This is a genomic window from Neobacillus mesonae (assembly GCF_001636315.1).
In the GTDB taxonomy this organism is placed as follows: Bacteria; Bacillota; Bacilli; order Bacillales; family Cytobacillaceae; genus Neobacillus; species Neobacillus mesonae.
In genome coordinates, this window is the sequence record NZ_KV440949.1 from 2,449,559 (window position 1) to 2,507,229 (window position 57,671).

A 57,671-nucleotide genomic window follows, 5' to 3' on the forward strand; every position below is an offset into this window, starting at 1 on the left:
CATGTTCAATCATGATCACCGCATTGAACGGCGATGGAATCGCATTGCCAGTGTCAACGTAGACAAACTGCTCCCCCTTTTTCAACAACAGCGGATTTTGCTCATGGGCTTCATATGTAGTTTCGGCCATAACTGCGATGCCATCCATTGCCGAGGCATGGTAATGCGGTGTTGATACCGGTGCAAAAAGCGGCTCTGCGGTAATACGTCCTAGGGCATCGGCAGTGGAAATGTATTCTTTTTCCGGAGTCAGTCCGAACTCTTTTAAAATTTCATCCCGAGCCTCTGAACGCGGCTTATCTTCTAGGTAAATTTTCCGTTTGTAGCGCAGCTGTTCCATGAATCGAGGCCCCCTTAACGTGATGGAATCACAGGGACATATTCGCCCTGTGAAACTCCTTCTTTTCCTGAACTAATCTCGACAATGCCGTCGCTTTTAACGAGCGTGGTGATTAGACCGGATTTGCCGATAATCGGCTCCGCCCACCAATCGCCGGCTTTTTCCTCCAGCCGGACACGGATATAATCAGACCGTCCCGGGGAGGAAGGGATATTTTTCGTCATCCGAGCATAAATCCGCTCCGGTTTTTTCTGGATGACTTCCCCTTTCAAGAGCCGGATGATCCGTTCGCCAAACAGCTTGAAGATAATCATCGCCGAAGCCGGGTGTCCCGGAAGGCCTATGACCGGCTTGCCATTTGCCACTGCTAAAATCGTCGGCTTGCCCGGCTTGACTGAAATCCCATGGACAAACACCCCCGGCCCCCCAAGAGATTGAATGACGTCAGTTGTATAGTCCTTGGCCCCGACCGAGCTGCCGCCGGAGACGATTAAACAATCAACCTGCTCATACAACTCTCGCGCCTTTTGCTGGAATATCGCAAAATCATCTTTGACAATCCCGCCGTAAATGACATCGACATTCCACTCACTGGCAAGGCCTAAAATCGTTAAGCCGTTAATATCGCGAATCTGTCCCAGCGATAAAGTTTCCGTCTCATATGGAACAATCTCATCTCCGGACGAAAGGTATCCGACCTTTAGTTTGGAAAAAACCGTTACATGGGTGATGCCGAGAGAGGCAAGCGCCCCTAATTCCTGCGGACGCAGCTTTGTCCCTGCCTCAAGAAGCACCTCGCCCGCTTTAATATCTTCGCCAGCTCGAATGACATTTTCCCCCGGCGCCACCTGCTTATATGTATTCAACAGACCGTCAACATCCTCACAATGCTCAATCATGATGACCGCATTGCTGCCTTCTGGGAGCATGCCCCCGGTTGGGATGTACACCGCCTTGCCGTGTGTGACTTTGGTGTCAGGCACCTCGCCCATTTTCACCTCGCCGGCCACCGTTAAAAAGCCGGGCATGGATTCGGAGGAACCATACGTATCTTTCGCACGGACGGCATAACCGTCGACAGTTGAACGGTCAAAGCCTGGCACATTTTCCTTCGCGGTCACCGGCTCTGCCAGTATATAATGCAGGGCTTCCTTCAGTTCCCTCACCTCGGTCCCCGCTGCTGCCGCTATGTTTTCATCGATTAAGGCAAATGTCTCTTCAACTGTTTTTACTTTGAAAAATTGCATGGTTCCCTTGCTCCCCCTATTCTGTTTCAGCCCATTTTTTAGCATCCTCGTAATCTTGTGGATGGTTCATATTGAAAAAAATGCGCTGGATCTCTATGTCGTTAAAATCTGTAAAGTCGTTTTCCGTTACGTACCGTACACGGACGTCATCAAGCAGATGCTTCATCCGCAGCCTGCCTTCTTTAATACACTTCGCCGCCGCGGCCGCTAAATCCTTTTTATACACCGCGAATAATGGGTGCTCTTTGCCGTCGACGACAGGGACAACCGCATCCACATCGCGGCAGTAGCTTACCATTATCTTAGCGAGTTCCGCCGAAACAAACGGCATGTCACAGGCAACGACAAGATTCACCGCATGACTGCTTGCCTCTAGACCCGCATGAAGCCCCGCGAGCGGTCCCATTCCCGGGTATTGATCCCCAGTCATTTTTACCCCGAGAAACTCGTACGCTTGTGAATCATTCGTTACTAGAATTATATCATCAAAGACTGGTTTAATCTTGTCTCGAATTCTCTCAATATTCATTTTATTATTAATTTTTAAAAGGGACTTGTTTGTCCCCATTCGGCTTGACTTTCCGCCTGATAAAATAATTGCGGCAGCTTGCATCTCTTAGCACCTGCTTCTTGGCTAATTTATGTATTGCTCAATTTTTGCACTATCCGGGTAATATCCGTTTTCCTGGGCGACAAGATCTAAGTGGAGGGAAAGTAAATCTAATAGGGAAGTACTCGGTTTTTCAATTAATTGTCTAATATCGACAATTTTAATATAGCCTCGACATTCATTGCAAACCTGGATTTGTGAGATGGCATCGCCTTCAATCGTCAAATAATCAAGCTTCGTATGGTCGCTGCAGCCGCATAACGAACATTCGAGCCTTCTTGCCGGCCAATGGGCATGACAGCGCGGGCAGCGGATCACCTTTTTGCCGTCCTCTTCCAGTGTGGCGAGTCTAATCGGCTCACAGCATACAGGACAGGCAGAATCCGGGATGACAGGATGAAGCTGGTGCTGGACTTTTTCAGCCGCCGCCTGTATATAAGGGCGAAGAGCTGTTTCTGCTATAAAATAGGGGATCCAATCATCAATCCCGTGTTCCTGTGCGAAATCATTAAAATAGCGGTAATCCCATGAGAGTGCATGTTCAATCCATTTCTGCGCCGTGTCGGCATCAAGCTGACCGCTCATTTTTTCAAGCATAAACTTAAGGTCCGGCTTGTTATTGATTAATATCGTACTTATTTCCGTAATCAACTGTAAATAAAGCGGTAAATCGAAAGCAATCTCTGCTGATTCTATGGCTGGAATGCCCTCCGCCATCATTTCCCGGGTTAATTCAATCTTAATGTCATTTGGATCCATCATTTTCTTCCACTTATCCTGAAGTGCGAAAATTTGCCTTTGAATCGTCATATAATTTTTTGTGACAACGGATTTATCCATGATGTTACACCTCTTTCGAATATTTTAAGGCGGAAAATATAAAAAACTTCATGAGGACAATCTAGAGGCTCTCCCCATCGGATCTGTTCCCATAAACGCTTTATGAGGACAATTCTGCCCCTTTCCCCTCGCTTCTGTTCTCATAAATGCTTCATGAGGACAATTCGGGAGATTCTTCTCTCTAAAATGTCCTCATGAATTAGCGGTGTCAGGCACCCTTATCAATATCAGGGAAATTTCCCTTTTTCACTTCAGCGTCATACCATTCGGAATAGTGGCTCTTGGCCCACCAGGCGGGGACTTTGCCGGTTACAACACCGGAATATCCCGGTCGTGAGTTTTTGTGCACAACACTGAGATAGACATGGCCGACAATAACAGCTATCGCCAAACCAAAGCCAACGTTATGGAAGAAGTATCCCCATTGAACCAGGGCCCTTGGAAACAGCTGTGGAAACCACATGGTGAACCCGGAGCCAATAATCAAGATGGCACAAACAATTTGCAAAATCGAGTTGATTTTTTCCCCGGCATTAAAGAAAGTCTGCCTGACATGCTTGAATTTAAAGCCAAACAATTCTTTCACAAACTCGGTAAAAAACTGCAGGTCACGCTTTTTCCAAGTGACAAGCTCCTTCATCCAGCGGAAGAAGCCTTTCCGGTCAAAAATCAAAAAGATGATAGTTGGTGTGCAGAACGTGACGGCAAAAATCCGGTGCAGCAGACGGGCATTCGTCGGACCGCCGAGTACCGGATACAGCCAATCGAAAAACTCCGTGTACATCGGCAGCGCCGTAATATATAAAGCAAAGAACGAAATGGCATTCACCGCATGCGCCCAGACAAATGCCTTTGAAAAACGCCTTACTTGGACATCAGGCCGAGCCTTCTTACTCATGACCCTCACCCCCATCTTCATGCTCAGCTTTTTTACTAAAAAGCTTGTTGGCGACAAAGGCACCGACAACAGCCATCGTGGTGGCCCCAATCATCGCCTTGCCGATTGGCTGAGCGTAGTCCTTCCAAAGCACCGCGGATGTCGGGACCTTCGGATTTTCAGGCAGGCCATAAACAGACGGTCTCTCCGCTAAAACATAAATCGTATGGGTGCCTCCCACGCCCGGCGGGTTATAAACCATTGCGTTCGGGTAGCGACCCTTAATTTCCCGGACACGCTTCTCCGCCTTCTGAATCATCGCCTCCCTCGAGCCAAACTCCATTGCTCCGGTATGGCAGGTTGTGACGCAGGCAGGCTGCATTCCTTGGTCCAAACGATCGGTACACATGGTGCACTTATGGGCCTTGCGGTACTCCTTGCCATGCTTATCCTTGTATTCCTTCAAAGAAATCACTTCAAACGGGCAGTTTTGCACGCAATAACCGCAGCCGACGCACTTGTCCTGGTCAATCACAACCGAGCCGAATTTCGTATAGCTGATGGCATTCTCTGGGCATACCTTTTCACAAGCAGCATCTGTGCAGTGGAAGCAGGAGGAATGGCGGAATAAGTAGTCAAGTCCCCCTTTACTATTTTCATGCTCGATATACTGCAGGACATTCCAGGTGTCTGCCGTTGTTTTCGGATGCGACTGGACACTGCCGAGAAAATCAGTCGGTTCCGCCGGCAGGTCGTTCCAGTTTTTACAGGCAACCATGCAGGCCCGGCAGCCGTCGCACTTCGTTACATCGACGTACTTTACATATTTCGTCATACATCAGCCCTCCTGACATCACAAAGGAATGCTTTATATTCAGGAATCATCGTGTTGGCGTCACCGATATGCGGTGTCAGGCGGTTCGCTGTATCCCCTGTGGCAAAGCCTTTATAGCCGAAATGCCATGGCATGCCGATCTGGTGTACCTTCCTGCCGCCCACCATATACTGCTTAAAGCGTTTGGTGACCATCGCATAGGCCTTGATTTCGCCGCGGGCGGAGCTGACAATAATTTGATCCTTATTCTTGATGCCTTTTTCTTTGGCAAGCTCTTCACTAATTTCTACAAACATGTGGGCCACAAGCTCGGACAGCCACTCTTGGTTCCGGGTCATCGAACCTGACTGCCAATGCTCGCTGACACGGTAGGTAGTGGCGACTATTGGAAATTTGCCCTTTTCACCTTTTTTATTAAAATCGCCTGCAATCACGACTGCCGCCGGGTTCAACTGCTGGCTGGAAAAAGCGTTCGGCACCGGACTTTCGAACGGCTCATAGTGCTCTGGGAACGGACCGTCGTTTAAGGTTGGGGCAAACAGCAGCCCGACACCGTCCTTATTCATAATAAATGGGCCAGCTCCGCCAGGCTCATTCGGAGCGACAATCGGCTTAAAGTCAGGGACATCATTGCCGACCCACAGCTTCTGTACCGGATCCCACCAAATCACTGCCTTTTCCTTGCTCCACGGTACACCGCTCGAATCTGCAGAGGCACGGTTGTATAGGATCCGCCGGTTTGCCGGCCAGGCATACGACCAGTTGAGGAAGTTGCCGCCGCCCGTATCGTTGTTATCACGGCGTTTAGCCAGGTTTTTCCCTTCTTCTGGGTAAAAACCTGAATAAATCCAGCAGCCGCTTGATGTGGAGCCGTCGTCCATTAATGCCCCGAAACCAGCGACCAGCTTTCCGGTTTTCAAGTCATAACCGTTAATTTCTTTACAGACAAGGTCAATATCCGGTTCATGACCGCTTCCATAATTCCAATCCAGCGCTTGAATCGGCTGATCCGCTGACTTGGTGCTGCCTTTATACATCGCTTTCAGTCTAAGGGCCAATTCATGAATGATGTCAAGGTCCGGACGCGCTTCTCCTCTTGAGTCGATTGCCTTCCAGCGGTATTGCATCCAGCGCGAGCTATTCGAGACACTGCCCTCTTTTTCATAGGAGGCGCTTGCCGGGAGCAGGAACACTTCGGTATTGATGCTCGCCGGGTTGCTGCCGGCTTCTTTTTGCCAAAACGAGGCGGATTCGGTTTCCCAAAGGTCCACGGCCACGAGCCATTTCAGCTTGCCGAGGGCTTCTTTTTCCTTGCCGGCATTAGGTCCGCCGACAACCGGGTTCGTGCCGAACAAGAATGCTCCGTCGAGTTCACCGTCGTACATCGCTTTGAACAGATTGATATGGGAATAGTTTTTATTTCCCTTTGGTAAAAATTGATAGCCAAACTCGTTATCCTTCGCCGCATTTTTTCCGTACCAGGCTTTCAGCAGACTGACGACGAATTTTGGTTTATTGCTCCAATAACCAGTTGGCGGTGTTTCTTTTTCCAAATAGCCCTTCAATGTGGCATGCTCCGGTACACTTGCTTTCGGAGCCCCGAGGTAGCCTGGGAGCTGATCGAATAAGAGCGCAAAGTCTGTAGAACCTTGAACATTTGACTCGCCGCGCATCGCGTTAATACCGCCGCCCGGGATGCCGATATTTCCTAATAAAAGCTGTAAAATGGCATAAATCCGGACGTTTTGCGAGCCGACGGTATGCTGGGTAGTGCCCATGGCATACATGATCGTGCCGGATTTGTCAGGCCGGCCGGTTTCACAGAAGGCCGCACAAACATCGAGATAATCTTGCTTTGGTGTTCCGGTTACGGCGATGACCGTGTCGACGTCATAACGGGAATAATGCTTTTTCATGAGTTGAAAAACAGACCTTGGGTGCTGTAATGACTCATCCTTGATAGGAGTTCCGTCTTCTGCTGTTTCAAATGCCCATTTTGTCTTATCATAGGTACGCGCTCCTTCGTCGTACCCAGTGAACAATCCATCGTTAAAGTCATAGTCTTCTTTTACAATAAAAGAAGCATTGGTGTATTTCCCGACGTATTCTTTTTGGATGAGATCGTTTTCTATTGCGTATTTAATCATGCCGCCGATAAATGGAATATCGGTCCCGGAACGGAGTGCAGCATACACATCCGCCTGCGAGGATGTCCTTGTAAACCGCGGGTCGACGCTGATGATTTTGCCGCCATTTTCTTTTGCCTTCGTTAACCATCTGAAGCTGATCGGATGGTTTTCTGCAGGATTGGCCCCGATGATTAAGGCACAATTCGTGTTCTGCAGGTCATTCCAATGGTTGGTCATTGCTCCACGTCCAAATGTTGGTGCCAGACCGGCAACCGTTGAACTGTGTCATATTCGCGCCTGGTGCTCAAGGTAGACGACACCAAGCCCTCTCATCAGTTTCGCAAGTAGATATGTTTCCTCATTATCAAGTGCCGCGCCGCCAAGGCTGGCAATTCGTTCTGTTTTATTTACGGTCACGCCGTTTTCTTTTTCAATGAACGAAGCATCCCGGGCTGCCTTTGTCCTTTTCGCGATGGTTTCCATCATCCAATCCCAATCTTTTTCAACCCACTTCGAGCTTCCAGGCGCACGGTAAAGCGGTTTGGTCAAACGTTTTTCCGAGGTGTACAGCTGTCTTATGGTCGTCCCTTTACTGCACAGCTTTCCTTCGTTTATCGGGTTATCCGGATCTCCTTCCGTATAAACCACGGTATTGTTTTTGGTGTGAACGAGAATTCCGCATCCGACACCACAGTAGCAGCAAATGGTTGGCGTTATTTTTGTTCGGGCAATCTTGAATTCTTTTGTCTTCGCATAGGCTTGTTTCTCATTGAAGCCGAGCTCGGCGATGGCAAGAGTAGCCGCAGCCGCCCCTGATAGCTTCAAAAATTGCCGCCGGTTTAGGTTCATTTCAACCATTTCCAATCTCCTTCCCAAAATTGACTTTAAAACATCCCTAGAAATGCGGAAGCGCCTCGATTAGGGGCGACAAGCACAAGACGAGCCGGCGAGAAGGCTGCCCTTTAGTCTTCTTGACGGATTGGCTTGTGACCTCGAGCCCCTAGGCGCTGCAGCTAGACAACAACATGTCTAACCTTCGTTTAATGACGTGTGGCCAGTTCGCCCCCTTCCAGGCTTCTCTCTACTGCAGAATCTGCCGCGAGGTCATTCTCGACTCTGCCTGCTGAGGTGTAGATCGCCGCCATTTTCCCTCTTAAATACCCGACGACCTCAATATTTAAATACCTAGCCAGCTGGACAGCCTGCTTGGTAGCCGCTGTGCGCGAGCCAATCACAGGAAAGCCGAATTTCGCGGCCTTCGAGAGCATTTCATATGAAACCCTTCCGGTTGTCAGAAGTATCAGCCGGCTGGGTTGCAAGCGGTTTCTTAAAGCGTGGCCAATAATCTTATCAACGGCATTATGCCGTCCAATGTCTTCGCGAATGGTGAGGCGGCCGGTTTCATCAACAATACAGGCGCCGTGCATCCCGCCTGTTTCAAGATAAAAGCGGGAGTTTTGAGCAAACTCGCTGCGCTTTTTAAGCAAATAACTAAGCTTATAGGTTTGGTCCGCAGCAGCGGCCTTTTGGAAATTTTTCACATCGGTCATCGAGAAAAACGTGACCCCTCTGCCGCAGCCTGCTGTATAATGCTTCTTCTTCGTAAAAAATTGGTCTGCACCAAAATCGGTGCGGAGGGAAACATGGATGCTGCCCATTTCATCATTGATGGTAATCGCCTTTATATCATCAGCATCCGTAATAAACCCTTCTGAAAATAAATAACCGCACGTCCAATCCTCGAGGTCGAATTTCGTTAATTGAAAGACAGCGATTTCAAAACCGTTTATGATCAAGGAAATCGGATATTCATCAGGACACCCCTTATGACCCATCATGCATCCCCCCTGCTTCAAAATAAAAACTACTGCTATTGCCATGGATTACCTTTAATCATAAAAATCGCCATACCCCTTGTATGTAAGAAAAATCACCCAAATCCCACAAAAGCAGGAATTGTCACGTAATTGTCAAAAAAGCAAAAAGGTGTCAGGCACCATGTGAATATGGTGCCTGGCACCTTTTTTCTGCTAATTTTTTTTAATTGATTTATAATAATAAATGAGATTTAGTCAGATTTTGCAGGAGGGTATACATCATGTCGATTAAGAAGGTAATGACGATTGCTGGTTCGGATACAAGCGGCGGTGCTGGGCTTCAGGCAGATTTGAAAACATTTCAGGAGCTTGGCGTTTATGGGATGACTGGGCTTACCTGTATTGTGACCATGGATCCAAACAACGGCTGGCATCATAACGTGTTTCCGATCGATGCCAGTATTCTAGAGAAGCAGCTGGAAACGATTCTATCCGTTGGCATTGACGGAATGAAAACAGGTATGCTTGGAACCGTGGACATTATTGAATTAACCGCTAGAAAAATTGACGAGCACAAATTAGAGCGTGTCGTCATTGACCCTGTTATGGTTTGTAAGGGGGAAGACGAGGTGCTGAATCCGGAAACGGCCGATGCCATGCGTGAACTGCTTTTACCACGCGCACTCGTAGTGACACCGAACCTTTTCGAATCAGGCCAGCTTGCTGGAATGAAAACGCCAAAAACATTAGAAGACATGAAACAGGCAGCTGCCAAAATCCATGATTTAGGAGCGAAAAACATCCTAATTAAGGGCGGCAGCAAGCTGCAGACAGAGGAAAAGTCGATTGACCTGCTTTATGATGGAAAAGAGTTCAAAGTGTACGAATCAGAAAAAATTGAAACAACCTTCACACACGGGGCCGGCTGTACAAACTCCGCCGCCATCGCTGCGGAACTGGCAAAAGGAAAGTCCGTTTATGAAGCGGTACAAATATCAAAAGACTTTGTATCCGCGGCAATTCAGCAGGGCTTCCGTTTAAATGAATACGTCGGTCCTACATGGCATGGCGCATATCGCAGCGGCTTAGAAAAATAATATTTAAAGGTGCCCCAAATCAAAGGGCACCTTTTTCGATACAATTAAATTCTTCAAACTGCCTTCAAACCCTTCCACTCTTAATCAATTACACCCTTTTCTAAAATTTCTACATCTACTTTTACCTTTATTTTTACATCGGGATATTGTTCTAACCACTTTTGGGCATTAAAATTCCTTGTGCGGCTTCTTACTTCATTTCCTAGCCCTAGTGGGTCAATCTTTAATTGCTGAAATGTGGCGATCATGTCCGAGGCCTGCCGCTCTAATTGTTTTCTCATCTTTTGCTTAATCTCGGCCATTTCCTTTTCCGTTGTCCTTTTTCCCAGTGTTTCCCTAATAATTCCTTTTACCTTTAGCTGTCCAGTGATCTTCGGAAAGGTTTTGGAATTCTCGATACGAAATTTATGAGCGGTCTTAATATTTTCGATTGCCACATAATGCTCTTCACCTAATTTAAGTTTATAAATTCCTAGCTGAAAATTCTCTAATAAGGCCTTAAACACAAATTGATGGTCTGGGTGAAGGGTTTTTACATAACGCTCGCCCTTAAGTAAGGCAATCCCTTTTATTCGCACTTGCTTCCCTTTATGTTCGAGCACTGGTAAAAAGGGATCGCTTAACTTTGAAAAGTAGTTATTAAGAAAGTGGTGAAGGTTATAGGTGGGTACCAACCCCGCATTTATATTTTGATCAATTAGCATGGATAAAATAGCACCGGTATCACGGTCTCCATACTTTTTCTTTAATAGCGGAGCCGTTTCTCCATCTACAACAGCAACCAAAAGCCTTTCACTAATCGATGGGTCTCTTTGTAATGTATCAACCGAATCTCCAATTCCGTGCTTGGCCAATTCCTTGCTATATAGTGCCACTTCCAATTTGCCGTTTACCAGCTGCCGTGGAGAGCTAAGATTCATTTTTCTAAGGGTTTCTTTACTTAGTTCATCAGATGCTGTTAAGGTTTCATTTCCAACGCTTTTATCAGGATTAAATATTGGAACGACAGATGTGGCCTTTATCCGATTCTCACCAGCATAGTCATACCCTACGGCTGACTCCATATTCACATCGTCTAAAATCTGACTTGGCACCCTTCCAAACAAAAATGCAGATAAACTTATAAATATTACCGCAGCTATCTTTACCTTTTTCATCATGACTTTCCCCTCACCTTATAGCGAATGTGAAAGCAAATAAACAGCAGAGGCAAATATAAAAATATAATATAAAAACCTATTTCCGTTATCCAATCATTAAATTGTTGGATCTTTTCTCGATTCGTTAAACTACAACTAACAATAAAACAAATAAATAAAAGCAGTACGAGCGATTTTCTCTGTTTTACCTTAAACAACTGCTTAATTGCCCGGCTCGCTGCCCAAAACATTACGCAAATGATCGGCATCATCACAACCGCCCAAGAGGTTACCCCGATAATTTCGAAGCGTTCAACAAACGGTAATTCAACAATCTTCCACATCATTAACGTTGGCCAGATAACTGTTTTTAAATATTCCTTTTCAAAATAGGCTAATGTTATCACCATAATAAATAGATACAAGGCTGTAGTAAAAAGGTTTGCAAAGTGCGCCCATTTCTGTGAGCTTTCCGGCCTCTTAATAAACGGATAATAAAATAACACATATTCAAACCCAGAAAAAGTAAACCCTACGCCCTTTAAAGATTCTGCCATCTCTATGAAGGAATGATCGAAAACGGGCAGGAGATTCCGAAAGTTTGAAAACTCAATTGGGGCAAAAAATGTAAAAATCAAATAAAAGGGCACGACCACAGCCAAAAAGCATACCCCAGTAACAACGCGAAACCCGCCAATTACGACATAATAGACTCCGAGTAATATGACTAGGGCAAATGGCCATGTTTTCAATAATGGGAACATCCATACTTGAACAATTTCAATATACGAACGAAGAACAATAGTCGCCTGTGAGAGAATAAATAAAATATAAAGGGTGCTTAAAAAATTTCCAAGCCACTTGCCAAATGTCTGTTGATGAATAGAAATTAAATCGCCTTTATTTTTATTAAGCATCGAGTAAAGTATCCAAATGAGAAAATGAATAACGATGCCTGTTGCAATAATAGAAATCCACGCATCATTTCCAACGATTTTAACGAGACTCCTCTGGTAACTAAGAACCCCAATCCCGTACTGAGTCCCATGTACCAGGAACATTACAAGAAACGGTGAGACCAAAAACTCACTTTTCATTTGCGTATTCAAAAAAATGCCCTCCCTGCAGAAGACTGCTACTCATCTATATCCTTCACCTCATCCGCTTTTTTTACTGGAAAGCGATTGGGGTCTTTTGTTTGTAAAAAATGCGGCCTGTTCGATTGCATTGAAAACGGCAAGCGGATAAAGGCATCTTTTAAATCCTTCAGCCTTGGCGGGTAAATAGGTTCCAGATACGGCCGGCCAAGCGACGTTAAACGCAGCAGATGAGTGATTAAAAACAAAAAAGCAATAGCAATTCCAAGCAATCCCCACAAATACGCCATTAACAAAAACGGGAAACGAAGCAAACGAATCGTATTACCCATACGGTATACCGGAGTGGTGAACGAAGCTAGAGCGGCAAGGGCAACAATAATTAGGAGTACGTTACTCGTTAATCCAGCATCAACGGCAGCTGTTCCAATAACGATACCGCCCACGATACCGATGGTTTGTCCGACCTTAGACGGCAGCCTGGCCCCTGCTTCCCTTAAGAGCTCAATTGTTAGCTCAAGAATAATCGCTTCAAGGATCGGCGGCAGCGGAATATTCCGTCTTGAAGAAACCAATGTCACCAATAAATCCTTCGGTATTAATTGATAATGATAGGTTAATACAGCCACATAAATCGGGGTAATTAAAATGGAAAACGATACCGCAAATACCCGAACTAACCTTAAGAAAGATGCTATTTGCCAATTGAAAAAATAATCTTCAAAGGCGTTAAATAGCTCCGTGATTGATATGGGTCCAATAAGGACATGGGAAGATCCATCTACAATAATTACCACACCGCCTTCCCCCAGTGCGCCTGCTACACGGTCTGGCCGCTCCGTATCAATTAATTGTGGAAACAGGGAAGTACTATTATCCTCAATTAATTGTGAAATAAAGGAACTATCGAGAATTTGATAAAACTGCAGGTTTTCGAGACGCTGACAAACAGTATTAACGTTTTCCTGATTCGCAATGCCCTCTATAAAGATCACAGCAACCTTTGTTTTTGAAAGTTTTCCAATCGTATATTCTTTTACCTGTAATTCCGAGATTGGCAGTCGGGTGCGAATTAAATTTAAATTCGTCGTAATCGATTCGACAAATGCCTCTTTCGGTCCAACTACGCTATACTCCTCTTCAGGAATTGTGACTTCACGGGATTTCTTCATTTCCGCTCGTACAAGGGCACAAGCTGCATCCGTCTCGTGGAGCTGAATCAAAACGGAACCTCTAAATAAAGCATCCTCAATTTTTTGTCGCTCACTAGTAATAACAACATCTTCAAAAGGAAGTGCCGCCTTTACCGCTTCTAAAGAAGTGAGGTCTGTTTTATGTAAATTAGGAAGAATATCACGATGTAAAATCTCAACATCAATTAACGAGCCGAAATAGGAAATCCAGTACGGCTGCGGTGTCTGTGGGTTGTGAAAATGGACAAAATCACCCGACTTCTTGTAATACTGGATGAGGGCAGGTAGTGTAGCTTGATCCTGAACAGCTGGTGCTTTACGAAACCAATTTCTCATGGAGTATGCCCCCTAATAGCCATAATAAACAAATGTTTCTAGGAATAAGGTTTCCCAGTAAACTTTTCTTAGTAAAGTTAATTATTTCCACAAGACTTTTCCTGGTTCAAGCATTGATTTCGCATTTTTTTACTAATTTTAGTATGATAGTTACATTAAATTTATTTTATCTGTTTAAGGGGAAGGAGGAGCCACATATGGAAGTTATTGATGTCGGGCGTGTGCAAGAGTTCATCAATCAATTCGCTAATCAGGATGTCTATATCCACCTTGAAACGACAAACGGTGCTTATGCATCCCATTATGATCAAACATTTTTTTCTGCTGGCGCCTATATTCGCAATGCCCTTGTCCGCTATGAATTAGGGAAAATCACCGGCAGCGGCCCTTATCGCGTCGGTTTAAAAATAAATCTTGGCTGGGTGTACGCCGAAGGGATCACCCATTTTGAAATCGACGATCAAGGAAGGCTGCTTCTCGCCGGCCACGATTATAAAGGCAAACTTGCCGTTGCGCTTGAAATTAGCACGACTCCGTTTGACTAACCCTAAAGGAGAATCGTTATGAAAAAAGAACGTCATGTCCTAGTTGTGTTTCCGCACCCGGATGATGAAGCCTTCGGGGTATCGGGAACGATTGCCACTCACGTCAAAAATGGCACCCCCGTCACATATGCCTGCTTAACCTTGGGTGAAATGGGGCGTAATATGGGGAATCCCCCTTTTACTAACCGGGAGAACCTTCCAAAAATTAGGAAAAGGGAATTAACGGAAGCAGCCCGTGTTCTAGGCATCCAGGACCTGCGGATGATGGGCTTCCGCGATAAAACAATTGAATTTGAAGATGAAGATAAAATGACGAACATGGTCTTAAAGTTAATCGAAGAACTGAATCCGTCGCTAATCATTACATTTTATCCCGGATATGCAGTTCACCCTGACCATGATGCCACCGGTGCGGCCGTTGTTCGCGCCGTCGGAAAACTGCCAGCCGCCGCAAGACCGACCTTACATTGCGTCGCTTTCTCCAATGATTGTGTAGAGAAGCTTGGCGAAGCCGATGTAATTAATGACATCACCCCGGTCAACGACATCAAGCTCGCTGCTATCCGAGCGCACCGGTCGCAGACAGAGCAGATGTTTGCCGACATGGAAGAAAAAATGAAAAACCAAGACCCGCAAATCTTGGTTTGGATTAACAATGAACGGTTTTGGACATATAAATTTGACGATTAAAGGAAAAAGCCCCTCGAACGAAGGGCTTTTTCTTTTTATGTGCCAAATGATGGCTGCTTACGTTCTTGAAGTTGAGTCAGGTTCGGCCTATACGTTACCTTATGATCTCCCTTTTTTACCTTTCGGGCACGTAGAACCTCTCTACAAACACACATAGTCCGCGGCTACCAACCATTGCTAACCATCAGTACTCCTTATGCATCACCGTACACAGCTTACACCAGTCAAGAATGACAATTTTTCTCGACTTTAAATCGATCAGTTCGTCCTTCCTCAGCTTGGAGAACACGCGGCTGACGCTTTCCCGCGTTGTTCCGACCACGGTTGCAAACTCCTGCACCGTCAGTGGAATCTCAATGTCCCAGCGCCTCCCGTCGGTGTTAAACTTCCGTCCCAGCCGCTCCAGCATCTTCACCGTTTTCGCATACACATCGAGCAAAGCGACATCCCGCAATTGCGACGTCATCTCCCTCAAGCCATCGCTCATATAGCGGACCATCTGCAGTGCGAGTTCCGGATAATTGGCTAATTCCTTTTCCAGCTCCAGCTTATCCAAGAACAAAATCTTACCGTCCTCAAGCATCGTCGCCGTTGCCGGATAGCATTCGGCTTTATTCGTAAACAAGCATGCCTCGGCAAACGCATCTCCCTTTTGCTTCATGCAGACGATGATTTCATTACCGTTCTCATCCTGCTTTGTCAGCTTGACCGTCCCGGTATGAATGAAATACACACCCCTCGCCACTTCATCCTCGGCGATAATCCGCGTTCCTTTTTTAAACTCATACGTTTGAATCCGCTTCTCAATAACCTGCAGTGAATCCAGCGATAAATCTTTAAAAATCACGATCTTCCGCAACAGCTCCTCCTTCTTCAGCTCACGGTACACAACTAAATGATCTTCCTTTAAGCAATTAATCTTGTTCACGTTTGCCACCACCTTTTCTAAAATACTTACCTGAAAAACGATTGATTGCCATCTATTGTAAACAATCTTTTTCCGCCGTGGAGTGATGTAATTCACAAAACTTTCCTCTTTCTCCTACATTCGAAGTGGAAACATATGGTTCACAAAACGTTCATCTTTTAAAAGTCCCATCCTTTCAAGCTTTTCAGCTACCCTTCACAGAACGTTCAAAAACAGCAAAAGCGGTGTGAAATACATCACATATTTCGCTGGTTTTGAAGATTAGGATGAGATTGTTCATTTGCAAATAAAGGAGGGGGAACAATTGCAAAAAGCAATCATTAGTTTTGTCATCAGTGCCCTAATTGGCTTCGGCCTTGGCTACCTCGTCTTTGACGTGATCATGGGGGATTCTGGAAGCGGGCAGCAAACGGCACAGGCTGACAATAGCCAGAAATCCGAAGCCAAAGAAGAAAGCACCGATACAAAAGAAGCCAAAACGGTTTCAGCGGATGACGACAACATCCTCAATAAAAAAGGCTGCCTTGGCTGCCATGCTGTCGAATCACTTCAATTACAAGGCGGCGCAGTAGGTCCGGACCTGTCTAAAGCCTTTGTAAACGTTGAAGGGAAACACGGCAAACCAATTGAAGAATTCCTGAAGCAGCCAACTTCAGCTGTCATGTCAGGCGTGATCAGCAAAAATCCGCTGACAGACGACGAACGCAAGCAAGTGCTTGAGCTGCTGAAAGAAGCTTCCGAAAAATAATCATAAGGCAGGTGTAACTAAATGAAAAAATGGGTTCCAATCGCTTCCGGATTGCTGGCCGGATTTATCGCAGCGACGATCTCGTTTGCGGACTTCTCATCCAAAACGGACACGCAAACAGCTTCCGCCAACAACAAAAGCGATGCTGAAAAGGTTTATGTACCGTTTGGCAAGAAAGATGACTACTATTTATTTGCATCCGGCGGTCACTCCGGACAAATGTTTATTTACGGTGTACCATCGATGCGCAAAATCAGAACAATCCCGGTCTTCTCGCAGGATTCCGCTACGGGCTACGGCTTTGATGAGCATTCGAAAAAATTAATGGGCGGCTATACATGGGGCGACCTGCACCATCCAGCCTTCTCTGAAACAAACGGCGACTATGACGGAAAATGGATGTTTGCCACCGATGTCGGTAACAGCCGCGCCGCCGTTGTCGACTTAAAAACGTTCACAACGAAGGACATTATCAAGGTGCCAAACACTGCTGGACCGCACTGTGCCGCGTTTGTCACAGAGAATACGGAGTATATGTTCCTGCCGACTCGTTTCGCGGTGCCGCTTGGACAAAAATACGAATCGCTGGATGACTACAGCAGCAAATACCGCGGTGTAATGTCAGCCGTTACCTTTGATGACAAAAACGTGAAGTTAAACATTGCTTACCAGGTTGCTCTTCCACCTTGGTCCTATGACTTATCCGATGCCGGAAAGAAAGGCTCCAAAGATTGGGCGGTTATGACAACCTACAATACCGAAGAAGCCACAACGACAATGGAGGTCAACGCCTCTCAGGCAGACCGCGACTACATCGTGCTGTTCAACTGGAAAGAGCTTGAGAAGATGGTCAAGGAAGGCAAGTATGAAGATGTCGGCGGACAAAAAATGATTTTTCCTGAGAAAGAAAAAGGCGGCATTTATTTAGTTCCTGTGGCTAAATCGCCGCACGGTGTCGACGTAACGCCTGACGGAAAATACTTCATCGCTTCAGGCAAGCTGGCTCCGGCAATGACGGTTTTCTCATTCGAAAAGGCTTTTAAAGCAGTGGAAAACAAAGAATTTGCCGGCGAACGTAACGGCATTCCGATTTTAAAATATGAATCTGTTATGGAACGCGAGGTTAACCCGGAAAATGCCCTTGGACCGCTTCATACACAGTTTGACGAAAAAGGCATGGCCTATACAACGATGTTTATTTCTTCGGAAATCGTGAAATGGGACCCTAATACCGGTAAAACATTAGACCGCGTGCCAGTCCAATATTCTCCTGGTCACTCAGTTGCGGCTGAAGGAGACACTGTGGCACCGGATGGACATTGGCTTATCGCTTTGAACAAAATTGCAAAAGACAGCTACTTATCAGTCGGTCCTTCTCACCCTGAATCGATGCAGCTAATCGATATCAGCGGCAAGATGAAGGTCATCCAATCAGCACCGGTTGATCCGGAGCCGCACTATGCACAAATGATTAAGGCCGATAAGATCAAAACCATTGAAGTCTATCCAAAGGATTCGAAAAACAAGGATGCAGTTTATAGCCAAAAGGATACAAAGATTGTCCGTAAAGGCAACGAGGTTCACGTCTACGGCATCGCTATGCGCTCAAGATTCATTTTTGACGCTAAATCCAAACGCCCTGATGTCATTGAGGTCAACGAAGGCGATCACGTGTTTATCCATTTAACCAATATCGACTTCGATGAAGATATCACCCACGGTTTCGCGATTAACGACTATGACTTAAATATGGAAGTCCAGCCTGGGCAGACCAATACAATGGAATTTACCGCCGACAAAGCCGGAACATTCCCGCTCTATTGTACAAACTTCTGTTCTGCGTTGCACCAGGAAATGAACGGCTACTTCCTTGTTAAGCCGAAAAAATAACACTGTGGCGGGGTATCAATTGAAAAATTGGTACCCTTCCCCTTAGTTGGTTTTTCATCATAAAAGGAGTGGTTAACTTGAATGATAGTAAAAAATTATCTCTCGTTTCTTCATTGCTAATAGGACTTGCAACGGTTTGTGTCGTCGCATCAATGTTTTTCCCATGGTGGAAAATGGTGTTTTACGCCCCGCAATATCCGGAGGGCTTAAACATCATCGTCTACCCCAATAAGTTAGACGGACAAATTGATATCATCAACGGGCTGAACCATTATATCGGAATGGCCAACTTCGGTGAAGAAAACTTTCCTGAACTGTCCTATTTGATTTATATTATCGGCGCATTAGCCGTCCTGACACTAATTACAGCGGTGCTGCGCAGTAAGAAGGTACTTTACGGGTTAATTTCCATTTATATCATAGGCGGGTTAGCCGGGGTGCTGGACCTGCATGCAGCTTTGAAAAATTACGGCACGAATTTGAGCTCAAAGGCACCAATTAAAATCGACCCATTTGTCCCGCCCATTATAGGTGAAAACACAGTGGCCAACTTTGTTACCCATAGCATTTTAGGCACTGGCATTTACTTTGTGATTGCCGCGTTTATTTTATTACTGATTCCGTTATGGAAGGATCGAAAAAAATGAAAAAAACAACGCTCCTATTTCTTGTTTTTTCTCTCATTTTATTCATAAAACCGGAGGAAAAGATGGCAGCCGAAAACTTGCAAGCAACGATCGACTCCATGAAAAAGGGAGCGGTACTGAAGCTTGAAAATAAAACGTATGAAGGCAACATCGTCATCGATAAACCGCTGACGCTGATTGGCCAAAAGCATACCGTGATCAAGGGAGACGGAACCGGCAATGTGATCTCCGTCAAAGCACCGCATGTGAAGCTCAAAAATCTAACTGTGACACACAGCAGCACGAACCGGAACTCATCCGAGGAGTATGCCGCGATTAAGGTCTATACGAACGGTAACACCATCGAGCATATAACGATCCGCCATTCCTTCCACGGTATTTATTTAAGCAAAGCCCATCACAATATTGTCCGTTACAACGACATTAAAGGAATGGGCAAAGGCGAAATTGCCGCGCAAGGTAACGGCCTCCATGTTTTTTATGCAAAAAATAATCTGCTTTCTCATAACAGGATTGAAGGTACCCGTGACGGCATGTTCTTCGACTATGCCAACGATAACAAAAGCTATGACAATAACATCAGCAATACCAGATACGGATTGCATTACATGTACTCCGACGGCAATATTTTCAAACGCAATACCTTTACGATGAACACAGGCGGCGCCGCCGTCATGAACTCGAATCATCTTACACTTGAAGACAATCAATTTATCGTTAACTATGGAAATCAATCATTCGGGCTGCTCCTATTGCAGGCTAATGATAATCATATCGAAAACAATACGTTTTACATGAACCAGCGCGGCCTGTATATCGATCAAGCGACACGAAATCTGATCAAACACAACCGCATCATCCAAAACGAAATTGGAATTGAGCTTTGGGCAAGCTCCAACGATCAAATTTTTACTTTAAACCAAATTTCCGATAATACCATCCCGGCTGTCACGATTGGCGGCAAAGGCGAGCGCAATGCCTGGAGCAGGAAAGGTCTTGGCAATGACTGGGGCAGCTCCTTCCCGCTTACCGATTTAAACCAAGACGGCATTGGGGATTTTCCAATAACCTATTACTCCAGCCTTCATCAATTGATTGAGGATCAGGAGCTGACGAATTTATTTTTAAAAAGCCCGGCCATTTCTATTTATGAAAAAATCAATGCCTCACAAAATGATGACGAGGTAATGTTTAGGGATGCACACCCGCTTGTACCGGCAAAAGCCAGTCATTCTGTTGCGCTTTGGGTTGTTATTGGACTTCTGGCAGCGGCGTTTGGCATCTTCATAAGGGAGAGACGTAAATATGCATTACATTTGGAAGGAATGGAAGGAAAACATAAGGGGTAAAGGGCTTTGGCTGGCACTTAGCATCATTGTTCTGATTTCAATCAGCATTATGTTTCGTTCCACTGCCCTTTCATTTGATAAAGGCTTTTACATTTTGATGATCAATTTGTTTGATACGATTATTTACTTTATTCCGATTCTCTGCTTGTTCATCGGGGCGTTTTCGATTTTTCAAGAAAAAGAACAAAAGACGCTGATCATGCTGCTGACGAAAAAGGACAATTACGCAAGCTTCCTGCTGCGCAAAAGCCTCGGACTCTATACGGTTGTATTAGTGCCGCTGCTCGTCTGGTTTTTCATCTACCTGTTATTATTAAAATTTCAATTTCAGCTGGATATTAAGGCCTATCTTATCTTTGTTCTGGCGCTAATCGTCATGTCGCTGGTGTTTTTGCAGATGGGGGCAGCAATCGGCAGCTTTTCCCGCTCACGGATGCAAATCATCGGCTACACGATATTTGTCTGGTTTTACTTTTTCTTTTTACATGATTTTATCCTGCTGTCATTTTTGCCGGATGTCACCTATGAAAATGTCAAACTATTTTCCGTCGGATACTTTTTAAACCCGCTCCAGGCAGTGCGGATGTTCCTTGAAACCGGCATGGGCGTCTACTCTTTCGGCCATATGTCACGGCTGCTGCAGGAGTTTATGTGGACGAAGCCGGTATTCTTTTTACTAGGAAATCTAGTCGTCTGGCTGGCAGCCTCGTTGGGGACGGCACTTTTCTTCAACCGTAAGGAGGGATATGAATGATTAAGGTTTCTCGCTTAACCCAGTCCTTCGGGAAAAAACAAGTACTAGATTCTATTACCTTGGAAATTAACAGAAATGAAGTTTGTGCCCTTGTCGGCCGCAATGGCGCAGGGAAGTCGACATTTATCAACAGCCTTCTCGGGCTTTTGCCGGTAAAGCAAGGAAAAATTGAAATAAACGGCGTGGAAGTGACTAAGAAAAGTGCCGAGTGGAAAAAGGCGATTGCTTATTTACCGGAAAAATTCATGCTCTACCCTAGCTTAACCGGAAGTGAAAATATGACCTTTTTTGCCGAAGCAGTTTTCGGGAAGGCTGATTTAGAACGGATTGAGCAGGTATTGTGCTCAGTCCGCTTGTGGGATGACCGCGATGTTCAAATAAAGAAGTATTCCAAAGGGATGCTCCAGCGGTTAGGTCTCGCGATCACGCTTTACCAGGATTCGAGCATTCTGATTTTGGATGAACCGACAAGCGGCATCGATCCGATGGGCCGCAAGGAAATTTTAGAGGTGTTAAAGTCACTGCACGACAAGACGATTCTCCTTTCCTCGCACCATTTGGACGAAATCAAGCAGGTGTGCACTCATGTCGCCTTTTTAGAGGATGGAAAAATGTTGAAGTATTCTGTTGAGGAATTTTTAGAGACACATTATTTGGGAGGTTATAAAGGATGAAGCGGATGATAATTGCTTTGCTGCTGGTCGCGGCGGTGCTCGCCGGCTGCAGCTCGGGGCCAAATTATAACATTAAAATAACGCAAGAGGTTTATTTTCAACAGGATAAGTCTTCGACAATTGAAATTAAGGTAACCGACGGCGGCAAGGCGGTTAAGGGGTTAACGGTGACCGCGGAATTAACGATGGCCAATATGGACCATGGAACTTCCGAAGTGGCCTTTAAAGAAGCTTCCGATGGTATTTATTCTGGTGAAGTGCAGCTGCCGATGAGCGGAAAATATGAAGCGGCGTTTACGTTGGAGAAGGACGGCAATAAGGTTGAAAAAGTAATCGAGCTGAATGCTGAGAAACCAAAAGGGGTCGCTACGATTAACGGCAAGTGGATTACCTCCGATGACCTTGCTTTTTATAAGCTGATTAACCAGCTCCAGCTCGAGATCAACCGCGAGGCCGCCAAGAAAAAATTCAGCGGCAAACAGCTCGAGGAAGAATTGGCCTACTTGGACTCCCAAGAAAAATTAGCGGAAGAAGAGAACCAGCTGCTTACACAAATTATCCGGCTGCGCTCAATGGCTATGCTTGCTGATGAGAAAGGCCACAAAGCTTCAGATGCGGAGGTTGAACAGGCGGTTGCCCGAGTGCGCGGACAGTATGAAGAGTTTAGTTCTGCGATGAAATTGATTGCGTTGTACGGTGAAGATCTATTTTGGGCAGAGGAAAAGGAACAGTACAAGATGATTGTCTTATCTATAAAAGTGCAAGAAGATGTGATGGCCCAGGTAAAAAAGGAAAACCTGAAAGCCGGCGAGCAAGAGGTTCTTTATTTAGCCCAGCAAAAATACGAAGACCTCTTGGTGTCACAGGTTAATTCGTTGAAGATTGAGATTTTGTAGGCTTTTGTGTGGTTTGGTGCAGTGTGGTGTCAGGCACCAGTTTAGTTAGGCAATCGGCGGGACGGCGCGGCGCGGTTGCTTTTTGTTTTGGGGAATGGCAGGCTTTATTAAAGGCAATTTTGGTGGCCTGTTTGTTCCCAAGAGGTCTTATTGAAGACAGTTTTAGTAGTTTTCGTAGCGATTTTGTCCCCAAGAGGCCTTATTGAAGACAGTTTTAGTAGTTTTCGCAGCGGTTTTGTCTCCAAGAGGCCTTATTGAAGACAGTTTTAGTAGTTTTCGCAGCGGTTTTGTCTCCTAGAGGCCTTATTGAAGACAGTTTTAGTAGTTTTAACAGCAGGTTTGTCTCCAAGAGGCCTTATTGAAGACAGTTTTAGTAGTTTTAACAGCAGGTTTGTCTCCAAGAGGCCTTATTAAAGACAATTTTGGTAGTTTTAATAGCGGTTTTGTCCCCTAGAACCTCCCTATGGGACACTTCACCATTTTTTCACATAGTTTTGTCCCATAGACATCTACTTCAAAAACCTTACTTTACACTTTCCAGCCTCACCCTGTACAATTTGTCATCCGTCTCATCCGGAGTTCCACGGCCGTCGGTGTTGTTGCTTACAAAATACATATATTCACCATCAATATATACATCGCGGATTCTTCCTAACCCGGTAATGAGGGGCTTCATCCGTTTGCGCTCCAAATCAAACTGCAGCACCGCATTGCCCCTTAACGCCGCGACATATAGCTTGCCGCTATAAGCGGACATTCCGGAAGGTGCCCACGTTTCGTTGCCCGATTGAAAAATCGGCGTCACCATGCCCGCCTTTTTGGCCTTACCTTGAATTACCGGCCAGCCGTAATTTGCACGCGGCTTAATTAGATTAATTTCATCATGTGCCGACTGCCCGTGCTCGCTTGAATATAACGTATTTCCAATCCAAACCAAGCCTTGTGGATTGCGGTGGCCATAGCTGTAAACATAGGAACCTGGAAATGGGTTATCAGAGGGGATTGTTCCGTCTAAATTCATTCGTAAAATTTTCCCATTAATCGAGCTTACACTTTGTGCCAACTCCGGCTCGGTCGCATCGCCTGTTGAGATGTACAGCTTGCCGTCCGGTCCAATTTTCATCCTGCCGCCGTGGTGGTAGGCGGCACTTGGGATCCTATCAAGAAGAATAGCCGCTTCGGTCCACTCGCTGCCATTTGTCTCTAAAACAACTACGCGGTTAAACTGCCCTTGCTGCTCGTCTCCATATGTATAATAGGCAAATGCCTTTTGTGTATCAGGGGATCCGGGGTCCAGTACAAATCCTAGCAGACCGGCCTCTGCTGCTTGTGCCAGCGGCTTTTTCAAGCGCACCGGCTGCCGCTCCATTTTACCGTTAGTAATTTTTACAATGCTTCCCGTCCGCTCGCTGATATAAAAAGTTTGGTCCACCCGATCGATAGACCAGGGAATTGACAAGTTTTCCGCAACAACTTTAACTTCAGGCTGGATGACCACCGCCTCGCTGTCCTTCCCCGGCGTTTGCTTTTTTTCGAAAAAAGAACAGCCTGATATTAGGAAAACGGCCATCAGTAGAATCGAACCGACTCGTAGCGTCAAAAGCGGGACCCCCTATCTTTATGAAAGACATTTTGACTTCGTTTTAAGCTTCTTTTGTCCTTCATCAGCTTTATAAAGGACATTTCACTCTCTTCTCGGGCGCATTTTGTCCTTCATCTGCCTTATGAAGGACATTTCACACTCTTCCCAGGCGCATTTTGGTCTTCATCAGCTTTATAAAGGACATTTCACTCTCTTCTCAGGATCATATTGTCCTTCATCCGCCTATGCGAAAAAAATCCACGCTCCCCAATACCAACTACAAAACTTCCAAAATCGCTTTGCCCACGCCGCTTTCTTCATTTGTATCTGTAATCACATCACATAGTACCTTAATTTCATAGCCAGCATTTCCCATTGCCACCGCGCGGCCGGCTTTTTCCAGCATTGAAATGTCATTAAAATTGTCGCCGATCGCCATTGTGTCAGCGAGATCAATTTCCTTTGCTTTCGTAAAGGCCTCGAGAGCAATCCCCTTTTGCGCATTTTTATGAGTGATTTCAATATTTTCTATACCGGATTTCGTGACCTCTAATTCAGTAAGACCTACCAATGATTCACTTGCAACTTCCAGCTTTCCGTCCTCAAATGAAAAAGCAAGAAATTTATAGATCATAATTGCGTTATCAGCAAACAGCAGCTCATAGTCATTCACCATATGAACCAAGCCGTCGCGCACCCTTGCTCCTGCAGCAACGGTAATCTCGTCGCGGTCGGCTTCAGGGTTGGCGCTCATGACGATGTCAACTAAAGTTGAAACGGCCTTTTCAGCATCAATCGTGTATGCACCTTGATTGGTGTACACCTCGAAATAAACGTCGCTCGCTGATAGCTTTGCCGCTGTTTCGCGTGCCAATTGCTTTGGAATCGGGTTTGCGGAGATGACTTCTCCTTCCTTCGAGCGGACCTCGGCGCCGTTTACACAAATTACCGGACAGTTTAAACCGGCGGCATTTAAAACGTAGGTCGCCTCTTGATAGGACCTGCCCGTGGCTACAACCACCTCAACCCCTTGGGATTGCGCTTTTAAAATCGCCTGCTTATTTTCCTCCGTAATTTCCTGCATCGAGTTTAATAATGTTCCATCCATATCTGTTGCAATACATTTAATCATGCTGTCTCACCCTCTACACAATAATACGGACATTTTACCATTTTTCTCCGATTAGTTCCCGCTTAATGCCTTATACCAAATACTTGCTGCCTTCTCTTACACTTAAAGGGGCTAACCGATGCACCCCGATAAACGATTTTACAGACTGAGGATTAGTCTTGGAATATTCCCGCAATACCCAGCCGATCGCCTTTTGGATAAAAAACTCTTTACTATCTGCATTCAGCATTATGTAGTCATACAGCTTTTCTTCATTTGTCTCTTGTTTATATTTCAATTGAAAAAGAATTGCCGTCCGCCGCAGCCACATATTATCATGTGCTGCCCAGCCATCGATGGTCTCTTCCACAACCTCGGGGTACTTTTGGGCAATTTTCCCCACCGGCTTCGCAGCAAGAGCATCCACCGTATCCCACCACGATTTCGTCGTAATCAAGGTTTGCATCAGTGATAAATCACTTTTTTGCAGTTTTTTTAATGATTTTTCAATATACGTTAATGCCACATTTTGATATTCCCTTTGATCCATTTTCCAAAGCTCTAAGACTAACTCTTGACTGAACGGCTCTTTTAATATGCCCGTTTCTTGAAAAAATTGCTTTTCAATCTCTCTTCTTTGCGGTGACTTGATGCCGAAGAAAGGAAAGTGGTTCTTCATATAACCTTCCATTTGTGCTGCATTTTCCGGGTTTTGGTTCTCTTCAAATAGCCTTGTTAACAGGTCAATGATAGACGACATTACAGCTCACTCCTTATAAAAATACTCTTAATAAATAATTCTATTATTTTCCAAAACATCCTTCTTTTAATTGAGAATAAAGAAAATCAAAGATGCCAAACTATCCATAGCATCAAGGAAAGGAGCATGGACATGACCAAAAAATACAACAAAGGCAGCCGCAACCAAAATGCCCCAGACGCCGGGCATGCAGAAGCTGAATTCGCCGCCGAATTCGTCAGCGGCGATAACAGCAAAGGCAACAAACGCAACAAAGGACAACAAAGCAAAACCAATCCCCTTAAATAAAAAACGGGTGTCAGGCACCATGTGAATTTTTCACATGGTGCCTGACACCACTCTCTAAACTCCGGTCAATTCGTTTATTTCGTCTTCGATTTTGTTTTGGATTTCGTTGACGATGGTGAAGTCCATGGCTGCGATGTAGATGGCTTCGAGTTCGTCGCGGAGTTTTTTGGCTCCGGCGAGGTATTCCGTTGCTTCTGCCATTTTGTTTTTATATTTAGCGGAAATTTTGCTGATGACGTCGGCAAAGATTTCATCTGTTCCCGGCTCAATCAAAATTTCGTACATGTCGATGATTTCATCGCCGTCACGGCTTGGGAAGTATTCATGCGGCGCGGTACTGTCGAAAATCGCAATTCCCAATTCTCTAAAGATCAGCATATCCAAGCTGTTTGGATCAAAGCCGCAATGGTACACTTCTACATCCACGCCACGGGCTTCCGCAGCCTCCGCCAGTTTCTTCAGCATCGTCGACTTCCCAGAACCCGGACGACCTTTAATAAAATAACGCTTCGGAATTTCTTCCGTCAAATTTGGTACAAAGTCCACTGCGCCGATTGGGGTTGCAGCCCCTAAAAAGCGGTGGCGGACATCCGGTCTTTTATTAAGCTTCATTTTTCCAAAAAATGAAACAATAAATTTGTTGGTTAATTGATCTGCCTTCTGAAAATCCATGCTGTTGATATAGATTTTTTCCCAATCATCATGAATCTCCAATGCCTCTTTAAACGTGGCATAGGCCTTCTCAAAGGCTTCCGAAACCCGTAAAGCCAAGTTCTCAATGTCAGTTTTTTTAGCCGCAAGGGCCTTGGCATCCCAGGCTTCGCCTAAGTTAATGTATTCCTCAACCGCTCCCGGTGCCTTTGGTTCAATCACATGCGGCGCCGTGCCATCCACGATTCCCACTTTCAATTCGCGAATAATCACACCATCAATCGAGCTTGAGTCAGAAGAACAATGCAAATACTCAACATCGTACCCTCTTTCTACCCAGTTTTGGCCAACCTTTTTCATTAATGACGATTTTCCGGTCCCCGGTCCGCCCTTTAAAATAAATAACCGGTCCAATCCTTCAAGGTTAGAATCGAACAGATTGTGGAAGCCCCTAGCTGTATTGCCGCCTGCAAAATATTTTTTAATTTTTCCTGCCATTGATCGACACTCCCTTTTTCCAAGTCAACTGCGCCGCTTTTGCCTTTTTAGGCTGGCGAGTTTTTAAGATATGACGTTGCTGATTCATTGTCACCCATATCTTATGCATTGGATTTTTTATAGGTGAGTGCCTAGGTAATTTTTCTTTTGGCGTCCGAAAAATTTACTTAGTAATGGCCGTAATTCCTGCCTTGGTTACTTCCTTTAATTGCCCGGGTGATATTACAATCTGCATGCCGATTTTCCCAGCGCTGACCACCATCGATTGGAGCCCCTGGCAGCTTTCGTCGAGAAACGTCTGGTAGTGCTTTTTCATCCCAATCGGCGAACAGCCGCCGCGGATATAGCCGGTCCATTTTTGAATATCCTTCACCGGCACCATCTCCATGTTCTTCTCACTGGCTGCTTTGGCTGCCTTTTTCATGTCGAGCTCTTCCGCCACCGGGATAACAAATACATAAACATTCTTGCTGGCGCCTTGTGCCACAAGCGTTTTAAAAACCTCTTCTGGCTCCCTGCCGATTTTTCCGGCTACGGACACCCCGTCAATTTTTCCATCTTTGTTATCGTATGTAAGGATTTCATAAGGGATTTTGTGTGTATCCAGAATCCGCATTGCATTTGTTTTTGCCTGTGCCATTTTAATTCATCCTTTTGTTGTCTATTTGGTTTTAGTATAGCAGTTTTTTGTGGACTTCTAGAAGGCAAGCATATAAATTTCCCCTTCTTAAAAATACACAAAATCACCCAATAATTGTCACTCATTTGTCACGATAGCAAACCATTATTATTGTAAACTAGAAGCAACTAGGTGTACCCAATAAGACTTTACATTCTAAACGCTTACAATTTTGCGAAATAAATCACATACCGATAACTCGAGGTGTTTATGATGAGATACGATTTAGTACTGCTGCATGCGCCAAGTGTGTATGATTTCCGGGAAAATTCCCTGCTGGCTGGTCCAATTAGTGATGTCGTACCGTCATCGCCTGTGTTCGAAATGTACCCGATTGGGCTTACAAGCATTGCCGACTATTTGGAACGGTACGGGTTGCGGGTGAAAATTATCAACATTGCCAACCGGATGCTGATGAACCCGCATTTTGATGTTGAAAAAAACTCAAGAGCATCAAGACCCGCGCTTTTGGGATTGACCTCCACTGGCTGCCGCACGCTCATGGCAGCATTGAGCTGGCCAAGATCGTAAAACTGCACCATCCGGATACCCCCATTATTTTTGGCGGCTTGTCAGCCACCTACTATCACAAAGAATTAATTGATTACCCATTTATTGATTTTGTCATGCGCGGCGATTCGACGGAAAAGCTTATGCTGCTTCTGATGAATAAATTGGAAATGGGCACCACCTATTATGCCGATATTCCAAACTTAACTTGGAGGAAAGGGGACGAAGTCGGTTACAATCCGCTGACCTATGTCCCAAAGGATTTAGACGACATCGATGTTCCCGGCTACCGTTATACGATTCGTTCGGTGTTTAAATATAAGAATTTTCTTGATCCTCTGCCATACAACGGCTGGCTGCAATATCCTAACACCGCGCTGTTGACCGCACGCGGCTGCACCCAAAATTGCCTAATTTGCGGCGGTTCGCGGGAGGCTTATGAGCAAAACTGCAGGCGTCATTCATTGGCATTACGGTCGCCGGCAAAACTCATCAGTGATATTCAGTTTATCTCCCGATTCAGCCGGGCACCAATTTTTATCCTCCATGACCTAAGGCAGGGCGGACGCGAGTATGTCGACGAATTTTTCCAGCGTCTGAAAAAATTACATTTGAAAAATGAAATCGTCTTTGAGCTGTTTCAATATGCAGATGAGGCTTATTTCAAACAAATCGAAGAGAGTGTGCCGAATTACAGCGTTGAAATCACGCTTGAGACACATGACGAGAAAATCCGTGAATATAACGGGAAATTCAGCTGTACGAACGCTAAGGTCATTGAAACCTTGAATTCAGCTTTAAAGCATAGCTGTAAAAAAATCGACCTGTTCTTTATGGTGGGAATTCCGGGGCAGACACCGCAAAGTGCCGTTGAAAATATTGATTTCTGTGAAACGATTCATCTCGCCTGTAGTAAGGATCCACGAATCTATTATTTCGTGGCACCACTTGCACCATTTCTTGACCCAGCGAGTCCTGCATTTGAGCATCCGGAAATCTATGGCTATAAAAAGCTGTGCCATACGCTTGAGGACCACCGCAAGGCGATAGCCCAGCCATCATGGAAGCACATGCTGAGCTATGAAACAAAGGATATGACACGCAATGACATCGTCAACTCTACCTATGAGTCAGCGGAAAGGCTCAACGATTTTAAGTTAACATACGGTCTTATTGATCATGACAGCTATGAAGATATTAAATGGAAGATTGAAAAGTCGAAAGAGTATATTAGAGAAATTGATCGGATTCTTGCTCTTCCGGAGGCTGAGCAGGCGAAGGCCCTTGCAGAACTGCGCAAGGAAATTGAGCAGCTAAACAGCTATAGCATTTGCGGCAAAAATGAATTGAAGTGGGAAGTGCAAAAAAACTACGCCAACTTCTACTCGCTGGCGCTGGTTGGGTTAGAGCAGCTTTATCAGGATTATGTCAATAAAATTAAGTACCTGCTCCGGCCAAAAAAGCGGCTGCAATTTACGTTAGATCCGGAACAGGGAAAGGGAAAATTATAATAAGGTGAGGTATCGGAGCGGTGCGGATTCCGGTACCTTTTTTATGCTTACTTTCTTATATGGACCGCTTCTACGTGAGTTTAAATGTTGCATTTTTGGTGGTTGGGGCACGTAGACGCCTTCTACGTAGTCAAGTCCTGATTTTTGTGTAAAATCAAAGGCAATTATTTTCAACTTATTTCCTTTATATTCTCTATCCATACCCTTTCATTTTTTTTGACGAAACTTCCATGGTTTTTCTTCTACATATCCGGGAAGGGCTGTCAAAGGCTTTTCACTTTGACAGCCCTTCCCGGATATGTGATCATCCCATGATGGAAGTGGAGTCGAAAAATAAAGCAAAATTAGTTATTAATTAATGTCTTCCTCATGGAGTAGGCCTCTTGATATTGCATTAGAACGGCACCTACCAATCGAAAGGCAGATTGGGTATTTGGAAAGATACGAATTACTTTTTCCCTTCTGCGTACTTCCTGGTTTAAGCGTTCGAGTGAATTTGTACTCCGAATGTGGGGATGCAGTTTTTCAGGGAAGTTCAGGTATTGAACCGCGTCTTCAAAGCCTTCATCTAAAGTTTCCAAGGCTTTGGCGTATTTGGATTCATCAACATACTGGTTCATTAATTCATTCTTGAATCTACGTATATCCTCCATCGTAACAGCTTCAAAGACACGTTTGATCATCATACGTATTTCCCCCGAGTCCTTTTTGGGCAGCTTTTCTATAATATTGCGTTTAAAATGTACCGTGCATCTTTGCCATGTAGTACCGATAAAATCACGCTGTATCGCCTTTTGAAGCCCTTGGTGGGCATCTGAGATGACCAGTTTGGGAGATTGAAGTCCACGAGACTTAAGGTATTGGAAGAAACGGCTCCAGCTCTCGAAATCTTCCGCATGATCCACACTAAGTCCAAGGATTTCCCGCCTATTCTTCTCAGTAATGGCAGTAGCGATGTACACGGCTTTTGAGACAACCCGGTTGTGTTCCCGGACCTTTATATACATGGCATCCGCAAAAACATAAGGATAATACATGACATTTAAAGGTCGCTTGGACCATTCGTTAATAATGGGGTCAAGCTTTTGGGTAAGGGACGATACAAACGACTTTGAGATGTTTTCCCCACAGAGCTGCTCGACAATGTGAGTGACCCTCCGGGTCGAAACGCCGTTAATAACCATTTCAAGCATGGAGAGAACTAGAGCTTGATCACAACGCTCATACTTTTCAAAGACCGAAGTAGAAAATTCGCCATTTCGGGTCCTGGGTACCTTCAGCTTTAATTTGCCAATACCTAGAATCAATTCACGTTCATAGTAACCGTTTCGGTAGTCCCGGCGCTCCGTAGATCGTTCATAGGCAGCCACCTGTAAATAATCGTCCCTTTCTTTTTCCATAAATTCATTAAGAACTAAGACAAGGGCTGATTTAATCACCATATCTAGGTTAGAATTGATGACGGATTCTTTTAAAAGGTCCATATCTAGGTTAAACTGTAAGTGAGTCATTTTTATTCCTCTTTTCATTGTTTATCGTGGTTGAAAACAGTGTTGCCAAGAGTGAATAAAATGACTCTTTCTTTTTACACAATTATATGGACTTTATCTTCTACGTTACCCTTGACCCTTATTTTTTGCTGGGTGGGCACCGTAGACACCTTCTACGTTACCCTTAAACCTTATTTTTAGCTGGGTGGGCACGTAGACACCCTCTACGTTACCCTTAAACCTTATTTTTAGCTGGGTGGGCACGTAGACACCCTCTACGTTACCCTTGACCCTTATTTTTTACCTGATTGGGCACGTAGACACCCTCTACGTTACCCTTGACTCTTATTTTTTAGCTGGGCGGGCACGTAGACACCTTCTACGTTACCTTAGAACCTTATTTTTTAGCTGGGTGGGCACGTAGACACCCTCTACGTTACCCTTGACCCTTATTTTTTGCCTGATCGGGCACGTAGACGCCTTCTACGTTACCTTAGAACCTTATTTTTTACCTGATCGGGCACGTAGACACCCTCTACGTTACCCTTAACCCTTATTTTTTAGCTGGGTGGGCACGTAGACACCTTCTACGTTACCCTTAACCCGTATTTTTTAGCTGATCGGGCACGTAGACACCCTCTACGTTACCCTTGACCCTTATTTTTTGCCTGATCGGGCACGTAGACGCCTTCTACGTTACCTTAGAACCTTATTTTTTACCTGATCGGGCACGTAGACACCCTCTACGTTACCCTTAAACCTTATTTTTTACATGATCGGGCACGTAGACGCCTTCTACGTTACCCTTGACCCGTATTTTTTAGCTGGGCGGGCACGTAGACACCCTCTACGTTACTCTTAACCCGTATTTTTTAGCTGGGCGGGCACGTAGAACTATTCTCATTGACCATAAATAAAACTTTCCCTGCCTTTCGGGCAATGCCCCTCTTTTCATAGCCTCCAATATTCCCTTTAAGCCCTAAATCCAAATTATACCAACATCCGTATGATTATCACAATTTTGTAAATTACACCTGACTTTTGTAAAATTGTATCCAAATTACGTAAGATCCTCCCCAAATCTTGTAAAATCCCGTACACGCACATCCCCGCTCCCGGCACGGCCCCTAAAAAACACAAAGAAAAGACGGGCATCTCTATTCAATGCCCGCCCAAGTATGCCTTTCTAATCTGATCACTTTCTCCAAGCTCCGCTGACGTCCCGGAAGCGACAATTTTCCCTGTCTCAATAACATAAGCGCGGTTGGCAATCGACAGCGCCATATTCGCATTCTGCTCAACTAACAGAATCGTGGTCCCCGTTTGATTAATCTCCTCAATAATCCTGAAGATTGTTTTTACCAGGAGCGGTGCAAGTCCCATCGAAGGCTCATCCAATAACAGCAGCCGCGGTCGGGCCATCAGCGCTCTGCCCATCGCCAGCATCTGCTGCTCGCCGCCTGATAAGGTTCCGGATAGCTGCTTGCGGCGTTCCAGAAGGCGTGGAAATAGCCCATACACTTTTTCAAAGTCTTCGTGAATTCCCTTCTTATCCTTCCGTAAATAGGCACCTAACTCCAAATTTTCCTCAACCGACATATTGGCAAACACGCGGCGGCCTTCGGGAACATGGGAAATCCCTCGCTTTACAATTAACTGCGGCACCTTTCCGGCTACATGTTCATCCTCCAATAAAATTTCCCCGGTCTTTGGCTTCAAAAGCCCTGAAATGGTCTTCAACAGCGTACTTTTTCCGGCACCGTTTGCCCCAATCAAGGTAACAATTTCGCCTGGATTGATGTCGAGGGAAACGCCCTTTAATGCATGGATATTACCATAATAAACATTGATATCATTAATTTTTAACATGCTATGAGACCTCCTCGCCAAGATACGCTTCGATGACTTTTGGGTTGTTTCTGATTTCCTCAGGAGAGCCTTGGGCAATCAATTGACCGTGGTCAAGAACATAGATCCGCTCACAAACACCCATGACGAGGTTCATATCATGCTCGATTAAGAGAATCGTCAAGTCAAACCGTTTGCGGATTAACGCAATCAGATTCATCAGTTCGTCTGTTTCCTGCGGGTTCATCCCCGCTGCCGGCTCGTCTAACAGCAGCAATTTAGGATTTGCCGCCAGCGCCCGTGCAATTTCCAGGCGGCGCTGCTGTCCGTAAGGCAGGTTCTTCGCCTGTTCGTACAGCACATTTTCGAGCTTAAAGATTTTTAAAAACTCAATCGCCTTTTCCTCCATTTCGCGCTCACCGGAAAAGTGGGAAGGGAGGCGGAGGATGGAGCTGATAATCGAATGCTTTGCAAGCGAATGATAAGCAATTTTTACATTATCCAAAACCGTTAGGTCACTGAACAAGCGAATGTTTTGGAACGTCCGGCTGATGCCCTTTTTGGTAATTCTATAAGGGGCTAAGCCATTTAATTTTTCCCCGTCGAGCGAAATACTGCCCTCCGTCGGCACGTATACGCCAGTTAACAGGTTGAAAAATGTTGTCTTTCCGGCGCCGTTCGGACCAATTAAGCCAACTAATTCACCTTTTAAAAGTTCAAGATTCACTTCAGAAACTGCCTTTAGCCCGCCAAATCGGATCCCGGCATGATCTACTTTAAGCAGTGGTGTGTTTGCCGTCATCGTGAGAACCCCCTTTAGCAGACTTGCCCATTTTTAAGAAAGCGGTAATTTCTTTTGTTCCCATTAATCCTTGCGGGCGGAACAGCATCATGACAACCAGCACAAGGCTGTAAATAACCATCCTAAGTTCAGGATAATTGGAAAGGTAAGTTGAAATAATCGTCAGCAAAATCGCCGCTATTACGGACCCTGACATACTGCCCAAGCCGCCGATGACGACTAAAATCAAAATATCAAACGATTTCAAAAAGCCGAAGTTCCCAGGCTGAATGATATAAAAGTTGTGGGCGTGCAGGGCACCGGCTACACCGGCAAAAAAGGCACCGATTACAAACGCCATAACCTTATAATAGGTCGTGTTAATCCCCATCGCATCGGCAGCAATTTCGTTCTCTCGAATCGAAAGGCAGGCGCGCCCGTGAGTGGAATTCGTGAAATTGACAATCACAATAATCGTAATTAACACGCAGGCGATCAGCCATGGCCAGGTAGTTAGGTGGGTAACAGTCATCCCGCTTGCACCGCCGACATAATCAATATTTAAAAATACGATTCTCATAATCTCGCCAAAACCAAGCGTTGCAATCGCCAAATAGTCCCCGCGCAAGCGCAGTGTCGGAATCCCGATCATCAATCCGGCAACCGCAGCAGCAACACCGGCGGCAAGGATGGCAACAGGAAAAGGCAGCGCTAATTTCATTGTAATAATGGCCGACATATAGGCACCGACAGCCAGGAAGCCAGCATGTCCAATGGAGAACTGTCCCGTTATCCCGATAATTAAGTGCAAGCTGACTGCCAAAATGATATTAATCCCAATGGAGAATAGAGTGTTGACGTAAAAGGAGTTTAACGTTCCCCCGGAAATAAGAAACTGCATGACGATTGAAAAAATAACGGCAAAAACGATTGAGAGCCAAAAACCTTTTGCTTGTTTACCAGATTTCATCGCTTAAGCCACCCCCTAGACCTTTTCTCTGACATTTTTACCAAATAATCCGGCAGGACGGAAAATAAGGATAAGAATTAACACAACAAATGCCACACCATCGCGCCATAGGGAGAAGCCCGCCGCACTGACCAGCGCTTCGATAACACCCAGCAATAACCCGCCAGCCATAGCTCCAGGGATAATGCCGATTCCGCCTAAAACGGCAGCAACGAAGGCCTTAAGTCCTGGGATGATTCCCATCAATGGTTCAATTTTTGTATAATACATTCCAAAAATCACACCTGCAGCACCGGCAAGCGCCGACCCAATCGCAAACGTTGCAGAAATCGTGTTGTTGACGTTAATTCCCATTAATTTAGCGGCATCCTGGTCATGGGAAACAGCACGCATCGCTTTACCGATTTTTGTCTTATGAACGATAAATTGCAGTAAAATCATTAGGAAAATCGAAACGACTAAAATCAATAAGGATTGACCACTGATTTTTACTCCAAGGATTTCAATACTTTTCAACGGTACAATCCCAGTTGGATAGGCTTCCGGCTGGGCACCGCGGACATAGATGGTGCCGTACTCAATAAACAGCGAAACCCCAATCGCCGTAATTAATGCTGCAATTCTCGTAGCATTTCTTAGCGGCTTATAGGCAATCCGTTCAATTAAGACACCGAAAATGGCACAGGCTGCCATCGAAATGAGCAGGGCAGGAAAAAGTCCTAAGTGAAAAACAGTAATGGAATAAAAACCGATAAATGCGCCGACCATGAAGACATCTCCATGAGCGAAGTTAATTAATTTCACAATGCCGTAAACCATTGTGTACCCGAGGGCAATCAATGCGTAGATACTTCCTAGGGAAATCCCGTTGACCACCTGCTGTATAAGCTGTTCCATGAAAGCACTCCCTTCATCGAGATAGGAGTAAACTCCTAATCTCTAAAAATTCGAATAGGGAACATGAACATGCTCCCTATTCTTTTTGATAGTTATAAAATTTATGGTGTCAGGCACCAATTTCCTATTGTCTAGCTCCAGCGCCCAGCGACTAGTGTACTTCACACTTCTCCCTACGATAAGTCAACATCGAATCACTCCGTTCTTCGTGTTTCCTTTATCTCAGTCGAAGTGCTCCAGTCCATACGTCGCTAAACGGGCGCTTCCGCTTTTCTATTATGGATTAACTTTAGTTTTAAACTTCTGTTCGCCGTTTACGTATTCCAAAATTACAGCGGATTTGATTGGATTGTGCTTGTCGTCAAGCTTCATTTGTCCAGTTACAAGATCTAGGCCGTCAGTCTCAGCCAGGGCCTTTTGAATTTTTTCTGTGTCCGTGCCGCCAGCGCGTTTGATTGCATCAGCAATAAAGTATGCAGAGTCATAGCCTAAAGCGTTGAACGCATCTGGAGACTTATCTTTGTTCTTCGCTTTAAATGCTTTTACGAACTCCTGAACCTTTGGATCATTGTCACCAGAAGAATAGTGGTTCGTAATAAACGTATTGTTCAAAGCATCTTTGCCGGCAAGTTCAATTAACTTCGGAGAATCCCAGCCGTCAGCCCCCATCATTGGAGCGGTAATGCCAAGCTCGCGGGCTTGCTTTACAATTAGACCAACTTCTTCATAGTATCCAGGGATGAAAATGAAGTCTGGTTTTTTCCCTTTAATATTTGTTAACTGTGCGTGGAAGTCCGTATCCTTCGCTACATAGGCCTCTTCCTTCACGATTTGGCCGCCTTCCTTCGTGAACAATTCTTTAAAGGAAGCCGCTAAACCTTTAGAATAGTCGCTGGCGCTGTCAATAAAAATGGCCGCTGTTTTAGCCTTTAATTCATTGGCCGCGAAGTTTGCTGCCACTGTTCCTTGGAATGGGTCAATGAAGCATGTACGGAATACATAATCATTCAATTTACCGTCTTTAAATGTTACGTCATCAGCAGTCCCAGTCGGTGTTAAGATAGGCACTTTATTGCTTTGGGCAATTTCAATTTGTGCCTTTGTATTACCGCTTGTTGCTGCCCCGATAATCGCCACAACCTTGTCCTGGCTGATTAGCTTTGTCGCACCGTTAATAGCCTCCGGTGCATCTGATTTATTATCGAATGGAACCAGTTCAAGCTTCTTGCCGTTGATTCCCTCTTTGTTGATTTCCTCAAGGGCTAAATCAATACCTTCTTTAATCGATTGACCATAAGAAGCAACCCCGCCGGACAATTCAAGGTTTGCACCGATTTTAATCGTGCCGCCCTTGTCATCGCCCTTTCCGCCAGCGTCTCCGCTTGTACTTGAGTTACAGCCTGCCATTACCCCTGCCGCCAGCATCAATGATGCAAAAATACCAGCTACTTTTTTCTTTCTCATAGCATTACCCCCTGATTTTAATAATTTTCCCAACTTTGTAGTCTAAGTCTTGCCAAAAAAGATAATATTCTGAAAACATTGTACATAATATTTTGAAGTTCGTCTAGTGTTATTATGTGTTATTTTAAAATAATTTTGTAAATTAAAAATATTTATCTATATCCCGTTCTAACACGCTTTATCACTTTAAAGTCAGCAAGGATTTACTTTTCCATTTTTTAAAAAGTAACCTGTGAAATATTTTGTCTAAATATGAATCTTTTTAAGATACATGAAAAAGAGGGATCTCCCTTTAAGGAAATCCCTTCCAAAATTTATTATACTAGCTCCTTTTGCTTCGTTTCTTTTCCCAAAATAAAGACTGCCAATGCCCCAATTAAGATAGATATGCAGAAAATGGTGAAAATCATCGAAACGGAAATCTTTTGAGCCACCAGATAGCCTACCAATAACGGTCCAAGCACACCGCCAATCCGTCCGACAGCGGCCGCCATGCCCGAACCGGTGCCGCGGATGAGGGTCGGATATTGCTCTGGTGTATAAGCATAAAGACCTCCCCAGGCGCCAAGGTTAAAAAATGATAACAGTATTCCGGATGTCATTAGCAGGGCTGTGGAATCGGCCGTTCCAAAGAAATAGGCACTGACAGCTGTTCCAATCAGATACACCACTAACACAAATTTACGGCCAAACTTCTCAATACACCATGCCGCGGTAAAATAGCCCGGCAGCTGTGCCAGTGTCATAATTAACACATATTCAAAGCTTTTGATCAAACTAAAGCCCTTCATTACCATCACACTTGGGAGCCAGAGGAACATCCCGTAATAGGAGAAAACGACACAAAACCACACAATCCACAGCATCACTGTTTGCCGTGCATAGTCCTTTGCCCATATCTTCGCAAGATTCTCAGCCACGGAAACCTTCTCTTTTTTCTGGACCGCTGTAAACTGTGGTGAATCCGGCAGTCCAATCCGTAAATATAATACATAAAATGCAGGCAGGGCACTGATAATCAAAGCTGTCTGCCAGCCATATGCAGGGATGACAAAATAAGATATTAAAGCAGCAATCAGCCAGCCGACGGCCCAAAAGCTTTCAAGAAGGACAACCGTACTGCCGCGCTTTTCAACCGGAACACTTTCTGAGACAAGCGTGGAAGCAACCGGAAGCTCACCTCCCAAACCTGCGCCGATAATAAATCTTAAGATTAAAAAGATAGCTAAACTGCTTGTAAACGCTGAGGCGCCGCTTGCAAGTGAAAAGAGTAACAAAGTAATCATAAAAACATTCTTCCGGCCAATTTTATCGGCCATTAACCCAAAGACAAGCGCACCAACAGCCATACCGATGGAATTGACACTGCCAATCCAGCCCATTTGTCCAGGAGTTAAATTCCATTCTGCGTGCAATGCCGCAATGATAAAGCTTAAGATCCCAACGTCCATAGCATCGAACATCCAAGCCGTTCCCGCAATCCCAAGCAGTTTTCGACTCGAGACTTCTTTCTTTTTACCGGCCGCCCCGTATAAACGTCCGCCGGTAATCCCCTTTGTATTGTCCACTTGCTTAAACCCCCTATGTTGAACAAGTTAGTACCATTATTCCCTTTTCTTGTTGGAAAAATAGTAAATCTTATTTATACCAGTATTTTAACACGTGTCTTTACACTAGTCATTAACAAAAAAAGGAGAGAAACACTCTCTCCTAATCTAACGCGCCTTCTACATTTTTAAATTGGTTAAAAAACATCTGATAGTATTTTCCTTGCTGCTTCATTAAATCATCATGGGTGCCTTTTTCGATGATTTGGCCTCGATCAATCACCATAATCATGTCAGCGTCTCGAATCGTGTTAAGGCGGTGGGCAATGATGAAGCTGGTCCGGTTTTCCATTAATGAGAGCAGGGCCTTCTGAATATGAAGCTCTGTCCGGGTATCGATGCTGCTGGTTGCCTCATCCAAAATCAACAGCGCCGGTTTCGCCAGCATCACCCTGGCGATGGCCAACAGCTGACGCTCGCCCTGACTAAGGTTTCCGCCATTTTCCGCCAATTTTGTGTCATACTGCTGCGGGAGGCGGTTGATAAATCCGGCAGCACCGGCCATTTTCGCCGCACGTTCCACCTCTTCATCTGTTGCGTCCGGCTTTCCGTATTTGATGTTTTCCTTAATACTTCCGGAAAATAAATAGGTGTCCTGGAGCACGAAACCAAAACAGCGCCTTAATGAATCCCTCGTATAATCACGAATATCGCGCCCGTCAAGCAGGATTCTCCCGCTCGTTACATCATAAAATCTCGTCAACAAATTCACGACCGTCGTTTTTCCCGCACCGGTCGGGCCGACAAGAGCAATGCTGGTGCCGACATTTGCTTCAAAGCTGACATTTTTCAAAATCGGCACATCCGGACGATAGCCGAAGCTGACATTTTCAAACACCACATGGCCGCGCGGCTGCTCTAACGTTACGGCGTCCTTTTTGTCTTCCGTCTCCTCCTGCTCATCCATCATTTCAAACACCCGCTCCGCACCGGCAACACCGGACTGAAGGATGTTAAAAATATTGGCCAAATCATTGAGGGGACGGACAAATTGCCGTGAATAGGTGATAAAGCTGGCAATCGCACCAACTGTGATATGACCTTTTACAGCTAGAATACCGCCGACAATGGCCACAATCGTTAAGCCGAGGTTATTGATAACGTTCATAATCGGCATCAAAAATCCGGACCAAATCTGCGCCTTAAGGCCGACCTCGCGCAGTCTTGTATTAACTTGTTCAAATTCCTCGATCACTTTATCCTCATGGTTAAAAGCCTTGACCACTTCAATCCCGGAAATCGTCTCTTCAATATGACCATTTAATTTTCCCAGTTCCATTTGCTGACCCTTAAACAGCACTCTCGTCCGTTTTGCAATCGTCCGCGTCAGCAAAAACACAAGGGGAATCGTCACCATGCTGGCTGCTGTTAAAATTGAACTTAAAACAAGCATCATGATGAATGACCCGGTAAGAATAACAACTCCGGACATCAGCTGGGTTGTTGACTGAGAAATCGTATTGCTGATATTGTCGACGTCATTAGACAGTCTGCTCATCAGTTCCCCGTGCGTCCGTGAATCGAAAAAAGCAACAGGAATCTTTTGCAGCTTTTTAAACAAAGCGTCCCTTAAATTCCTTACAATCCTGCCGGCTACACCCGCCATCAGCCAGCCCTGCAGCCATGTCAGCACCGCATCGGCAATATAGGCAGCTGTCAAAATGATAATCATCACTTCTAAAAAGCCAAAATTGACCTTGCCATGATTCAAGCTCATCGCATCAATCGCCTTCCCGATGAGGAAGGGATTTAACAGCATTAACACCGAATCTACCAATATAAAAATAAAAATAAGTGTAAGCATGTTTCTTTCTTTGCCGATATAATCCCATAACCGCTTAAGGGTGCCTGTGAAATTTTTCGGCTTCACAACCGGTCCGCCGCGATGATGGGCTCCGCCTGGTCTTAACGGCGGCGGGGTTACCGGGGTATGACGCTGCTGTTCAACTTGCTTAGCCATTGTCAGACACCTCCTTGCCGATTTGTGAACGGTAAATCTCTTGATATATCAGACATTCCTTAATTAACTCCTGATGGGTCCCGACTCCGGCAATCATTCCGTGATCAAGGACGATAATTTTATCCGCATCAATAATGGACGTAATCCGCTGAGCAATTAAGATGCAGGTCAGCCCTTGGGCATATTTTTTCAAGCCTTCCTTTATTTTCGCCTCAGTCGTCACATCGACGGCACTCGTGCTGTCATCAAGGATGAGGATTTCTGGCTTTTTCACCAATGCCCTGGCAATCGAAATCCGCTGCTTCTGCCCGCCGGAAAAATTAACCCCGCCTTGGCCGATCGCTGTCTCGTAGCCTTCAGGGGCGGCAGCAATAAAATCATGCGCCCCGGCAATCCTGGCTGCTTCTTCGATGTCAGCCTGTTTCGCATCCTCTTTACCCCAGCGGATATTTTCCGCCACGCTGCCGGTAAATAAGATATTCTTTTGCGGCACAAAGGCGATTTTTTCTCGGAGTGCTTTCGGGTTGATCGCTGTTACGTCTTCACCCCCGACCTTCACCGTACCTTGGGCGGCATCATAGAAACGGGGTATGAGTCCGACGAGTGTACTTTTTCCTGAGCCAGTCGAGCCGATGATCCCGACTGTTTCTCCCGGAAGAATCGTTAGGTTAATCTGTTTTAATACCGGCTCACTGCCGCTGTCCTCATAGGAGAAGGAGACATTTTCAAAATCAATTCTCCCTTTTTGGCTGCTTTGCGGAAGTGTTTCCTGCGTCCAGGTTTGCTTACTATCCTGGGAAAAGACTTCGCCAATCCTTCCTGCCGAAGCCCTCGCTCGGACAAACATATTAAACACCATTGTGATCATCATCAGCGAAAACAAAATTTGTGTCATGTAGTTAATAAAGGCAATGATATGTCCGACCTGAATATCGCCCGATTCAACACCCAATCCGCCAAGCCAAATCACAACGACAATCCCTATATTGACCGTCAGCATAATCGCCGGGCTGAATACGGACATTAAGCGGCTGGCGGCGATGGTGCGGTCCTTAAACTGGTCATTCACCTTGGTAAATTTGTTAATCTCGACATCAAATCGGTTAAAGGCCTTGACGACTCTTACCCCGGACAGAAATTCCCGTATTACGCTGTTAACGCCGTCCAATGCCTTCTGGACTTTGGCAAACAGCGGGAAACCAAGCCTTAGGTTGATGATAATCAGAATGGCTACAAACGGTACCACCACAGCAAGAACAACGGCAAGGTGGAGATTCAGCCTCGTCGCCATTATCAGCCCGCCAATGGCCAGCAACGGCGCTTTCACGAAGATACGCATTAGCCCGTTGACAAAGACCTGCACCTGGGTAACATCATTTGTCAGCCTTGTGATCAGCGACGCGCGATCAAATTGATCCAGATTTTTAAAGGCCAAGGTTTGAATTTTTTTAAACAAATCAGACCTCAGCTCTGTCCCGAAGTTTTGCGAGACAATGCTGGCTAAGATGCTTCTGGTCGAAGCGGCGACCGCACCACACGCGGTCACGAGCAGCATCACTCCACCCATCTTTAAGACATAATGGATGTCTTTATGGACCACTCCATTGTCAATAATTTTGGCTATAATCGTCGGCTGCAATAGGTCGCAGATCGCTTCAAAGGTAAGAAACACCACTGCCACACTGAAGGACAGCCAATATTTTTTAGTATATTTCGATAAAAACTTCATAGGTTCCGCTCCCCGGCATTGATAAACCCTATTATAATTTTGTTTGCTAAAAATAGACAAATGATTGAGCTTTTGAGGGTGTGGGTGGAGGGGGTTACTTGGTATAGAGGTCTGTTACTTGCGTATGGGGTTACTTTACTTGCGCAGAAAACAGCATTTCTTGCGCTTATGTCTATTTTACTTGCGCTACCCGCATTCAGCGACTCTAACATCGCTAATAAAAAAACAGTCCACAGCAAACTGTGGACCGCACTATACACACTTATTTAACCTCGCTAAACTCATGTACCCAAACTCTCATTTGCGGCAGCCATGGCATACCTGGGTGAATTGAAAGAATGGATTGCTTATATTCTTCCACTGTTGCAAAGCCTTCACGGCGTGCATCTTCATCAGTTAACTCACCTAAGCTTTGTGAATATACTTTATCAACGACAAACTTGCGTCCTTCTAAAGTCATGATTTCACCTGGGTCAGCGTAGCGGCCATTGCGGCGAGTCGCTGTTTTTTCCCCGGCAAGAACCTTCTTAACGTCCTCTTCCAAGGTTACCATACGTTCAATCGTACATGTTTTTGGCGGCAGTGTATTGTTGTCATGTTGTGTCAATTTAAATTCCTCCTTTTACCAATTCACTTTTCTATTTTAACACTATTGATATTGTAATAAAAGTTTCCCCTAAATAGCAAAAACGAAGTCCTAACCACAATTCCTAATATTCAGATTATAATATCCCGCCCCTCTCATATACTTGATACTATACAGGCATTACCTGTAAAAAAGAGAATTGGGGGAGATACGATGTCTGCAATCTGGTTAGCGGTAATCGGAACGGTCGTGTTCATTCTCGGTTATCGCTACTACTCAAAATTTGTGGCAGAAAAGATTTATCGTCTTGATCCTAATTTTGTAACTCCTGCACATGAATTTAGGGATGATGTAGACTTTGTTCCTACAAAGAAAATTGTCTTATGGGGGCACCACTTTACATCGGTTGCCGGCGCGGCGCCCATTGTTGGACCTGCGATTGCCGTGTATTGGGGCTGGCTGCCTGCGTTACTATGGGTCGTGCTCGGTACAGTCTTCGCTGCCGGGGTCCATGACTTCGGAACGCTCGTTTTATCCGTCCGCAATAAAGGACAATCCGTCGGAACCCTTGCCAACAAGCTGATTGGCAAAAAAGCAAAACTACTATTCTTATTTATTATTTTAATCCTTGTGTTAATGGTCAACGCCGTCTTTGCCTGGGTCATTTCCAATCTCTTTGTCAAATTCCCGGCAAGTGTTTTCCCAGTCTTCATTCAAATCCCATTAGCCGTCTGGATTGGCTATACCGTTTATAAAAAGCAAAAGAAAATGCTTGTTCCTTCACTAATTGCCCTGGCAATAATGTACGGAGCAGCAGTTTTATCCAGCAGAATCCCGGCGCTGCAGATTGATTTGGTAAGATATTTCGGTGGTCCGGAAGCGACAACATTATTCGGACTAAGCGGCGTATCGATGGCCTTCTTTGTCTGGATTATTGTCTTAATGGTCTATTGTTATTTCGCCTCGACGCTGCCGGTTTGGAAGCTGCTGCAGCCGCGTGATTTTATTAACTCCCATCAACTTGTTGTTGGGCTTTTAATCATGTATTTAGGGCTTTTCTTTTTAAATCCAAAAATCACGGCACCCATGACAAATGCCGCCGCAACGGATAAATCTTGGTTCCCGCTCTTATTTATCACTATTGCCTGCGGTGCGATATCCGGCTTCCACGGCCTTGTGTCATCCGGTACGTCTTCTAAACAATTAAACAAGGAAACTGATGCCCGCTTTGTCGGCTATCTTGGTGCCATCGGTGAAGGGTTCCTCGCCCTGATATCCATTATTGCCTGTGTCAGTCTGTTCGCCAATGCCGGGGAATTTAAAGCGGCTTACTCTAGCTTCAGCGCTGCGAACGGCGGCGGGTTAGGCAACTTTATTCAGGGCGGTGCCAATCTTGCAGGCGGGGTGGGAATTCCGGCTGATATTGCGATGACCATCATCTCCATTATCGTTGTCAGTTTTGCCGCTACAACGTTGGATTCGTCTGTTAGGTTAATGCGCTATATTATTGCGGAATTGGCCGATGAGTATAACTTCAAGCCGTTAACGAGAACGCATGCGGCCACCATGATTGCAGTTGGTTCAAGTGCTGCACTAGTACTCCTGCCGAAAGGGCCAAATGGCTTTGGTTCCGGCGGTTACTTGCTCTGGCCGTTATTCGGGACAGCCAATCAGCTGCTTGCCGGCATCAGCTTACTGCTCATTTCCGTCTGGCTGAAGCGGCTCGGGCGTAACTATTTAGTCACTTTTATTCCGATGGTCTTCCTGTTATTTATGACGATCTGGGCCATGGTCCAGCAGGTCGTATTTGAATGGTCCGGACTCGGGGCAACCGATGCCAATCTGCTGTTATTTATCTTTGGCGCGATTATTCTTGTCTTCGCCATCTGGATTACCATCACCGCACTGTTGGAATTATCGAAAAAAAGCAACCCAATGGGGAGATAAACAATTTGGGGACCTGGCTTTCGCCGGGTTTCCTATTGTTTTTTCTATACTAGTGCATTCAAAAATGGATTCGAGCATTTTATCGGCGAATCTTTCGTATTTATCGGCGAAAAGAGCAAATTTATCAGCGAACAAAAAAAGAACCACCATTTTACTAAGCAATGTCTAGATTTATTAGCGACTTTAATCCGCATATTAGCGAATTTAGCCCTTTTATTAGCGTTTCTACGCTCCCTATTAGCGATTTTGACCCTTTTATTAGCGAATTACTAAAATTTAAAAAGCTGGTGACCGATTTGAAAAGCTTAAAAAAACTATTACAGCTGTATGAAGACATCATCTCTGTCAATCATCGCACCGAGATTGCCAGGGAACTACGCGAAGAAGATGATTTATTCCTTTTTCTCTGCCTGTCGGAGACGCTCGGTCTTCCGGACCCCGCCTACTACTATACGCTCGAGCTGTATCCATACATGCTGGAAAAATTTCATGATTGGCATCTTAGAATGGGAATGGACAAATCACCGCTTACCGGCTTTCGCTGCTGTTAAAGGAGGAATATAACATGAAAAAAATCTGGTTTGTCGGCGGAAAAGGGGGAGTGGGCAAATCAACCAGTGCCGCCGCCCTCGCCCTTCTCTTATCGGAGCAGCAACAGAAAACACTTCTCGTCTCAACCGACCCGGCACACAACGTCGGCGATATTTTTCACAAGCCGTTGAAAAACAAACCGCTAGAAGTGTCGCCTAACCTAGATGCAGTCGAAATTGACCCGGCCGCCGAATGCCGAAATTATATCAAAACGGTAAAAGAAAATATTCGTGGGGTTGTCAGCGCCCAGATGCAAGCGGAGGTGAACCGGCAAATCGACTCAGCCAGCTCGTCTCCCGGGGCGGAGGAGGCGGCCTTATTTGATCGCATCGTTTCGATTATTTTGGATGAAGGCGGGCAGTACGATGCGATTGTATTTGATACCGCACCAACCGGGCACACCATCCGGCTGTTGACACTGCCAGAAATCATGGGTGTGTGGATTGACGGGATGCTACAACGACGGAAGAAAACAACCGACCATTACACCCAGCTGTTAAACGACGGTGAGCCCATCGATGACCCGATTTATAAAGTGCTGCAACGGAGAAAGCAGCGCTTTGCAGCCGTACGCCAAATTCTGTTGGACAATCAGTCAACGTGCTTTATTTTTGTCCTGAACGCCGAACGTCTGCCGATTCTTGAAACCTCTAAGGCTATTAAACTATTAAAGCAACATGGATTAGAAGTAAACACGCTGTTTATCAATAAAGTGCTTGGTGAAGCGGCCGCAGGGGAGTTTTGGCAAAAGCGTCGAAAAACCGAAGAAGAATATCTCGACTGGATCAACCGAGAATTTCCAGCACAGCAAAAATGCCAGATTCCGTTGTTTGAAACCGACATTAACTCAATAACATTATTATCCAGTTTCGCATCCTGCCTACAAGAAAATTTAAAGGGGGTCCTCACAAAATGAGAAGCCCCCCTTTTTTTCATCTACACAACCTGTCCACCCTTATCGCGATACTTCAGAATTCCCTCCGCTGCACGATAGGCAAAGGCGCCGACGGTTCCTGTCGGATTGTAGCCGGAGTTATGTGAAAATGCCGATGCCCCGACAACAAATAGGTTATCCATGTCCCACATCTGCAGGTAATTATTTACCGCCGATGTCCCTGGGTCAGCCCCCATAATCACCCCGCCTGTATTATGGGTCGACTGATAGGTAGTGATATCATACGGCCCCAATTCCTTTAATGAATCAATATGGTCTGCACCCATTTCCTTTAAAATTCCAGCACATTTATTCGCAAGGAAGACTGCAAGATTTTTATCCTGCTCTTCAAAATCAAAGGTAATCCGGATCAGCGGATCGCCGAATGCATCCTTATAGGTTGGATCGAGATCGAGATAATGATGTTTAAACGGCATCGAAGAGCCTTGGGCACCGACAGATAAATAGCGGTTCGCATATTTTAACGATGTTTCCTTAAACTCCTTGCCCCAGGCGGCTGTGCCTTGTGGAACCGGATTATTTTGGATCGGCCGCAATCCTGTTTGTGATAAGGACACCATACCGCCATGGATAAAGTTTACATCTTTATGATCAAAGTTATCACCATTATAATCATCGATCACCATGCCTAAAGCGCCTGCTCCTGCGTATGTGTTAAATTGTTTATCATTGAAATAGCCAATTGCGTTCCCTTTAATCACTTGGTAGGCATAATTTTTGCCAATCACACCTGTACCGCTTGCCGGGTTATATGGCTTCCCAATATTAGACATTAAGAGTAAACGGATGTTATTAAATACATAGCTTGTAAGCACTACAATATCGGCCGGCTGTTCAATTTCTTCACCGGTTGTCGTATCGGTATAAAGAACCCCTGTCGCCTTTCCGCCTTTATGTAAAATTCGCCTTACGTTGGAATGCGTGCGAATCTCAAACTTCCCTGTTTTCTTAGCCACCGGAATGACCGTCACAACCGGATCGGCCTTTGCCCCGTACTCACAACCGAAACGTTCGCAATAGGCGCAATACTGGCAAGCGGCCCGGGCAATACCATCGGGATTCGTATAGCTTTGAGACAAATTCGCTGACGGCATCATATAAGGATGGAGTTTCATATTTTTCGTTGCTTCTTCAAACATTTTTATTGACGGTGATTTTTTCATCGGCGGAGTTGGGTACTTGTCGGAGCGTTTGCCGCCAAGTGGATTCTCTTCTCCGGAAATCCCGCAGGTTTTTTCAAACTTATCATAATAGGGCTCCAGTTCATCGTAAGTAATGCCCCAATCATGCAGCGTCATCCCGGCAGGAATTTTATTTTTCCCATATCGTTCAATCGTTTTACTGCGGATTTCAAAATCATATGGCAAAAAGCGAAATGTTTGCCCGTTCCAATGAACCCCTGCACCACCTAAGCCGTCACCGATTAAAAACGATCCATACTGCCTCATTGGCAGGGCACGGACTCTCTCGTTGCTGCGGAAGGTAATCGTTTCCTTAGACAGGTCCTGCATCAGATCATATCGCAACGCATATCTTAGCTCGTCATGAACCATAAAATAATCTTCTGTCTTCCGTTCTTTTCCTCGTTCAAGGCCTACTACATTGAGGCCTTTCTTGGTCAGCTCAGAGGCGATAATCCCGCCTGCCCAGCCAACACCGATCACCACTACATCTGCTTTCGGTAACTTTCTCACCATGATTACACCTTCTTTCTCAATTTCTATTTATGGTTCATATGGCTCTGCAGGCTTTGCGGCTTGATTTTCGTAAAGTCCTTCTCAATGACATCAGCATAAGCCATTTGGCTGCCGGGATAATTCCGCATTTTCCATCCGTCCATATTGCGGTTGCCGCCATACAATGGATCGCTGTAAACACCTTCTAATGTTGCACTGCGAAGCATTTGGAAAAATCCGCTCGGAGAAATGGTCGTGATATTTACCTTATCTCCTTCAAAGTCCTTCAAAATTTGATCCTGCTGATCACCCGATAACTCTGTAAAGCTTTTCTTAAGCGTTTGCATACTATGGTTATCGATTTCTCGCAGCCCAATATCAAAAATATCGCGCCGTTTTAATCGTCCCTGATAGCCCTGCACTTTTTCACCGCGGTAGAATGGCGGCTGCATATAATCACGGGCATTAAAGCCCCAATCGCCAGCTAATTGATGGTCAATGAAAAAGGCAACACCCAAATCACTTGCCCCCGGGCCATTATCATCCTTTGGAAAAATCCGCTCAGTTGCGGCATCGACAATCTTAAATTGCTCAGGGGTAAAATACATCAATGCTTGATTGAAATTTTCTGCATGGGGCGGGGGAGGATTATTGGTTGTTTGGTCCTTCTTCCATGGAATCAAACTCCCGATAATCCCGCCGACAGCAAGTCCACCGACGGTATAACCCGTATTTCGTAAAAATTTTCTTCTCGATAAGTCCTGCGGCATTTCTTTGTTTTCTTCAGCCATCTGGAACCACCTCCAAGGAAATAGTCAACATCATTTGAAAATAAAGGCAGTTTTTCCTGCCACTTGAATAGTATCGTTCCCAAAAATTATCCATGCATACTCAGAAAAAATAAGGGGCATTGTATTTTATAAAAAGGAGGAAGATTTATGAAAAGGAATTGGAAAATTTGGGGCACACCGCTCATTGGTGTGATGTTAGTACTTGGCGCTTGCTCTGCCGAGGGGCTACACAAAAACGAAGCTGATGCGGCGGATCTTCATGACAACTCATTAAATAAAAAAGGAAATGGACATGTTCATGGTACGAACAATCCAGATGTCATTCCAAGCGTCGACCGTACCAAAAAACACACGACAAAAACGACAGAGGGCATGGGAACAAATGTCTACAGCCTAATCGGCAGCTCCAGCCTGCATGATGGCGGTATTTCCTCACACTTAGAATCAAGACTGGCTGGGGAAGGGATTAACGGGGTCAAGGTATTTGTCCTTGATGACACGGTTATTCTTGCTCGCTCCAAGCCTGAAGGTACATCAACAAGCTATGATGAAATGCAAAACAAGGTGTTGAAAAACACAGCCGGTCTTTCCGGAAAAGGTAATTTCGACGGTGTAGATGAGACAGGCGCCAATACCGATGATAATTTATACCAAGCGAAAAAACTGATGAATAAAGCATTTGACGGTCATGTCCAAATCCTGACGGTAACCAATCCAAAAGCCGTGACATTAATTGATAGAATCAAGTCTACTATTAAGTCGGACAACCCATCTTATAGCAGAATGACAAACGATATTACCACCCTGATTAAAATGACACGCGAAAAATAACGAAGAAACGCTCGAACAAAATAGTCCGAGCGTTCCTTTTTTTAAGAAAAAGCTTACTTTAAACCTTTGGAGACTACAGCAGAGTAAGAGCTGTATACCTTCTTGCTACTAACTGTCTTATAAGCTCTAACCTTGTAATAATAAGTTTTTCCTTTTGCTAACTTTGTATTGGTAAAGCTAACTGTTTTACCGGAAGTCACAGTTTTTACCGCTGAGTATTTTCCGGCTTTAGATGTTGCGCGGTATACTTGATAGCCGCTTGCACCATTTACTTTAGACCAATTCACTTTCACCGAAGTGCTGCTAGCCTTGGCAGCTTTCACACCTGTTGGCGTCTTCAGCGCCGGCTTGCCGCTTACAACAGAGGAATAAGGGCTGGCAAGCTTCACGCCGTCAACGGTTCCATTAGCAACAACTTTATAGTAATAAGTAGTGCCGGTTGTTAAACCGCTGTTGCTGTAGCTTGTGCCTTTAACTGTTGCAGCCTTCGTGTATTTACCGGTTTTTGATGTCGCTCGGTATACATCATAACTTGAAGCACCGGTTACTTTTGCCCAGCTGACTGTTAGTTTGTTGTAATCTGCTGAAGCTGCTTTTACTTTTGCAGGCGCAGCCAGATTCTTCACAAATTTTGCATATACGTTGGTATCTGCTGTAATTGGCTGATTAAAGTCAAACTTAGATGTCAACTTTGCATCTTTATACCAGCCGATGAAGGTGTAACCGGACTTTTTCAGTTTTTCCGGAGCAGTGGTTTTTAAACCTTTAATCACTTCGTCCGTTTTAACAACTTCTTTGCCGTTATAATAATTTACTTTATAGAAATCACCGCGGTAAACTTTGATTTCTTTCGTTGTTTTATTACCGGCAAGATCCACAAGTTCGAGGGTAAATGTATTATTTCCTAGCTCAAGTTCCAATGTTGTTTTCACTTGCTTGCTTAGGCTTCTCATAGCATATGGTTCTGCAAAATCTTTGGTGAATTCCTCACTGCCGTCAACATAGTAGTGAATTTCATCATAGTTGTCGGAAACCGTAACATCAAGTTCTACAGTCGATGTTTTTACTTTCGAAGGAATCACTTTATTTACCTTAATTTGCGGTGCCGTTGTATCTACCATCAAGTCACGTACTAGATAATCAATTTTGTTACCCGCATCATCAGCGCCGGTAATACGGATATTGTAGACACCGTCATTTTTCACGGATACCGCTGTTTCAAATTCGTATTGAGCTTTAGCGGCATTCCAAGTGAATTTGACTTCTTTTTGTGTGTAGTATTTTTGGTCTGCTTCATTAGCAGGTTCCACTTTAAGCGATAGGCTCTTTAGTTTTGACTGATCTGTTACATATCCCGCAACAGGAAGATCATGTGATGCATAAACATTAGCCGCCCCAATGGAAGTGACATGAACGTAAGGAATGGTATTGTCCGTACCGCCCCGTACTTCTACTTTACTTGTGTTACCGGCATAGTCGTAGGCCACGACCTCAACTAAACCAACAGGCGTGTCATCGAAAGTAAATTCTTGTGGACCTCCTGCTAAAGGAGCCTCTTTGCCTGCAAAAATGGATTTTCCGCTAACTAAAATATCATAGAAAGCAACACCGGATCCATCACCATCGGTAGAACTAATGGATAGCTTTTTCCCATCAAGTCTCGCAGTTACTCTTGGCGCAACCGTATCGACAATAACCGGGAATTTCTTCACTTGCGGTGCTTTCCCAGGGTAATCGATTGTCGCATCAATTTCATAATAATACGTGCCGTCAGCAGCTAATTTGTTCTTAATCTTTCCGTCCCAAGCATTGGCCGGATTGATATAATATTGCAACCCTCTGCCGCCATCATTAAAGTTTTTAAGGACATTTGTCTCGGATTTAAGCTTTCGCAGGACATTTCCATCTTTATCAACAATCTTGTACTCTACCGATTTGGCATTTCGCAAGAATGTTAGAATTGGCAGTGCGTTATCCTGCACGCCATCACTATTTGGTGAAATTGCAATTTGCTTAGTCTTGAACGATTCATCCGCTGGGTTGTAACCTAGATAGTCGTAGTTATCGTAGCCATCTTCGTCAACACCGGCATTAGTTAACATGCCTGTCCAAGCATAGAAGGATTCAGCATCATTGCCGTCGTAAATATCTTTGTCAAGGATTGGCGGCTTATTCCAGTCACCGTTGAAGCCGACGTATGGCACAGATACGACAGGATACTTATCATTTATATCCGTTAGTGTAACAAAACCTTCAACGAAATAGCCATTTTTGAAAATATCCTCTAGCGACAGGTCTTGATCATTATTTCCCCAATCAACCGTATCCGTTAAATCAACAGTTACACCGATAGTTGTGCTTTCATTAGCCCGGACAGTGATTTCTTTTTGACTAAATGAAATTGGATATTCGCCAGTCCATGGCTTCGAATCCGATATTGTACCATTTTTATAGATCCCTTGAGCTTCCATTTCATCTATTACTAAGCCAGTCTCTTCATCTTCAAAGGCTAAATCTGTTTGAACATTTCCATCTACTACATAGGTAACTTCTTGATTTGAGAAATTCCTTACATTTAATGTAAACGTAGCTTTGTTGTCTTTAATTTCTTTTAAAGCAACCTTAGCCTCATTTGTCTTCGAATCTGTCACCACGATCGGTGTGCTTAATGCTGCATGAAGCTGCATTACACCAGCTCCTTGGCGGCGTGGAGAATATGGATTTCCAAGATTGTAATAACTATTATACGTTCCTTTATCTGCTACAACCTTACTCGTGTTCATTAACAGGTTTTTCGCAATGCTTACACGTGCAGCACCTTTTAAATCGGCAAAATCTTTCTTCACCCGTTCTAGAACAAGTGAAGCACCGCTGGAGACATGTGGAGCTGCCATTGATGTACCGCTCATCACACCATATTGGTTATTATTTAATGTAGAATAAATATTACCACCAGGTGCGGTGATTTCAGGCTTAAAGTCTAAGTTAGGTGTTACGCCCCATGATGTAAAGTCAGACATTTTTCCAGCTGTTGGGTTTTGGGCTGTTACTTTATCCCCTTTAAAGTCAATGGTTACCTTTGCACCTGCATCAAGCTTCGCCTTTAGCTGATCACCATCCGTTTTTAACATGAATAATTGTGGAATCGTAATTGCCGGATCAGACGCCATGTTTACAAATCCATCCGCGTTATTGTAGATAATAACACCAACAGCGCCTTTCTTTTGGGCATTTAACGTCTTATCAACAAAACCAATGACCCCGCGCTGGATTAAGGCATATTTACCTTTAAAATCTTTCCCTTCAAAATCAGCTGGCTCACCAATGCCTGCAGCTAGTACTTCAAAAGATTTTTGTTTTTGCTTCAATGGATCTGCATTACTTGCTGATAAGAACGGCGCTTTACCTGCTTCTGTTCCATCAAAGGAATACGTAATCGCGTCCAAATCCATGTAGTTATTTTCAATAGAGGCCACTTGTAAAGAATTCGTTGCAATACCAGGTGCACCAACTACCCCGTAATCAGGGTTGGATCCAAGCGGATTGAAATAACCGTCGCCAAAGTGGTTGGAGTTGCCGGCAGAAATGGACATTAACACACCATTATCAACCGCTCTTTGTACCGCCATTTGTTCAGGGTCGTCAGCTTGAACGAATGCACTTGTAGAACCTAAGCTTAAGTTATCCACATCAGCACCAAGTTTAATAGAGTCATCAATAGCTTTGATGATAATGTCGCTCCATGTAGAAGGCATTTCTGGATCATTACCGAACACTTTAAGAGCCAGGAATTGTGCTTCAGGAGCTACCCCTTTGATGCCGCCTTTTTCTTCATCACCGTTTGCCCCAACCGTTCCGGCAACATGCATGCCGTGCATTGAAGCATCCGGTCCTAAATCTAGGATCTGTTCATTTTCATCATAATAGTTATAACCGTAAGGGACTTTTTCCGTATAGAACTTACCCGGAAGCCCTTTTTCATTTTTTAGCGTATTGACTTTTCCTTCAGTCAGCGCCGCTTTTGATTTGTCGGTTAATATCATATCTTTATGGCTAGGGTCAATGCCGGTATCAATGATTCCGACAACCATGCCTTCGCCTTTATAACCGTAATCTTCCCACGCCTTTTGAGCTTCCACAATTTCCTTGCTGTACTTCATATCAGGCTTAATTTCCGGACGCTGATACTCATGTGCAATCGTTACCTTGGAAACACCAACAATACTTTTAATAGCAGGAATTCTTCCATATTCTACCTCGCCGCTGAACCCATTAAAGGTTGTGGTAAAATGCTGCTTGAATTTCATATTAATTGCTTTTTGAGCAATTTGGTTTTTAACATTTTGCTGTGCATTTATAAGGTTATTTTCTAATTTATCTTTTACTGATTTAGCTAGTTCACTATATTTCTTGCCTTGCTTTGTTGCATATGTAATCGCCGGTTCACCATCAACCTCAACAATTACCCGTACTTTGTCGGTCTTTTTATAATTTTTCTCAACATCTTTGCCCTTAATGGACTTTGACAGTTGATGTTTTAGCTGTGTGATCTGACTGCTTTTACTCTGAGCAGCTTTTGGAACAGCCGCCTGAGCCGCACTGGAGAATACCATGAGCAAAATCAACAATAACGGTAAACTTCTCTTAAACTTCACCTTTTCTCCTCCATTTCACCTATTTTTCTACATGAAACTTGAAAATCTTCTCTGGTATTTTAGACCCCCTTCTACTTTTTTCGAGTTTCAAATTAATTTTATTTCAAAATATGGTAAATCGTCAATATTTTTATTATATTTAGAATACATTAAATAGTCCGAAATACCCATCTTCCGAAACAAAAAAGACCGTTCTAATTACGGTCTTTAAACATGTAAATCTCTCTTCTTAAAAAAGCTATAGGTGATAGTGAGCAGGACGGTAATAATGACCATGGACAGGCCGACAAAAGCAGGATCCAGCGCCCCATCGGCCAGCACTCTTTTTGCTTCGAAATACTTAAAAGGGGTTATATATTGTAATAGTTCTAAATTCTTATTTAGGTCAATTGCAATTGATAGAATATAGGTGATTAAAAGCAGTGCCGTTCCAATGCCAGCTGCCCGTTTAGGTTTTTTGCCCGCGGCAGCAATGCCGGCACCAACTGCCATAAATAACAGCTGCAGCAAAAACATGCCCGCCATTAATAAATAAATATCATGTAACGACTCCCCAGCTTTGCTGAATTTACTTACCATAACCACAGAGAGAACTAAGGTTACTAGATTAAAGATGACCACATTGACGAATGCAGCCAACAGCTTTGCAGTGATCACCTGAGTGCGCGATATCGGCTTCGCCAGCAGAAATTCCGCCGTTTTGTCCCGCTCTTCCTTTGCAATGATATTGGCCCCAAGCATTAAGGCATGGATCGCCGCCATTAGCAGCAAATACGTAAAAAGAATCGCGTAAAATCCAACGGCCGTTGATAAATCCAATGTTCCCGCGCCCATAATAGCCTGCAGCGATTTCGGCATTTCTGAAATCAACTGCTGCAGCGACTGCCCCGTCCCGTTCAACCCTTCATACTTGGCCATGCCGCTTACGATCATAAAGAATATACCGATGGTCCATAGAATGAGCGACTTTCTCGCCGCCTTTATTTCCCGGAAAAATAAATTCATCACGACACCCCCTCAGACCGCATGAATATCTTTTTTAGCATAAATAATATAGCTGGCGAGAACTCCCGCCGCGACCAACACAATTTCAATTATGATAAAACGTGCCTCATAGGCGGAATGCTTGATAATATAGGCCGTATCATAATAGTTAAACGGGGTAAAATAGCGGAACGCTTTCTCACCAATCACCGAGCCAAACATATTTAAGAAGTAAAAACCAAACACCATACTAAGAGAAAGAGGCAGCACCGACTTAATATTTGACAGTGCAGCAGAAACGAGTAGTCCCAATGCTAAAAACATACATTCCACCAAGAATGCCGTTAACGAAATCAGTACAAAGATCTGCTTATCAAAAGACACATCACTCACAGCCTGTGCTGTGATGACAGCCGCCGCTAAATAGAAGAGGTTCGTTGCTGCCAATGATGTGACGGCAGCCGATAACTTGGCGGTCACCACCTGCTGACGTGTTACCGGCTTCGTCAGCAAAAAGTCAGCCGTTTTTTCCCTTGACTCCTTTGATAAAATGGAGAGTCCTAGATTCATAGCTTGGATGGAGCCGCATAACACGATATAGGCAAACACATACGAGTAAAATCCCAGCAGCGACGTGATACTCTCCAATGAAATCCCAAACGCTTTTCTGACACTTTCCGGATAACCCTCCAAGAGCTTTTTAAACTCAGCCGCATCCTTTGATAAGCTTGGGAACATCGACATAAACAACACCAGCACGGCAACGAGTGATAATGTCCATATAAAGGTAGACTTTCGATACGCCTTTAATTCATGGAGAAACATATTCATGGTCTACTTCTCCTTTTCGTAGTAATGCATGAAGATTTCCTCTAGGTCCGGTTCCTCAATCCACAGGTTGTTGATTTCTATTTGTGCGATCTTTTGCAAAATCAAATTAATATCGCCGCTGTAAAGGAAGCTGATGAGATGGTGGTTCTTGGTTTCCAAATTTTGCACCCCGCTGATGTTGAAAAAATCTTGTGTAAGCGGCGTTTTCGTTTCCAGCTTAAAGCGTTTATGATTACTTTCCTTTAACGTGCTGATCTTCTCGACCTTAACAAGCTCTCCTTCCTTGATAATCGCCACGCGGTCGCACATTTTCTGCACCTCGCTTAAAATATGGGACGAAAACAGAATTGTCGTGCCTTTTTTATTTTCATCCTTTAACAGGTCAAAGAACTTCTGCTGCATTAACGGATCGAGGCCGCTCGTTGGCTCATCGAGAATAATCAGCTTCGGCTCGTGTAGCAGCCCTTGAACAATCCCCACCTTTTTCTTATTGCCGAACGAAAGGTCATCAATTTTTTTATTAAGATCAAGGTCAAGCATTTCCGCCAATTGCATAATGCGCTTACTGCAGTCCTTTTTGTAAAAACTGGCCGAGTACTTCAGCAGCTCTTTTACCTTCATGTTGTCGTAATAAAATACCTCCGACGGCAGATAGCCGATTTCCCTTTTTATTTCTGGAGCGAACTTGACAGAATCCATACCAAAAATCGTCGCACTGCCGCTTGTCGGGTAGATCAGCGACAGCATCGTGCGAATCGTAGTCGACTTCCCGGCCCCATTCGGTCCAATAAACCCGAAAATCTCGCCTTC

At 44.7% G+C, this 57,671-nt stretch carries 50 protein-coding genes (2 of these 50 running past the window's edge); 17 read left to right on the plus strand and 33 right to left on the minus strand.

The window, feature by feature from the left end; all coding sequences use genetic code 11:
- The 8 genes from A6749_RS11595 to fdhD all read right to left on the minus strand — a co-directional run.
- Positions 1-340, minus strand: the start of a protein-coding gene (locus tag A6749_RS11595) for a molybdopterin biosynthesis protein (RefSeq protein ID WP_066389634.1). It extends 1,583 nt beyond the left edge of the window; only the first 340 of its 1,923 coding nucleotides appear in the window; it begins with the start codon at positions 338-340; its stop codon lies off the left edge, out of view.
- A 14-nt stretch (positions 341-354) separates the two neighbouring features.
- Positions 355-1,587 carry a molybdopterin molybdotransferase MoeA gene (locus tag A6749_RS11600; protein WP_066389636.1) on the minus strand — a complete coding sequence of 411 codons (1,233 nt, stop codon included), beginning with the start codon at positions 1,585-1,587 and terminating at the stop codon, positions 355-357.
- A gap of 16 nt (positions 1,588-1,603) precedes the next feature.
- Positions 1,604-2,200, minus strand: a complete 597-nt coding sequence (gene mobA / locus A6749_RS11605) for a molybdenum cofactor guanylyltransferase (RefSeq protein WP_066389641.1) — start codon at positions 2,198-2,200, stop codon at positions 1,604-1,606.
- 21 nt (positions 2,201-2,221) lie between these two features.
- On the minus strand, positions 2,222-3,037 hold the full coding sequence (locus A6749_RS11610; RefSeq protein ID WP_066389643.1) for a formate dehydrogenase accessory protein FdhE: 816 nt from the start codon (positions 3,035-3,037) through the stop codon (positions 2,222-2,224).
- A 208-nt stretch (positions 3,038-3,245) separates the two neighbouring features.
- Complete coding sequence (locus A6749_RS11615) at positions 3,246-3,935, minus strand: formate dehydrogenase subunit gamma (RefSeq protein WP_066389645.1); 690 nt, start codon at positions 3,933-3,935, stop codon at positions 3,246-3,248.
- Positions 3,928-4,749 (minus strand): 4Fe-4S dicluster domain-containing protein, encoded by an 822-nt coding sequence (locus A6749_RS11620; RefSeq protein ID WP_066389647.1) that lies wholly within the window; start codon positions 4,747-4,749, stop codon positions 3,928-3,930. Before A6749_RS11620 ends, A6749_RS11615 begins: the two co-directional genes overlap by 8 nt.
- A complete protein-coding gene (gene fdnG, locus A6749_RS11625; protein ID WP_084798070.1) occupies positions 4,746-7,727 on the minus strand; it encodes a formate dehydrogenase-N subunit alpha in 2,982 nt (993 codons plus the stop codon). Before fdnG ends, A6749_RS11620 begins: the two co-directional genes overlap by 4 nt.
- A gap of 191 nt (positions 7,728-7,918) precedes the next feature.
- Positions 7,919-8,713, minus strand: a complete 795-nt coding sequence (fdhD, locus tag A6749_RS11635) for a formate dehydrogenase accessory sulfurtransferase FdhD (RefSeq protein WP_066389655.1) — start codon at positions 8,711-8,713, stop codon at positions 7,919-7,921.
- Between the two features lie 263 nt (positions 8,714-8,976).
- Between fdhD and pdxK the strand changes: the two genes are divergently transcribed.
- A complete protein-coding gene (gene pdxK, locus A6749_RS11640; RefSeq protein WP_066389656.1) occupies positions 8,977-9,792 on the plus strand; it encodes a pyridoxine/pyridoxal/pyridoxamine kinase in 816 nt (271 codons plus the stop codon).
- Between the two features lie 80 nt (positions 9,793-9,872).
- On the opposite strand, the gene A6749_RS11645 is transcribed toward pdxK, so the two are convergent.
- Genes A6749_RS11645 through A6749_RS11655 form a run of 3 tightly spaced genes read right to left on the minus strand, consistent with a single transcriptional unit; the run spans position 9,873 to position 13,557 of the window.
- On the minus strand, positions 9,873-10,949 hold the full coding sequence (locus A6749_RS11645) for a Ger(x)C family spore germination protein (RefSeq protein WP_066389658.1): 1,077 nt from the start codon (positions 10,947-10,949) through the stop codon (positions 9,873-9,875).
- The gene (locus A6749_RS11650; protein ID WP_084797813.1) at positions 10,949-12,040 is read right to left on the minus strand and encodes a GerAB/ArcD/ProY family transporter; all 1,092 of its coding nucleotides are present in this window, start codon (positions 12,038-12,040) and stop codon (positions 10,949-10,951) included. The genes A6749_RS11645 and A6749_RS11650 overlap by 1 nt, the downstream gene beginning before the upstream one ends.
- 26 nt (positions 12,041-12,066) lie before the next feature.
- The gene (locus tag A6749_RS11655) at positions 12,067-13,557 is read right to left on the minus strand and encodes a spore germination protein (RefSeq protein ID WP_066389660.1); all 1,491 of its coding nucleotides are present in this window, start codon (positions 13,555-13,557) and stop codon (positions 12,067-12,069) included.
- A 197-nt stretch (positions 13,558-13,754) separates the two neighbouring features.
- On the opposite strand from A6749_RS11655, the gene A6749_RS11660 reads away from it, so the two are divergent.
- Both A6749_RS11660 and bshB2 read left to right on the plus strand, forming a co-directional pair.
- A complete protein-coding gene (locus A6749_RS11660; RefSeq protein ID WP_066389664.1) occupies positions 13,755-14,102 on the plus strand; it encodes a YojF family protein in 348 nt (115 codons plus the stop codon).
- A gap of 18 nt (positions 14,103-14,120) precedes the next feature.
- Entirely contained in the window at positions 14,121-14,792 is a 672-nt protein-coding gene (bshB2, locus tag A6749_RS11665; protein WP_066389668.1) for a bacillithiol biosynthesis deacetylase BshB2, read from the plus strand.
- 184 nt (positions 14,793-14,976) lie between these two features.
- Here the strand turns inward: bshB2 and A6749_RS11670 are convergent, their stop codons facing one another.
- On the minus strand, positions 14,977-15,816 hold the full coding sequence (locus tag A6749_RS11670) for a Crp/Fnr family transcriptional regulator (protein WP_236719655.1): 840 nt from the start codon (positions 15,814-15,816) through the stop codon (positions 14,977-14,979).
- 184 nt (positions 15,817-16,000) lie between these two features.
- Here A6749_RS11670 and A6749_RS11675 point away from each other — a divergent pair, with 184 nt between their 5' ends.
- The 7 genes from A6749_RS11675 to A6749_RS11705 all read left to right on the plus strand — a co-directional run bounded on the left by A6749_RS11675 (position 16,001) and on the right by A6749_RS11705 (position 22,678).
- Positions 16,001-16,468: a cytochrome C gene (locus A6749_RS11675; protein WP_236719656.1), complete on the plus strand. Its 468-nt coding sequence runs from the start codon at positions 16,001-16,003 to the stop codon at positions 16,466-16,468.
- A 21-nt stretch (positions 16,469-16,489) separates the two neighbouring features.
- A complete protein-coding gene (nosZ, locus tag A6749_RS11680; protein ID WP_066389674.1) occupies positions 16,490-18,358 on the plus strand; it encodes a Sec-dependent nitrous-oxide reductase in 1,869 nt (622 codons plus the stop codon).
- A gap of 77 nt (positions 18,359-18,435) precedes the next feature.
- Complete coding sequence (locus A6749_RS11685) at positions 18,436-19,005, plus strand: hypothetical protein (RefSeq protein WP_066389676.1); 570 nt, start codon at positions 18,436-18,438, stop codon at positions 19,003-19,005.
- A 62-nt stretch (positions 19,006-19,067) separates the two neighbouring features.
- On the plus strand, positions 19,068-20,354 hold the full coding sequence (nosD, locus tag A6749_RS11690; RefSeq protein WP_236719657.1) for a nitrous oxide reductase family maturation protein NosD: 1,287 nt from the start codon (positions 19,068-19,070) through the stop codon (positions 20,352-20,354).
- Positions 20,311-21,108 (plus strand): ABC transporter permease, encoded by a 798-nt coding sequence (locus A6749_RS11695; RefSeq protein WP_066389686.1) that lies wholly within the window; start codon positions 20,311-20,313, stop codon positions 21,106-21,108. Before nosD ends, A6749_RS11695 begins: the two co-directional genes overlap by 44 nt.
- Complete coding sequence (locus A6749_RS11700; protein ID WP_066389693.1) at positions 21,105-21,782, plus strand: ABC transporter ATP-binding protein; 678 nt, start codon at positions 21,105-21,107, stop codon at positions 21,780-21,782. The genes A6749_RS11695 and A6749_RS11700 overlap by 4 nt, the downstream gene beginning before the upstream one ends.
- Positions 21,779-22,678, plus strand: coding sequence for a FixH family protein (locus tag A6749_RS11705; protein ID WP_066389697.1), 900 nt, complete (start codon positions 21,779-21,781; stop codon positions 22,676-22,678). Before A6749_RS11700 ends, A6749_RS11705 begins: the two co-directional genes overlap by 4 nt.
- Before the next feature lie 523 nt (positions 22,679-23,201).
- Here A6749_RS11705 and A6749_RS11710 read toward each other — a convergent pair.
- The 3 genes from A6749_RS11710 to A6749_RS11720 form a co-directional block, all read right to left on the minus strand.
- Positions 23,202-24,248, minus strand: coding sequence for a PQQ-dependent sugar dehydrogenase (locus A6749_RS11710; RefSeq protein WP_066400938.1), 1,047 nt, complete (start codon positions 24,246-24,248; stop codon positions 23,202-23,204).
- 289 nt (positions 24,249-24,537) lie between these two features.
- A complete protein-coding gene (locus A6749_RS11715; protein WP_066389708.1) occupies positions 24,538-25,392 on the minus strand; it encodes a Cof-type HAD-IIB family hydrolase in 855 nt (284 codons plus the stop codon).
- Between the two features lie 70 nt (positions 25,393-25,462).
- A complete protein-coding gene (locus A6749_RS11720) occupies positions 25,463-26,131 on the minus strand; it encodes a DNA alkylation repair protein (RefSeq protein WP_066389712.1) in 669 nt (222 codons plus the stop codon).
- A 132-nt stretch (positions 26,132-26,263) separates the two neighbouring features.
- Between A6749_RS11720 and A6749_RS28620 the strand changes: the two genes are divergently transcribed.
- Complete coding sequence (locus tag A6749_RS28620; RefSeq protein WP_169809860.1) at positions 26,264-26,419, plus strand: hypothetical protein; 156 nt, start codon at positions 26,264-26,266, stop codon at positions 26,417-26,419.
- A gap of 54 nt (positions 26,420-26,473) precedes the next feature.
- Here A6749_RS28620 and A6749_RS11730 read toward each other — a convergent pair whose 3' ends face one another.
- Together A6749_RS11730 and ybaK are read right to left on the minus strand one after the other, a co-directional pair.
- Positions 26,474-27,568: a PRK06851 family protein gene (locus A6749_RS11730; protein WP_066389715.1), complete on the minus strand. Its 1,095-nt coding sequence runs from the start codon at positions 27,566-27,568 to the stop codon at positions 26,474-26,476.
- Between the two features lie 163 nt (positions 27,569-27,731).
- Positions 27,732-28,208: a Cys-tRNA(Pro) deacylase gene (gene ybaK, locus A6749_RS11735; RefSeq protein WP_066389717.1), complete on the minus strand. Its 477-nt coding sequence runs from the start codon at positions 28,206-28,208 to the stop codon at positions 27,732-27,734.
- A gap of 252 nt (positions 28,209-28,460) precedes the next feature.
- Between ybaK and A6749_RS28910 the strand changes: the two genes are divergently transcribed.
- Both A6749_RS28910 and A6749_RS11740 read left to right on the plus strand, forming a co-directional pair.
- Positions 28,461-28,778, plus strand: a complete 318-nt coding sequence (locus A6749_RS28910) for a hypothetical protein (RefSeq protein WP_236719659.1) — start codon at positions 28,461-28,463, stop codon at positions 28,776-28,778.
- Positions 28,736-30,268 (plus strand): B12-binding domain-containing radical SAM protein, encoded by a 1,533-nt coding sequence (locus A6749_RS11740; RefSeq protein WP_236719788.1) that lies wholly within the window; start codon positions 28,736-28,738, stop codon positions 30,266-30,268. The genes A6749_RS28910 and A6749_RS11740 overlap by 43 nt, the downstream gene beginning before the upstream one ends.
- A gap of 344 nt (positions 30,269-30,612) precedes the next feature.
- Here A6749_RS11740 and A6749_RS11750 read toward each other — a convergent pair whose 3' ends face one another.
- The 10 genes from A6749_RS11750 to A6749_RS11800 all read right to left on the minus strand — a co-directional run bounded on the left by A6749_RS11750 (position 30,613) and on the right by A6749_RS11800 (position 43,567).
- Positions 30,613-31,779 (minus strand): IS256 family transposase, encoded by a 1,167-nt coding sequence (locus tag A6749_RS11750; RefSeq protein ID WP_066389721.1) that lies wholly within the window; start codon positions 31,777-31,779, stop codon positions 30,613-30,615.
- 1,140 nt (positions 31,780-32,919) lie between these two features.
- Positions 32,920-33,627, minus strand: coding sequence for an ABC transporter ATP-binding protein (locus tag A6749_RS11755; protein WP_066389732.1), 708 nt, complete (start codon positions 33,625-33,627; stop codon positions 32,920-32,922).
- 1 nt (position 33,628) lies between these two features.
- The gene (locus A6749_RS11760) at positions 33,629-34,408 is read right to left on the minus strand and encodes an ABC transporter ATP-binding protein (protein ID WP_066389733.1); all 780 of its coding nucleotides are present in this window, start codon (positions 34,406-34,408) and stop codon (positions 33,629-33,631) included.
- Entirely contained in the window at positions 34,383-35,357 is a 975-nt protein-coding gene (locus A6749_RS11765; RefSeq protein ID WP_066389735.1) for a branched-chain amino acid ABC transporter permease, read from the minus strand. The genes A6749_RS11760 and A6749_RS11765 overlap by 26 nt, the downstream gene beginning before the upstream one ends.
- A 15-nt stretch (positions 35,358-35,372) precedes the next feature.
- Positions 35,373-36,254: a branched-chain amino acid ABC transporter permease gene (locus A6749_RS11770; RefSeq protein ID WP_066389743.1), complete on the minus strand. Its 882-nt coding sequence runs from the start codon at positions 36,252-36,254 to the stop codon at positions 35,373-35,375.
- Between the two features lie 276 nt (positions 36,255-36,530).
- On the minus strand, positions 36,531-37,718 hold the full coding sequence (locus A6749_RS11775) for an ABC transporter substrate-binding protein (protein ID WP_066389746.1): 1,188 nt from the start codon (positions 37,716-37,718) through the stop codon (positions 36,531-36,533).
- 317 nt (positions 37,719-38,035) lie between these two features.
- Complete coding sequence (locus A6749_RS11780; protein WP_066400939.1) at positions 38,036-39,181, minus strand: MFS transporter; 1,146 nt, start codon at positions 39,179-39,181, stop codon at positions 38,036-38,038.
- Positions 39,182-39,428: 247 nt separating this feature from the next.
- Complete coding sequence (locus A6749_RS11785; RefSeq protein ID WP_066389749.1) at positions 39,429-41,285, minus strand: ABC transporter ATP-binding protein; 1,857 nt, start codon at positions 41,283-41,285, stop codon at positions 39,429-39,431.
- Positions 41,278-43,014, minus strand: coding sequence for an ABC transporter ATP-binding protein (locus A6749_RS11790; RefSeq protein WP_066389754.1), 1,737 nt, complete (start codon positions 43,012-43,014; stop codon positions 41,278-41,280). Before A6749_RS11790 ends, A6749_RS11785 begins: the two co-directional genes overlap by 8 nt.
- A 262-nt stretch (positions 43,015-43,276) precedes the next feature.
- Positions 43,277-43,567 (minus strand): ASCH domain-containing protein, encoded by a 291-nt coding sequence (locus tag A6749_RS11800; protein ID WP_066400940.1) that lies wholly within the window; start codon positions 43,565-43,567, stop codon positions 43,277-43,279.
- A 246-nt stretch (positions 43,568-43,813) separates the two neighbouring features.
- Between A6749_RS11800 and A6749_RS11805 the strand changes: the two genes are divergently transcribed.
- From A6749_RS11805 to A6749_RS11815, 3 genes are all read left to right on the plus strand, one after another.
- The gene (locus A6749_RS11805; RefSeq protein ID WP_066389758.1) at positions 43,814-45,547 is read left to right on the plus strand and encodes a carbon starvation CstA family protein; all 1,734 of its coding nucleotides are present in this window, start codon (positions 43,814-43,816) and stop codon (positions 45,545-45,547) included.
- A gap of 296 nt (positions 45,548-45,843) precedes the next feature.
- Positions 45,844-46,098, plus strand: a complete 255-nt coding sequence (locus A6749_RS11810) for a cory-CC-star protein (RefSeq protein WP_407937507.1) — start codon at positions 45,844-45,846, stop codon at positions 46,096-46,098.
- Between the two features lie 14 nt (positions 46,099-46,112).
- The gene (locus A6749_RS11815) at positions 46,113-47,054 is read left to right on the plus strand and encodes an ArsA family ATPase (RefSeq protein ID WP_066389760.1); all 942 of its coding nucleotides are present in this window, start codon (positions 46,113-46,115) and stop codon (positions 47,052-47,054) included.
- Positions 47,055-47,074: 20 nt separating this feature from the next.
- Here A6749_RS11815 and A6749_RS11820 read toward each other — a convergent pair whose 3' ends face one another.
- Both A6749_RS11820 and A6749_RS11825 read right to left on the minus strand, forming a co-directional pair.
- Positions 47,075-48,790 (minus strand): GMC family oxidoreductase, encoded by a 1,716-nt coding sequence (locus A6749_RS11820; protein WP_066389761.1) that lies wholly within the window; start codon positions 48,788-48,790, stop codon positions 47,075-47,077.
- Positions 48,791-48,813: 23 nt separating this feature from the next.
- Entirely contained in the window at positions 48,814-49,560 is a 747-nt protein-coding gene (locus tag A6749_RS11825; RefSeq protein WP_066389762.1) for a gluconate 2-dehydrogenase subunit 3 family protein, read from the minus strand.
- A gap of 147 nt (positions 49,561-49,707) precedes the next feature.
- Between A6749_RS11825 and A6749_RS11830 the strand changes: the two genes are divergently transcribed.
- Positions 49,708-50,391, plus strand: a complete 684-nt coding sequence (locus A6749_RS11830) for a hypothetical protein (RefSeq protein WP_066389763.1) — start codon at positions 49,708-49,710, stop codon at positions 50,389-50,391.
- A 53-nt stretch (positions 50,392-50,444) separates the two neighbouring features.
- On the opposite strand, the gene A6749_RS11835 is transcribed toward A6749_RS11830, so the two are convergent.
- The 4 genes from A6749_RS11835 to A6749_RS11850 form a co-directional block, all read right to left on the minus strand.
- Complete coding sequence (locus A6749_RS11835) at positions 50,445-55,046, minus strand: S8 family serine peptidase (protein ID WP_066389764.1); 4,602 nt, start codon at positions 55,044-55,046, stop codon at positions 50,445-50,447.
- A 207-nt stretch (positions 55,047-55,253) separates the two neighbouring features.
- Positions 55,254-56,051: an ABC transporter permease subunit gene (locus tag A6749_RS11840; RefSeq protein WP_066389770.1), complete on the minus strand. Its 798-nt coding sequence runs from the start codon at positions 56,049-56,051 to the stop codon at positions 55,254-55,256.
- A gap of 12 nt (positions 56,052-56,063) precedes the next feature.
- A complete protein-coding gene (locus tag A6749_RS11845) occupies positions 56,064-56,861 on the minus strand; it encodes an ABC transporter permease subunit (RefSeq protein WP_066389773.1) in 798 nt (265 codons plus the stop codon).
- Positions 56,862-56,864: 3 nt separating this feature from the next.
- Positions 56,865-57,671: the 3' portion of an ABC transporter ATP-binding protein gene (locus tag A6749_RS11850; protein ID WP_066389775.1), read on the minus strand. The gene runs 81 nt beyond the window's last position; the window shows 807 of its 888 coding nt (coding positions 82-888); the start codon falls outside the window, past its right edge — the gene reads right to left on this strand; the stop codon is at positions 56,865-56,867.

Bases quoted from the DNA above. Each gene is read 5' to 3' on its own strand.
- A6749_RS11600 (WP_066389636.1), bottom strand. From the start codon at position 1,587: ATGCAATTTTTCAAAGTAAAAACAGTTGAAGAGACATTTGCCTTAATC.
- mobA (WP_066389641.1), bottom strand. From the start codon at position 2,200: ATGCAAGCTGCCGCAATTATTTTATCAGGCGGAAAGTCAAGCCGAATG.
- A6749_RS11610 (WP_066389643.1), bottom strand. From the start codon at position 3,037: ATGGATAAATCCGTTGTCACAAAAAATTATATGACGATTCAAAGGCAA.
- A6749_RS11615 (WP_066389645.1), bottom strand. From the start codon at position 3,935: ATGAGTAAGAAGGCTCGGCCTGATGTCCAAGTAAGGCGTTTTTCAAAG.
- A6749_RS11620 (WP_066389647.1), bottom strand. From the start codon at position 4,749: ATGACGAAATATGTAAAGTACGTCGATGTAACGAAGTGCGACGGCTGC.
- fdhD (WP_066389655.1), bottom strand. From the start codon at position 8,713: ATGGGTCATAAGGGGTGTCCTGATGAATATCCGATTTCCTTGATCATA.
- pdxK (WP_066389656.1), top strand. From the start codon at position 8,977: ATGTCGATTAAGAAGGTAATGACGATTGCTGGTTCGGATACAAGCGGC.
- A6749_RS11645 (WP_066389658.1), bottom strand. From the start codon at position 10,949: ATGAAAAAGGTAAAGATAGCTGCGGTAATATTTATAAGTTTATCTGCA.
- A6749_RS11655 (WP_066389660.1), bottom strand. From the start codon at position 13,557: ATGAGAAATTGGTTTCGTAAAGCACCAGCTGTTCAGGATCAAGCTACA.
- A6749_RS11660 (WP_066389664.1), top strand. From the start codon at position 13,755: ATGGAAGTTATTGATGTCGGGCGTGTGCAAGAGTTCATCAATCAATTC.
- bshB2 (WP_066389668.1), top strand. From the start codon at position 14,121: ATGAAAAAAGAACGTCATGTCCTAGTTGTGTTTCCGCACCCGGATGAT.
- nosZ (WP_066389674.1), top strand. From the start codon at position 16,490: ATGAAAAAATGGGTTCCAATCGCTTCCGGATTGCTGGCCGGATTTATC.
- nosD (WP_236719657.1), top strand. From the start codon at position 19,068: ATGGCAGCCGAAAACTTGCAAGCAACGATCGACTCCATGAAAAAGGGA.
- A6749_RS11695 (WP_066389686.1), top strand. From the start codon at position 20,311: ATGCATTACATTTGGAAGGAATGGAAGGAAAACATAAGGGGTAAAGGG.
- A6749_RS11700 (WP_066389693.1), top strand. From the start codon at position 21,105: ATGATTAAGGTTTCTCGCTTAACCCAGTCCTTCGGGAAAAAACAAGTA.
- A6749_RS11705 (WP_066389697.1), top strand. From the start codon at position 21,779: ATGAAGCGGATGATAATTGCTTTGCTGCTGGTCGCGGCGGTGCTCGCC.
- A6749_RS11710 (WP_066400938.1), bottom strand. From the start codon at position 24,248: ATGGCCGTTTTCCTAATATCAGGCTGTTCTTTTTTCGAAAAAAAGCAA.
- A6749_RS11715 (WP_066389708.1), bottom strand. From the start codon at position 25,392: ATGATTAAATGTATTGCAACAGATATGGATGGAACATTATTAAACTCG.
- A6749_RS11720 (WP_066389712.1), bottom strand. From the start codon at position 26,131: ATGTCGTCTATCATTGACCTGTTAACAAGGCTATTTGAAGAGAACCAA.
- A6749_RS28620 (WP_169809860.1), top strand. From the start codon at position 26,264: ATGACCAAAAAATACAACAAAGGCAGCCGCAACCAAAATGCCCCAGAC.
- A6749_RS11730 (WP_066389715.1), bottom strand. From the start codon at position 27,568: ATGGCAGGAAAAATTAAAAAATATTTTGCAGGCGGCAATACAGCTAGG.
- ybaK (WP_066389717.1), bottom strand. From the start codon at position 28,208: ATGGCACAGGCAAAAACAAATGCAATGCGGATTCTGGATACACACAAA.
- A6749_RS28910 (WP_236719659.1), top strand. From the start codon at position 28,461: ATGAGATACGATTTAGTACTGCTGCATGCGCCAAGTGTGTATGATTTC.
- A6749_RS11750 (WP_066389721.1), bottom strand. From the start codon at position 31,779: ATGACTCACTTACAGTTTAACCTAGATATGGACCTTTTAAAAGAATCC.
- A6749_RS11755 (WP_066389732.1), bottom strand. From the start codon at position 33,627: ATGTTAAAAATTAATGATATCAATGTTTATTATGGTAATATCCATGCA.
- A6749_RS11760 (WP_066389733.1), bottom strand. From the start codon at position 34,408: ATGACGGCAAACACACCACTGCTTAAAGTAGATCATGCCGGGATCCGA.
- A6749_RS11765 (WP_066389735.1), bottom strand. From the start codon at position 35,357: ATGAAATCTGGTAAACAAGCAAAAGGTTTTTGGCTCTCAATCGTTTTT.
- A6749_RS11770 (WP_066389743.1), bottom strand. From the start codon at position 36,254: ATGGAACAGCTTATACAGCAGGTGGTCAACGGGATTTCCCTAGGAAGT.
- A6749_RS11775 (WP_066389746.1), bottom strand. From the start codon at position 37,718: ATGAGAAAGAAAAAAGTAGCTGGTATTTTTGCATCATTGATGCTGGCG.
- A6749_RS11780 (WP_066400939.1), bottom strand. From the start codon at position 39,181: ATGTTCGATGCTATGGACGTTGGGATCTTAAGCTTTATCATTGCGGCA.
- A6749_RS11785 (WP_066389749.1), bottom strand. From the start codon at position 41,285: ATGGCTAAGCAAGTTGAACAGCAGCGTCATACCCCGGTAACCCCGCCG.
- A6749_RS11790 (WP_066389754.1), bottom strand. From the start codon at position 43,014: ATGAAGTTTTTATCGAAATATACTAAAAAATATTGGCTGTCCTTCAGT.
- A6749_RS11800 (WP_066400940.1), bottom strand. From the start codon at position 43,567: ATGGTAACCTTGGAAGAGGACGTTAAGAAGGTTCTTGCCGGGGAAAAA.
- A6749_RS11805 (WP_066389758.1), top strand. From the start codon at position 43,814: ATGTCTGCAATCTGGTTAGCGGTAATCGGAACGGTCGTGTTCATTCTC.
- A6749_RS11815 (WP_066389760.1), top strand. From the start codon at position 46,113: ATGAAAAAAATCTGGTTTGTCGGCGGAAAAGGGGGAGTGGGCAAATCA.
- A6749_RS11820 (WP_066389761.1), bottom strand. From the start codon at position 48,790: ATGGTGAGAAAGTTACCGAAAGCAGATGTAGTGGTGATCGGTGTTGGC.
- A6749_RS11825 (WP_066389762.1), bottom strand. From the start codon at position 49,560: ATGGCTGAAGAAAACAAAGAAATGCCGCAGGACTTATCGAGAAGAAAA.
- A6749_RS11830 (WP_066389763.1), top strand. From the start codon at position 49,708: ATGAAAAGGAATTGGAAAATTTGGGGCACACCGCTCATTGGTGTGATG.
- A6749_RS11840 (WP_066389770.1), bottom strand. From the start codon at position 56,051: ATGAATTTATTTTTCCGGGAAATAAAGGCGGCGAGAAAGTCGCTCATT.
- A6749_RS11845 (WP_066389773.1), bottom strand. From the start codon at position 56,861: ATGAATATGTTTCTCCATGAATTAAAGGCGTATCGAAAGTCTACCTTT.